Raw genomic sequence first — 54,070 nt, 5'->3', positions numbered from 1 at the left:
CGCTCTTCCGATCTGCTTGGACCCGCTCCGCGGGTCCAAGCGCGCTGCGCGCGCTTGCAGAGATTCCCCCGCGCTTCGCGCGGGGGAATTATCCCTCCCGCGAAGCGGGAGGGATAATCGGATTCCCGCTTCGCGGAAAACGGATTCCCGCTTCGCGGAAATCCGAACTGCAGTTGGATTCCCGCTTCGCGGGAATCCAAGGCGCTTCCGCTCCGCTCCAGCGCCAAAAGCCGCAGCGAAAAGGAAGGGGGCGCGGGGATGCATCAGGGCATCAGGCTGTGTAGATATGGGAATTCATGGCGGGCCCCTCTGTCGGCCCGAGGATTCGAGGCGAGGCCGCGGGGGTAACATTTCCAAAGCCACGTGAGGTCACGGGCGGTACGCCGGCGCGCCCCGACTGACGAGAGGTCAGACCACACGAGACCGGGCGCTACCCTCACCAGAAACTTTCGACCAACCCGGATACCCATCCTACTTCCCCCGATCGACCGCGCGTCAATTGCTGATGCAGATGTGTAGGTACGGGAATTCTCAGCAGGGCCCGGACGGGTCATCAGGCGTTGGCCACGGCCGGTCGGGCGGCAGGTCCAGGCGGGGCGGGAAACCGGTCAGATAGCGGTGAGTTCCGGGCAAGTGGCCCCGCCTGCGGCGGTTGGGGTTCATCCTGCGGCCATGGAGGAGTTCGAGTTCGAGTGCTGGCGGTGCTGGGAGACGAACTACATCAAGGGCCGGCCCAAGGGCTTCTGGAGCATCACACACTACGAGCTGCCCGCCGAGTGGAGGTGCTGGAACTGCGACGCCGTGAACATCACTCCTGACGAGTGACCCGGCCGGCGGAAGGGACATCGGGGCCTCGGCCTGAGAGGATGGGCCACGTGAGTGACGAAGAGCTGCGGCGCCGCCTGGAGGCCCTGGAAGGCCAAGTGGCGCGGATCGGGGAGCTTGAGGCCGAGGTGGCGCGGCTGCGCGAGGACGCGGCCAGCTCGCGGGCCCTGGCCGCGATGGCCGACCGGGACACCGCCGAGGTCCGTACCGCCCTACGCGGCCACGCCCAGGTGCTCAACGCGCTGCGGGAGACGCAGATCGAGCACGGCCAGGTGCTCAACGCCCACACCGCGGCCCTGCGGGAGATCGCGGCCACGGTCGGCGGACTCGTGGCCGAGCAGCGCGACCTTGCCGCCGGCCAGCGCGAGCTGATCGCCGGGCAGGCGGCGCTTGCCGAACAGGTCCGGCGGATCGCCGACCGCCTCGGCACCGACGACGACCCCAGCTGATCCGGTCTCCCGCGCCGGTCACTCCCCGCCGGGCAGCCGCAGCACCTCCTGGACGACCTCGCGCTCGGCGGCCGACAGCCCCGCCGCCCATGCCAGGTCCTCGCGGCGGTCCGCGAGCACCGCCCCCTTGGGCGCTGCGGCCACGTGATGTGCCATCACCGCGAGGGCGGCCTGCCGGACGGCCTCGAACCCGTCCTCGCCCGCCGCAAGGAGCGCGGCGCGGACCTCGCCACCGGCGCCGCCTGCCCAGCACCGGCCTGCTGTGGCCCAGGTACGAGGACCTGCTCCGGGCGGCACACCGGGCAGGCCACCGCGCCGCCCTCCACAACCTGCCGCTCCGCTTCCTCCGAGGCGTCGGCGAGGGGGCGGCACAGCACCGGCACACCCGGCAGCACACCACCGGCACAGGCCGGCGCCGAGCGCGCGGCCGGGACGCCCCCGGCCGCAGGACAGCGTGCCAGGTCAGGTCCCCAGGTCGAGGTAGTCGATGCCGGTGATCTGGACGTCCAGGCCGTGCGCGCGGCGGCCGTGGCCGCGGAAGTAGGCGAACCCGAGGCCCTCGCCCAGGATGTGCCGGAGCTCGGCCTCGGCGGCCCCGGCCTGGTGGGCGGTGAGCAGCTGCCCAGCGGTGGCCGGTTCGAGCAGCTCGGTGACGCGTCGCAGCCGCGGGTCGCCGGTGGAGCCGGGCGCCGCGGTGAAGCCGAACCGCGCCCTGGTCTCCACCGTGATGCCCTGGCGGGCGGCCCGGCGGAGTGCGCGGGCGCGCAGGCCCGGCCACCACGAGCGGCGCGCCTGCTGTCCGGTGCGGCCGGCCGCGGCGGAGGGCCGGTTTGCCCTTCCCGGGAAAAAGAGCGAAGCGATATCAATGCGCATACTTCATTCAATATGGGGCAAGCCCCCTTTAAAGAAGCAATCAAAAACTGATTTCACCGCCCCTTCCGATGGCACATCGGACAAGGAGGCACACAACTCGCCATCTCCTCAAACGAGCGCCCGCCACCGCCACGGAATAAGACGTTCACCATCTCCCGCTTACGCACCTGCCATAAGGAGATCCGATTACGTTATGTCCGTCTAGAAAAGCTCTCGCGGTGCGGCATGATGACCTATGCATAGATGACATAGGGGGGGGTATAGCTTTGCCTGTAAGCGCCATTCGAGAGAGCTCGATCCACCACATCGAATTCGAAGAGTTCACGAAGGCAACGTTTTCCTCCCTGCTGCGGGCCGACCAGAAGCGCTGGGCCGCGGTGTACTTACGCGGCCTGCTCTCCGTAAAGGGCAGGAAGGCTATAAGAAAGATGGTGAGCGACCACCCCGAGAGTTCCCGGCTCGCCGCGGTCCAATCCTTACAGCAATTCATCAATCAAAGCCCGTGGGACTGGAATCCTGTGCGCGAGTCGCTCGCCAGGATCGTCTACGACCAGATCACCCCCAAGGCATGGGTCATCAACGAGGCGACCATACCGAAGCGGGGGATTCACTCCGTGGGGGTCGCCCGTAGATTCGTGGAGCTGGAAGGCCGAACCATAAACTGCCAACTCGGGCTCGGGCTCTTTCTCGCCACCGAGTACGGCGCGCTTCCCGTCGACTGGTGCCTGGCGTTGGGCGACGAATGGATCAACGAGCGGGAGCGGCGCGAGCGCACCCGGGTTCCCGAACACATCGACCGGCAGTCGCCTTCAGATCACGTCCTGGAGATGACGGACCGTCTCGTCTGCGACTGGCGGCTTCCCCTCGCGCCGGTCGTGGCCAATGCGTGTTACAACTCCATGGACGCCGTGCGGCTGATTTCGGGGTTCACCGAGCGGAACATCGACTTTCTGCTGGAGGTCCCCGCCTTCCTGGAGGCCGTTGCGCATCCGTATCTCACGCGGGTCCGCACGGACGTGCCCCCGGCGTGCAATGGCGTTCCCCGGGAGCCCACCACGGTGCAGGAGGCCTGCATCGCACTGGGCGGCGCGCCGCAACGGGCGACCGTCGTGCCGGTGGGCCACCGGCGGCGATCCCTTTCCGTGCGTTCTTCCTACATACGGATACCAGGAATTCGCATTCCAGGCCACTGCAATGTACCCACATATCGCCTGTACGCCGAACTGTCGCCTGTCGAGGGGCGCCCCACGCGCTTTTGGATAACCAACTTACTGCACCGGCGCATTGACGAGATGGTGGATCTGGCACTTCTGCACAGACAGAGCCTGGGAGATCTTTCGGAGATGCAGGAGTCGTTCGGCCTTCGAGATTTCGAGGGGCGTTCCTATCCTGGCTGGCACCATCACATGACACTCGTCTCGGTTGCCTACGGCTACCATCGCCTGGTGTCCGAGAGCGATCAGCTCATAGCCTTGGCCGGCTCTCTCTGAGAGATTCCCGCGACACGGAAGCAGGACGGATTTCGGCTCCTCTCGCAGCAAGGCAGAGAATCTTCGCTTGGTCGCACTCACCGCAGCCCGCGGCGGCTGCGGTGAAGAGCATGACATCGGGCTTGCATGGCATCGGGCTTCCGAACGCAGATGACGTCGTTCGGCACCGCATCGCCTGCCGAGTCCTTGTTCCCCCACGCACGCATACCAGGGCCGGGGAGGGCGACCGGCGAGCCGGCCGGTGCCCGGCCACCGGCTCCTTGGATGCGCGGAGCATTCTCTGTACGGCTCCGAAACCGTCCGACGTTCAGTCGATGAACTGCTCCTCAGGACGGAAGGCGTGGCATGTTCTCCTCCTCGTTTCGCAGGGAAGGCGTTGTCCCTTCGCCGGAGAGGCCGGTGCCGGCCGAAGCTGAGGGTGTGCTGAGGAAGTTCCTGGGAAGTCTTTCCCCTCGCCGCTATGTGCGCTCCGCCGCCTGGGACGGAAGCACCGGCCGCTGGAGCAACCGATACCCCGTCAGGACGTCGCTCGACAAGGTCAGGGCGGACCGGCCGGTGGCCATGCATCTCTTTCCGCCGGGCGGCGAGGGGCCGCGGCTGTGGGCTTTCGACCTCGACGCCGCACGCGGCGGGCGGGGTGCCACCGAATCGCAGGCCCGGCAGCTCGCCGCCCTCCTGCGGGAATGCGAACTGCCGGCCGTGGCCGTGGTCTCCGGTCCTTCCGGGGGACGGCACCTGTGGACGGCGTGCGAGGCAGCGCTGCCGCAAAGCCTCGTCGAGCGGCTCCGGCGTGCCTGCCGCATGCTGGCGGCTTCGCCGGCCGGTGCGGTCGCACGCCTCTCCCTGAGCACGCTGGACCTGACGCCGTGGACCAACGCGAACACGGGGGCCTTGCGGCCGCCGGGCGCCGCCCATCGCTCCGGCGGCCACGCCGCGCTGGTGGACCACGACGTCGACCAGGCGGTCGACGCGCTGTCCAGCGGGGGCACTCTCCGCGGGTTCGACCGCCTGGCAGCCGCCCTGGAGGGGCATGCTCGCGAGTGCGCCAGGCCCGCTCCCGCACCGCGGCTCGGGAGCCCGGAGCGCGCGGCGGCCTCGGGGCGCAGGCTGCCCCCGAGCGTACTCGGACACGGCCGGGGCCGGGTCGTGCAGCGGCAGATCGTCCTCGGCTCAGGCAGCGGCCTTCCCGCCCTCTCCGGCCGGCGCCCGGTGTCCGGGGCCGGGCTCGGGAAGCTCCGGCGGCGGCTGCCGCCCGATGCCGACCACTCCGCGCACGCCTGGGGCGCGTTGCTGGCCCTTGCCCTGTCGGGTGTCACGTTCGAGGAGGTCGAGCGGCAGCTGCGTGACGCGTGTAGCACGCCGGGGCTGGAGTACTTCCGGTCCTCCCGCGGCCCCGGTGGGCGAAGCCCCCGCGGCGTACAGGAGTCCCGGGGGCTGCTGGCCAGGCAGTGGGAGCTGGCGGTGGAGTGCGCGGCCCGGATGCCGAGGGGGAGGGCCTTTCCCCCCTCCCGCTCCTCGGTCACCGCGGAGGTGGCGGATCTTCTCGCGCGGATGGAGGCCGCCGGCGCGGAGAGGTGGTCGCGGCGGACGGGACCGGCGGACGAGGCCGTGCTGCGTGCCTTCGCGCTGATCGCCCTGGTGTCCGGGAAGTCCGCGGTGACCCTCGACGTGCGGCGTGGCTCCCTGCTCACCGGGTTCAGCCCGCAGACGGTGAATGTCGCCATCCGGGATCGGCTCATCCCCGACGGCTGGCTCCGTGAGGTCTCCCCGCCCGATCCGAAGCGGCATCTGGCGCGCACCGTCGCCCTGGCCGACAGTCACGTCTGCCCGGCGTCCTCCCGTCACGTCTGCGCGGTGCACACGGTGCGTACAGGGTCTGACACAAGTGATAACGCCCCCCGGGAGTCTTCCGAGGGGCTCCTGGGCAGGTTGGGCCAGTGGGTGGACTCGGGGTCCTCCTCCCTGTGGACGGGCCTGGGCCACCACGTGCACCGCACCCTGCTGGCCGCCGAGGGCGGGGGCACAACGCTTCCGGAACTCCAGCGCCGCACGGGCTACTCGGCGCGGACCGTCGCGCGTCACGCGGCGGCCCTGCGGGGTCAGGGCCTGCTGGCATATCGAAGGGGCAGATACCTGCGGACCTCGCGGACCGTGCACGAGGCGGTCGTGCACGGGGGCCATCCCGACCTGGCGGCGGAGCGCTCGGTGCTCTTCCGCATCGACCGGGAGACCGCACGCTGGTGGCAGGCGGAGCAGCGGTGGCTGAGTGCCCCGCGGCCGCAGAAGTGGCGCAGGCGCCCGCCTGGGCCGGAGCGCCGGGCCGGACTGGCTGCGGAGAGGCGGGCCTACCCCAGGACGGCTCAGGGGCGGCCGGATCACGCGCGGGCCTGGCGGCTCGAGGCTGAGCGCCTGGGAGCGCGGAAGATGCTGGAGGAGGCGTACGCCCGGGCCCGGTGCACGCCGAGTCCGCTGGAGAGACATCTGTGCCTGCCGCCGCGGGCCGCCGGTGCCGGAGAGGGAGCGGCGCGCGGCGTCCCGCGGCCTCCTGCTCCCCCTGCCCGCTCGCGGCGTCTCCGCCGTGCGGTGCAGGAGGCGGGTTCCTCCCCGGCGGGCGGCAGCCGGGCTCGCCGGCGGGGCGGACCGGGCAAAGGGGCTCCCGGAAGCGGTCGCCAGGGCCGCTGGGAGCGGAGGCGGGAGAGAAGCCGGGGCGGCGTGCCGGCGGCGGCCGCTGCCGGGTGAGCCCCGCCGGTCGGGCGGGATGCGGCCGGGCCCGGGAAGGCAAACGGGCAACGGCGGACGCATTCCCCGCGCTTCTACGTTAAGAACTGCTTGCCGCCCCCTCCACGATGGCGAAGCATCGTGTGCAGGAGCGGATACACAGGGTTATCTGAGAGGCTTCGACGTGCGGGAATCCTCTGGGAACTGCCTGGGTCGCGTGGGGAGTTGTCCGAGCGGCGACGCGGTGGGCGACCGGCGTCCCGGGCCCCGGAGCGTGGCGGGGGCGCCCCGGGGCGGACGGCCGCGGCGTTGCGCAGCTGCCACATCGTCGACTTGTCACAGTAGGGCGTGCCTTCTCGTGGCCTTGTTCGCGCCGGTGGAACACGGACTTAGAGTCGAATCCAGCTGAGGACGGGCAGTCATTGTTCTCCGGACCGGAAGGTGAGGAGCGTGTCGGCACGTACACAGAGCCTGATAGACCTGGGGCGTTTTCTGCGCAACCGGAGGGAACGCATCCAGCCCGACCACGTGGGGCTTCCTGCAGGCCCCCGGCGCCGTACCCGCGGCCTGCGCCGCGAGGAGGTCGCGGTGCTCGCCGGCCTCAGCCCCACCTGGTACACGTACCTGGAGCAGGGCCGTGACATCCGTGCCTCGTCGGAGGTCCTCGAGAGTTTGACGCGGGTGCTGAGGCTGGACGAAGACGAGCGCAAGTACTTCTACCTCCTTGCCCACGGCCGCAACCCGCCCGTCAGCGCGGAGGCGAAGGCGGTGCTCGCCGATGTTGCGGCGGACCGGGTGATCGGTGCGATGCAGGGCGCCGATCAGCCCGTGTACGCCGACAACCTGTACGGCGACGTCGTCGCGTGGAACGACGCCGCCGCCCAGTGGTACACCGACTTTTCGCGGCTGCCCGACGGCCGCCGCAACATGCTGTGGTGGGTCTTCTCCGATCCCGCCGCCAGGGAGCGGCTCGTCCATTGGGCCCAGGACGCCCAGGACATCGTCGCCCGCTTCCGGCTCGCCTCCGCGATGCGCCCGCGCGACCACCGGTTCGCGGAGCTGTTCGAGGCCCTGTGGGAAGCGAGCGAGGACTTCAGGAGGCACTGGTCGGCCCACGAGGTGAAGGAGAACCATCCCCGGGTCCGTGAACTCAGGACGCCCGGCGGGCATACGCGGCAATTCGAGCTGGTCGTGATGCGCATGACCGACTGCTTCCATTCCGTCGTGTTACACATGCCCGTGCCCGACGCCTGACCGGCAGCCATATTTCACGTAGTGCGCTCCGATATCCAGCCTCGACCGCTTTCCGCCGCCGTTCCGGACGATAATTCCACCATGCGTCGGGGAACGGTTACCGACGAAGGTCGCATCCGAGAGGACGGAACGCACCGGATGATTCACCAACTCATTTTCGCCGCCCCGAAGCCGGGTATGTCAGAGGCAGAATTTCAGCGCTACTGGCTCGATGTCCACGCGGTCCGGTACGCGAGCAGGATTCCCCAGATCCGGAAATACATGATCGACACCCGGGTGCCCTTCGGCGACGAGACCGGGGAGCCGCTGTGGAGCGGCGTGGCCGAGATATGGCTCGCCAACGAGCAGGAGCAGCTGGCCTCGCTGCAGACCCCGGAGTTCCTCGAGGGCGCACGGCGCGACGAGCCCAACTGGGCGGCCTTCTGGAGGACCGTCGTCCTCGACACCGACGCACACGAGATCGTTGCCGGCCCGCCCGCCACGGCAAATCCCTCCTGGCTCAAGCTGATCCTGCTGGTCAAGCGGAGGGAGGGGCTGCCACTGGCGGAGTTCCGCGCGCGGAGCCTGGGGGCGCACGCCGCGCAGATGGCGGCGGTACCGGGGCTGCGCCGCTACCTCCAGTGCCACACCAGGGATGGCTTCTACGGCGTGGGCGAAGCCGTGCTCGATGCCGCCTACCAGTTGTGGTTCGACGACGCCGACGCGCTGACCCGGGCCCTGGAATCGCCCGAGTTCAAACAGGCGAGAGCCGATCTGGCGGAAATCGTCGAGTCCCGCTACGTCCATCGGCTCGTCACCCGCGAGCACTGGGTCATCGGCCCGGAAGCGCGATAGTCTCTCGCACGGCAATCGGCCGCGGCGCCCGATCGTGTCCACGATCCCGGTGTCGCGGCCTTTTCTTCTCTCCGCCTTTCCTGGCACTGCGAATACCGCCACAAATACGCCCTAGGAACAACTTTCCTCCGCTTGCAACCATGAGTACGTCCAGTTCACGCACGACCCCGGAATGTGACCGGGAGGCGTGAATCGTTCCGCAGAGAACCTGGAGTACTGGTGGACACGGTGGAGCTGGAACCACTCGACGCCGCGCGCCTGGACGATGCGATGCTGTCGGCATTCTGTGAGGAAATGCTCGCCTCGCTGAGCCGCTCCGATCAGCGCCGGTGGGGCAAGACGTACGTGCGGGGCCTGGTCAACGTGCCGGGGCGCAAATCGATCAGGCGGATCTCCGAGTATTCCGAGTACCTCGTCGGCTCCGGTGCCGACCAGTCGCTCCAGCAGTTCCTCAACCAGAGCCCCTGGTCCTGGGCACCGGTCAGGAGCGCACTGGCCGACGCGCTCGGCCGGGCGCGACCGCCGGCTGCCTGGGTGGTGCGGGAGGTGACCTTCCCCAAGAACGGCAGCAGCTCGGTCGCCGTCGCGCGCCAATACTCCCGGTCCATGGGCCGGGTGGCGAACTGCCAGCTGGCAACGGGAGTGTTCCTGGCCGGCGACTCGGGAAGCTGCCCGGTCAACTGGCGGCTGCACATCCCGCGGGAGTGGGACGAGGACACCGAGCGGCGGCACAAGAGCCGGGTGCCCGACTCCGAACGCTGGCGCCCGCCGTGGCGGTACGTGCTGGATGCCGTGGACGAGATGGCCGTGGGCTGGCGCCTGCCCAGGGCGCCTGTCGTGGTGGACCTGACCGGTGACCGCGACGCCGAGGTCCTGCTCGGCGCCCTCGACGATCGCGGCATCGCCTACGTCGTGCAGGTCTCCCCCACGACGCGGCTGCCGGCCGCCGGGCGTTTCGGTCCCGCGGCCCTTCCCCCGCGCACCGTCGGCCAGGTGGCCGCCGCCTCGCTGCGGGAGGGCGGGACCACGCTGCCCGAGCGCCGCGGCGGGAGGATGGCAGGCGCGCCGCGTTCCCTGTTCACCCTTGCCCCCGCGGGAGCGCCGGCGGCGAGGAACGGCGTCCGGGAGGGCTCGGCGCCGCTGCGGCGCCGCCACGTGCTCGCCGACTGGTCCTGGGGGCCGGCGCGGCCGCGGGCGGTGTGGCTGACGAACCTCGGTGACAGCGGGACCGCCGAACTGGCCGGGCTGGTGCGGACCTGGGACCGGTCGGCCGAGGCTCCCGGGGCCCTGGCCGCGGAATCGGGCCTGCTGCACTTCGAGGGGCGTTCCTTCAGGGGATGGCACCACCACGTGACGCTCGTGGCCCTGGCGCATGGCTTCCGCGTGCTGCGTGGCCTGGAGGCCGGACGGCAAGCGCCCGGGCGGCCGCTTTCCACGCGAGACATCTGAGGACTCGCCGGCCATGGCTCGTCAAGTACCGGTCTTGCAGGGAGAAGGCATGTCGGAGCTCCAGGAAAGCTCTTCATTTCCGGCGTTGCTGATGGATGGCGTGTCGGAGTTTTCGCAGTACGTTTTTTCCTCGCTTCCCAGGGCCGATCAGCGCCGCTGGGCGGAGGTGTATCTGCGCGGGCTTATGTGCGTGGAGGGGAAGAAATCGATCAGGCGGATCGCGGAGAGTTTCGTCCCGTACCCGGCCGTTCAGTCGCTCCAGCAGTTCCTCAACCAGAGCCCGTGGGACTGGCGGCCGGTGTGCCGTGCGCTGCGCGACTACGTGGCCCGCGAGACCAGCCCCTCCGCCCTCTCCGTCGGGGTCGTGCACATCCCCAAGCGGGGCAGTCACTCCGTGGGGGTCAGGCGCAGGTTCGTCAAGGAGGCCGACCGCTCGATCAATTCCCAGATTGGGGTGGGCCTCTTCCTCACCGCCGAGCGCAGCAGCATTCCGGTGGGCTGGCGAATAGTGCTGGACGACCGGTGGGGCTCCGATCCGGCCCTGAGAAGAAAGGTGTCCGTTCCTCCCGGCTACAGGATCGAGTCGGAATGGCAGGCGATACTCGACGCGCTCGGTGAGTACGCGGAGTCGGGCGAGCCGATTCCCTTGCTGGCGGATCTGCGGGGCGTGCAGGGACTGCCCGCGCTCCTGCCGGGGCTCTCGAATCGCGCGCAGGAATTCCTGATCGAGGTGGACGGCGGGCTGGAGGTGAGGGAGTACGGCGGGGGACCCGGCCCCGGCAGGAGCGGCGGCGCCGACCCGGGCCCGGTCAGGCTGCGCGAGCTCTGCGTGCCGCGGGGCCACAGGAGCCGCCGCCGCTATCCGGTCCTCCTGCTCGCGGCGGACGGCGGCCGCTGGCGCCCCGCGATGACGGCGCTGGTGCGGCTGGCCGACTCGCCGGGCCCGGTGCGCACCTACCGGGTGATCACGCAGCCCTCCGAGAAGCCGGGGCGAGAGCGGTACTGGATCACGAACATGCTCGACCAGAAGCGCTGGGGGGAGATGATGCGGCTCATCCCCCTGCACGCCCGGCACAGGGCGGAACTCGAGGAGTTCCGCACCACCTTCGGCGTCGCGGACTTCGAGGGCCGGTCGTTCGTGGGCTGGCAGCACCACATGACGATCTCCTCCGCTGCCTTCGCCGGCAGCCGTCTGGTGTGCCGCAAGGGCGCCCCGCCCGGCGCGGACCGGGCCTCCTGGCGCAGCGGCGAGCGCCGCCCCGAGCTCGCCGACGGCCTGTACGGCGGCACCTGACGGCCCTCGTTCGCGGGGCGCCCCCGAAGCCTAGGAGAACAGGTCGGTCCCGGTGAGCTCGGCGGAGATGCGCCACAGCCGGGCCGCCGCGTCGGGATCGACCGCCCACGGCTTGACGCCGCCCACGAGCATGTCGTCGTGCGCGGCGGGCTCCGCGATGTCGCAGTCCTGGCAGTACGCCCCGCCGTGGCCCTCCAGGAGCGGGGAGGTCGCGGCCCAGACGGCGGTCGCCGCGCCCTGTTGCGGCGTCTTGAAGTCCTCGTGGGGATCGCCTTCCGGGGTGATCCAGCCCCGGGCGAGCATCTCCTCGCGGGGCACATGCCGTTGCAGCGGGGTGATGATGCTGCCCGGGTTGACGGCGTAGGCGTGCACGCCTACGCCGGCGCCGAGGGCGTCCAGGTGCAGGGCGAAGAGAGCGTTGGCGGTCTTGGACTGCGCGTACGCGAGCCAGCGGTCGTAGCCTTCGCGGAAGTGCAGGTCGTGCCAGCGGATGCCGGACATGAAGTGCCCGGAGGACGACAGGGCCACGACCCTGGCACCGGGGGCGAGCGCCGGCCGCAGCCGGTTGACGAGGGCGAAGTGGCCCAGGTGGTTGACCGCGAACTGCGCCTCCCAGCCCTCGCCGACGCGGGTCTCCCGGCAGGCCATCACGCCGGCGTTGGCGATGAGGACGTCCAGGGCCCGGCCGCTGTCGAGGAAGCTCTCGGCAAAGGTCCTGACGTCCTCGAGCCTGCCCAGGTCGAGTGGGTGCACCTCCACCCGCGGCAGGCCGCGTAAGACGGCGTCCGCGAGGGCCGGCCGGCGGGCGGGGACCAGGACGTGGGCTCCGGCCCGGGCGAGGGACCTGGTGGTCTCCAGGCCCAGCCCCGAGTAACCGCCGGTGACCAGCGCGGTCTTGCCGGACAGGTCGATTCCCTGCAGGACCTCGTCGGCCGTGGATACCGCGCCGAAGCCGGTGCCGATTTTCTGCTGCTGTGTAGTCACGGGCCGTGAGGCTAAAACGTGGAGTGGGCTCCAGGTCAAGGGGCCCATCGGGTCGGAAGGGGCTTCTGCCGCCGTTGTGCCGCCTGCCGCAGCACGTGGAGCGCGGCGTGCGAGGCCGAGCTCTCCGGGGCGGTGTAGACGACGAGCCGTTCCCCCGGCGCGGTGGGGACCGCGAGCACCACGTACTCCAGGGTCATCCTTCCCGTCAGCCGGTGGCGCAGCTCCTTGCGGCCCTCGACCTTGTGCCGCAGTTCCCTGGCTTCCCACAGGCGGCGAAACTCCCGGCTGGCGTCTGAGAGCTCCGCGACGAGTCCGGCGAGCCGCGCGTCGTCCGGGCGATGCCCGGTGGCCGCGCGCAGGTGGGCCACGGCGTCCGCGGCGACGTCGGGCCAGTCCACGAAGATCTCTCTGGCCTCGGGGTCGGTGAACACGTAGCGCACGTTGTTGGGCCGCCCGGGGCCCTCGACGAGGTGGCCGAAGAGCGCTGCGGCGGTGTCGTTCCAGGCGAGCACGTCGCTGTGCCTGCTGATCACGTAGCCGGCGGTGGGCGGGGACAGCAGCGCGAGCATCCGTTGCGCTCCCCTGGCGAACGCCGCGGCCTCGGCCTCCGGGTGGGCCTGGCCGGCCAGCGCGAACAGGTGCCCACGCTCCTCCTGCGACATCCGTAACGCTCTGGCCAGCGCATCGAGCACGCCGGGCGAGGGATTCGGGACCCGGCCCTGCTCCAGGCGCACGTAGTAGCCCGCGCTGATGCTTGCCAGCCGGGCGATCTCCTCCCGGCGCAGCCCTGAGATGCGGCGTGCGCCCGCCGCGGGCAGCCCGACCTGCCCCGGGGTGAGCAGCACACGCCGGGACCGGAGAAAGGCGCCGAGTTCCCGCGCCAGCAAGCTGTGCCTGTCCATCCGGCCCCTCCGTCGTGGGTCCGCCCGCGAGGGTGACCCTGTCAGGTATACCCTCGTCGATTGCCCAGCGTGCAACTCAGGCAGCAGCCTGTTGTGGTGACGACCGAACAACTCGCCGCTGGTTCCCTACCCGCCTCCGCCGTCACCTCAACGGCACGGTGGACGCTGTTCGCCGCCTCCTTCGGCTTCCTCATGGTCAGCCTGGACGCCACCATCGTGAACGTCGCGCTGCCCACACTGAACGAGGAACTGGATGCGGGGCTCTCCCAGCTTCAGTGGGTCGTGGACGGCTACACGCTCACCTTCGCCGCGCTGCAGCTCGTGGGCGGCTCGCTCAGCGACCGCCTCGGCGCCCGGCGCGCCTTCGCCCTGGGCCTGAGCCTGTTCATCCTGGCCTCGCTGGCCTGTGGCCTGGCGGTCTCACCCGGCATGCTCATCGCTGCGCGCTTCGTTCAGGGGATCGGCGCGGCCATGCAGCTGCCCGCCTCGCTGGCGATGATCCGCCACGCCTACCCGGACGGCGCCGCGCGGAACCGGGCCGTGGGCGTATGGGCCGCCGCAGGCGGTGCCGCGGTCGCGGCCGGACCGGTCATCGGCGGCCTGCTGCTGGTCTGGCTGGGCTGGCGCTCCCTGTTCCTGGTGAACCTCGTCATCGGCGCCCTCGGCCTGCTGGCCACCATGCGCGCCCAGAGCACCCGCGTCGGCAAGGCGCGCCGTCTGGACCTGCCCGGGCAGGTCGTCATCATGCTCACCCTGTGCGGGCTGGTCTTCGCGCTCATCGAGGGCGGCTCGATGGGCTGGCTCTCCCCCGCGGTGCTGATCGCGCTGGCCGCCGCCGTGGCCGGCAGCGTGACCTTCGTCTGGTGGGAGCGGCGGGCGCCGGAGCCCATGCTGCCGCTGCGGCTGTTCGGCCGCCCGGTGGTCTCCGCGGCCAGCGTGGCCGGCTTCGTGCAGAACTTCTCCTACTACGGCATCGTCTTCCTGCTCAGCCTCTTCCTGCAGGACCAGCGCGGCTACTCCGCCCTGGAGACCGGCCTGCTCTTCCTGCCCATGAGCATCGCCGCGATGACCTCCAACCTGCTCGGCGGGCGCCTGACCGCGCGCCTTGGCCCCAGGCTCCCCATGATGGGCGGTCAGTTCCTCTTCGCCTGCGGCCTGCTGGCCCTGCTGGCCGCCGGAACCGACGCCCCCAACTGGGCCGTCTGCCTGGCCACCGTGCCCGTGGGCATCGGCGGCGGCGCCGTCGTACCCGCCATGTCCAGCGCGGTGCTGGAGGCCGTCGAACCCGCCTACGCCGGCGTGGCCTCCGCCGAGCTCAACACCGCCCGGCAGGTCGGCGGCGCCGTCGGCGTCGCCCTCTTCGGCGCCCTCGTCGCCGGCGACTTCCTCCCGGGGCTGCGGCTGTCCCTGGTCATCGCCGCCGCCGCGCTGTTCTGCGGCTCCGCCGTCACGGCCCGCTGGGTGCGCGTACGCGGCAACTGAACGCCGCGGCGGCAGGACGGTGCCGGGCACCCCCGAGGCCCGGCACCGCCCTGCCGCCGTGTGCCGCCCGCCCCGGTCCGGCGCACTCCCGCGGGAACGCCGCGCGCGGGCCAAAGGCCGCGGCGGGCTGCACCGCGATGCCTCCCGGACGCGGAAGGTGCCTGCCTCCTCGCCGGAACGAGGAGGCAGGCACCTTCCGTTGCGCCGGCGGCGCCTACAGGAACGGCGTGTCCGGCGGCAGCCCGACCGCGACGCGGCCCTGGAGTTCGAGGTTCGTGGTGGGCAGGAACAGGCCGTGCAGCGAGAGCCCGGTGATGTCGCGGTAGAAGCGCTGGAAGGGAACGTCGCGGTGGATCACCGACGCACCGCTGGCCGTGTGGAGTTCCTCGACCGCCTCCCTGAGAAGCATGATGGAGAAGCCGACCTGGCCACGGATCTGCGCGCGTTCGGCCACGGTCGGCTGCTCGCCGGCGTCGGCCCGGTCCTGCAGCACGCGGAACCAGCCCGCCGAGAGCGCCTCGGCGGCCGCGATCCGGCCGGCCGCGGTGGCGACCTGGAGGTGGGTGAGCGGGGACTGGCTCTGGTCCGTCCAGGAGGTGTAGGTGATGCCGCGGCCGGGGAGCCGGTCCAGGAACAGCTCGTAGGCCCCCTTCGCCATGCCGAGGTAGGAGGCCGCACCGACCACCATGAAGTAGGGGACCATGGCGTAGTTGCCTCCGGTCGCCCCGGTGTTGCCGCGGCCGGGGGAGCCGGCGCCGAGCAGGTCGGGCATGAGCGCCACCCGGTGGGTGGGCACGAAGACGTTCTTCGCCACGACGGTGGCGCTGCCGGTGCCGGCCGCGGCGGTGGTGTCCCAGTCGTCGATGACCGAGACTTCCGACCGCGGCACCAGGGCGGTGGAGGGCACGGGTGCGCCGTCCGGGTTCTCCGGCAGCGCGGCGAGGTTGCACCAGTCGGCGCCCTGGCAGCCCGAGACCCACTTCCAGCTGCCGTTGAGCAGGAAGCCGCCGTCGGTGGGCGTCAGCGTTCCCGTGGGCGTCAGCCCGGCCGAGACCCGTACCGTGCCGGTGGCGAAGACCTCCTCCTGGGCCCGCTCGGGGAACAGGGTCACCACCCAGGCGGCCGCCGACCAGATCTGGGCGACCCAGCCGGTCGAGCCGCACCCGCGCGCCACTTCGGTCAGTACCCGGTACTGGTCGGCGACGGGCAGGCCGAGGCCGCCGAAGCGGCGGGGCACGGTCATCCGGAAGACGCCGGCGTTCTCCAGCAGGTCGATGTTCTCCTGCGGCACGGACCGCTGGGCCTCCGCCGCCTTTCCGTTCTCCCTGAGGGTGGGGAGGAGGTCCTGCACCGCGCCGAGCACCGTGGCGGTGCCGGCCTTCGCAGCCGTCATTGTTCTGTCTCCTTAACAGGTCGCTGGCTCGGGCGGATCAGGCGGAGCGGCCGGCGCCGATGAGCACGCTGGCCATCAGGACCGGGCGGCCGCTGCGGTTGTGCCAGGCGTGGTTGGCTCCGCGCTGCACGACGCAGTAGCCCGGGGTCAGGCGGGTCTCGGTGCCGTCGTCGAGCTCCAGCCACAGCTCCCCGTCGAGGATCAGGTTCACGTCGACGGTGTCGGTGCGGTGGCGGCCGAACTCGTCCGGCTGCAGCGCGGCGAGCACGCCGGGGAACACGCGCTCGGCCTCCGCGGCGGCCTCGGCCGGGTCGACGGTGACCTCGGGGGCGGGCGCGTTCTCCGGGGGCATCGTCAGCAAGAGGAAACGGATGCCGCCGGGCTCGGGGAAGTAGGGGGCGAAGCTGACGTCCTGCTCGCCTGGGCCGACGACCGGCGTGCTGTCGGTGCCCCAGATCTGGTAGACCTCGATGCCGGGGAGCGCGGCGACGGTGGTCGGCTTGACGGCCTCGGCGACGTCGACCCGGGACTTGCCCTCCGGTTCGGAACCGATCGATATCTGGCGTATGTCGAACATCACGTGCTGTCCTTTCGTCAGGGAAGGGTGCGGTATCGCGAAGGACGATCGCCGGGCCGGGCGCGGGGCCGCCGCGCCCGGCCATGGGCAGGACGGCGCCGCAGGGGAGTGCGGACGCCGCCCGCGAACCGGGGCCGCCCGGTGAGGGGCCGCTTCCCGGTCCGCGGCCCTGGGCCGTGGGCCGATCAGGCCGCCGCCGGCGACGCGAACGAGGTGGGCGCAAGCACCTCAAGCGCGTGTTCGATCAGGTCCATGGAGGCGGCCGGATCGGTGTGCGGGCCGACCACCTCGTAGTCGAAGTTGAAGTCGGCGAACACCTCGGTGGCGCCCAGTTCCCGCATCTCGGCCAGGTCGGCGGCGATCTCCTCCAGCGAGCCGTTGAACAGCTGCCGTCCCGGCTGGCCACCCGGCCGGACGAAGGCCGCGGCACGCACCACGATCCGCGCGGCATCCGGGTCCTTGCCCGCGGACTCGGCGCCCTCGCGCACCAGCTCGGCGGCGCGGGCCACCTCCTCCCGGGTCACGAACGCGGGGCCCACCCATCCGCTGCCGAGCCGGCCGGCGCGGCGCCACGCCTTGTCGCCGCTGCCGCCGAGCAGCAGCGGCAGCGTCCGCTGCACGGGCCTGGGCCGGACCAGGACCCGCGGAAGGTGGGCGAACTCGCCGTCGAAGGCGGCGATCTCGTTCTCCCACATCTCCCGGAGCACCGTGACGTACTCGAGCGTCCGGCCCAGCCGGCGCTCGAAGGGGACGCCGGCTGCCAGGAACTCCTCGGGCGACCAGCCCTGGGCCGCGCCGACGTCCAGCCTGCCGCCGCTGACCCGGTCCAGGGCGATGAGCTGCTTGGCGAGCACGGGGGGCGAGTAGAACGGCGCGACGACGGCCGAGATGCCCAGCCGGATGCGGGTGGTCCGGCTCGCGAGGTAGGCCAGGGTCACGATCGGTTCGCACACCTGCCGGAAGACCTGGCCGAAGTGGTCCTGTTCGCCCTCCCCGTCGGGGCCGACGGGGAACAGCAGCCTGCTCAGCGTCCACAGCGACCCGTAGCCGAGTTCCTCGGCTCGCTGGGCCACGCGCAACTGGTTCTGCGGGGTCGCCCAGGGGCCCGCGAAGGGCGGGGCGATCCCGATCGTCAACGGCCGGCTCGTCGGGTTCATCGCTTCGGCTCCTGTCATGGTCGTCGGGGACGGCGTCAGGCCTGGCCGGTGCGGAACATGGCCGCCCTGTCCTCGTCGGACACGTCGGTCGCGAACACCAGCGGGTCGTACACCTCCCGGTAGACCCGGATGAGGCCGTCGACGACGTGGAAGAAGGTGAAGTAGTGGTTGGAGTAGAGGGCACCGCTCGGCTGCACCAGGTCGGCGGTGAACTCCACGAACACCCATTCGGGGTCGGTGAACCGGCGGACCTCGACGATGGTGAACTTCATCGACTGGGTCGCCTCGGTGAGCCCGGTCCACAGGCCGCGCAGTGTGTCGGCCCCGTGCAGCTGCTTGGGGTAGCCGGGTGGCGAGTAGGGCATGTCCTGCACCACGTCATGCGCCAGGCAGGCGATCGCCGCGTCGACGTCGCCCGCGTCCAGGCTCTCCAGAAAGCGGCGGGCGACCGCGGGGGCGCTGTCGCCGGCCGGGCGGCCACCGCCCAGGACGGCGAGGTTGCCGCTCGACCAGGTCTGGCTGATCGTCAGGGCGTGGATGCGCCAGCCCTCGGCCTTGCGGACCAGGCCGAAACGGTAGTTCCCGGCGATGACGAGCGTGTCGTCGCCGGCCGGCACCGGGGCGAGGTGCTGGGCGTGGAACTGGGCGACGCACTCTGCGGTGTCGCCGTCGATCTGCACCAGGTGGTTGGCCATGATGTGCTGCGTCGGGCCGAGGGTGGCGAACAGCCCGGCCCATCCGTCGATCATGTCGGCGCGGCCGACGGTCACCCGTGCCCCGCCGGGCATGGTGCGGGTGTCGAGGTCGACCCGCTCGGTGAACAGCTCGGCCATGCGGTCCCACTCGCGCAGGTCGGCGTGCCAGCCGTATCTGACGCACGTGTCGACGATGTCCTGGCGGTCGCTGGTCATCTCGTCTCCTCGGCTCGCCGGGCGGTCACAGCGTGGACGCGAAGTGCTCGGCGACCGCGTCGAGCGCGGCCTCGACGTGGCTCTCCTGGTCGTAGAAGTCCATCTGGCCCCCGGCCTGCCAGATCAGTTCCTTCCTGGCGGGCAGCACCTCGTGGAACCTGCGGACACCGTCGGGGACGGCGGCGTCGGGGCTGTGCACGATCACCGTGGGGGCGGTGACCAGCGGGGCGGCGGCGATCGGGTCGAAGCCCAGCCACCCGGGCCAGCCCATCACGGCGAACCTGTTGCCCCACTGGGGGACGGCCCCGCGGTCGGCATCCAGGTAGTAGTCGAAGGGGCCGTACATGGCGGCCGCGGCGTTCTCCGTGCTGACGCCTGGCACGTACTCCACGATGCCGGTCTCCGCGTACCTGCGCTGCGCGGCCAGACCCGCCTCGCGGCGCTCGGCGACCGCCTGGGCACCTCCGTAGATGGCCTCCACCAGCTGCGCGTCGTGGAGCCAGGGCGCGACGAGGCCGAGCGACCTGACGCGGCCGTCGCCCGCGGCGTTCACCACGGCGTAGCCGGCCCCCGCGCATATCCCGAGCTCGCCGACGCGGCCGGGCGCGACGGCGGGGTGCGTGGCGAGGAAGTCGATCGCGCTGCGCAGGTCTGCGATCTTGCGCACCGGGGACTCCAGGTCGCGGGGCGCACCGCCGGACTCGCCGAAACCGCGGAAGTCGAAGGCGAGCGCCGCGATGCCGCGGCGGGCGAGCCCGGCCGCGTACAGGCCTGCCATCTGCTCCTTGACGGTGGTCCAGGAACCGGCCACGGCAACGGCGGGGAAGGCGGTCCCGTCCGCGCCCGGGGGCAGGTACAGGTCTCCGGCCAGGGTGTCGCCGCCGCTGGTGAACGCCACCCGCTCCCGGTGGACAATGTCGGACATGGGTCTCTCCTCTGGTTTCCTTCTGGGCTGTGCTGCGTGTCCGGTGGGCGTGGGGGATCAGACGCGATAGCGCTTCTTCACGTCCTCCGCGAAACCGAGGTAGTCGCGCAGGGGCCAGACCTCCTCGAACTCGAGGTACTCGCGCATGGGCAGCCGGCCGAGCGCGGTGCGGTCGAGTTCCTCCGCGTCGGGCGAGTCGATGATCGCGATGACCCGCTTTTGGGCCGCGACCTTCCAGATGCCGACGCAGAAGCCCGAGTCCACGGTCTCCTGGGCGTGCTCGGCCTCCTCGGCCTCGACCTCCCACAGGTCGTCGAGAGAGATGCGGCCCTCGTGGTTCCAGCGCATCTGCACGTAAAAGAGCATGTCGGTCCTTCTCTCAGCCCCAGAGGGCCTTGGTGAACGGGTGGTCCTGGCCGAACACCTCGACGGCCAGGTCGAGGGGGCGCTTGCCGTCGTGCCCGAGGAGATCGCGGCGGGCACCGGCCGCCATGACGATCCGGGCGCATTCCTCGTAGCCGTGCCAGATCGCGTCGTGCAGCGGGGTGTAGCCGTTGGTGGCGCCCTGGAAGTCCAGGTCCACGCCGGGCCAGGAGGAGATCAGGGCGGTGAGCTCGGTGTGCCCGTTGTAGACCGCCTTGTGCAGCGGCACCGCGCCGAAGGTCGGCTCGGTGGCGTTGACGTCGGCGCCGGCCTCCAGCAGCAGGCGGGCGATGGCGGTGTGCCCGTCCCTGGCGGCCACGAGCAGCGCGGTGTGCCCGTCGTTGAAGCTGTTGCCGATCGGGTAGCGCTCGTCGACGTCGGCCCCCTCGCGCAGCAGGGCGCGCACCGCGTCCTCGTCTCCGGCGACGACCGCGGCCATCAGCCGGTGTCCCTCCGCGCGGGCGGTGTCCTCGGCCAGGCGCTGCTTGAGGTAACGCTCGGCCAGCAGCAGCCGGTCCTTGCCGATGGTGTTCACGTTGAGCTCGTAGGCGAAGTGCTCCTGCAGCGAGAAGCCGTAGTGGGTGTGCAGGTTGAGCCCTGCGCCGCGGTCCAGGAGGTAGCGGGCTATCTCGGGGAACTTGAACCACAGGGCGTCCATCAGCGGGGTGTGGCCGGTGGTCGGGGCCACCGAGTCGACGAATGCCCCGGCCTCCACCAGGAGCCGCACCACCTCCGTGCTGCCGCCCTGGCACGCCTTGTGCAGGGCGGTCGCGCCCGCCTTGCTGTCGGCCGTGAACACGTCGGCGCCGGCCGCGATGAGCGCGGCCACGGTGTCCGGGTCCGCCTGGCCCGCGGCGATCATCAGCGCCGTCAGGCCGGTGGCCTCCTCGCGGGCGCCGGGGTCGGCGCCGGCCGCGAGCAGGCTGCCGACCAGGCCGGCGTCCCTTGCCCGTACCGCCGCGAGGAGCCGGCCGGTGGGCGACGGCGCGCTCATGACGCCTCCTCGCGCAGCGCCCTGACGATGGCCGCGGAGTCGCTGTAGGAACGCCACTGGACGATCCGGCCGTCGCGCACCGTCAGGCGCTGGACGAACTCGATTTCGAAGCGTGCGCCGTTGCGGCGCACGTGGCTCACCTCGTGGATGATCCCCATGGCTTCCTCGCCGTCCACGACCAGGCCGACGAGCTCTTCCTCCCGGACGTCGCAGATACTCACAAAGGTCGCGAAGCTGTCCAGGGCGGCCTGCCGGCCGTGGTGGGTGCCGATCCACACCATGTCGGTGTTGAAGCCCGGCACCGGGGTGTGGTTGATGAACCGGACGTCCGGAGCGAGGAGCCGTCCGGCGGCCTCGACATCGCCGCCGAGCAGCGCGTCGAACCACGCCTGGGCGACCTCGCGGGTCGACTGTCCGGCCTTTGTTGCCTGACTCATTACGGGATTACCTCCACGAACTTCCGCCGATTCGCGGCGCTTCGGGGGTTGCAGGTCCGCCAACAGAATCCAGCCCGCCGAAAGGCGGAACAAGGCAGACATCACAAAGTGCCCTGCCAAACTTGGCGGCCACCCGTCGGCTTTGCGAGGTGTCACGACTTGACGAAGGAAGCGCACGAAGGGGGCATTCACACTCCGCCTCCGGAGCGGGAATCATTGTTGTTTGCGCAGGTCATGCGCTGCGATAAAGGCATGAGCCGATGCTGGTAGTGCGAATACCAACACGAGACGTCACTGGATTACCCGCCCGGCGGGCACGCAGCCTTATACGGCGAACAGAGAAGTGTGCCCCGGCAGAAGGATCTACGTGATGAGTGAAAGGAACGGTCCCGGCACGGCGTCCGGGATCGCGTTGCCTCAGTCCGCCGTCGACCTCATCAACGGGCCGGCGCTCGGCCACGTGGTCAGCCTCAATCCGGACGGCAGCCCGCACGTCACCGGGGTGTGGCTGGGCATGGACGGGAACGACGTCGTGTTCGCCTCCATGTACGCCTGGCGGAAGACGAAGAACCTGATGCGCGATCAGCGGGTCGCGATCTCGGTGGAGGGTGCCGGCTTCCACGACAGCGGCCTGCGGGAGTACCTCGTCCTGCGGGGGCGCGCCGAGGTGACCGAGGGCGGCGCCTTCGCGCTGCTGCGCAGGCTGGCCGAGACCTACATGGGCCCGGGCGTCGCGTTCCCGCCCGACGAGCTGGCCGATCGCGCCGGCTACGTGATGCGGATGCGGGTCGAGGAGATCGGCGGCGTCGGGCCCTGGACGGGCGCGCCGCCCGGCCTGCCGGAGGGGCATCCGGGAGCCGCGTGACCCAGCCGGATCGTGAGCGTGAAGGGAAGCAGACTGTGACCAGCACGAATCAGGACGACATCCGGGCCCGCAACGTGCGGACCGTGCGCACCTTCTACCGACTGCAGGAGGCGATGGACTTCGAGCGCTGGCTGGAACTGTGGGCCGAGGAGGCCGGGCAGGACATCCCCTACGCCCCGGAGGGCTTTCCCACCACGGTGCGGGGCAAGGCCAACCTGGAGGGGCTCTACCGCCCCCTGTTCGAGGGGTTCGCCGAGATCCACATCCAGGACCTGCGTGTCGATCCGCTGAACGATCCGAACCGGGTACTGGTCCGCTGGCACACCCACGGGCCCCTCAAGAACGGCGGCCTGTACGAGAACGACCTGGTGGGCGTCTTCGAGTTCGGCGAGGACGGGCGTATCACGCACCTCACCGAGTACCTCAACCCGCAGAAAGTCAACATCCACCCGTGAGCGGCGGGCACCGACGGGGAGATCGGGGAGACCGGGAATACATGGACACGATCATCACCTCGGCCGAGTTCCGCGGCATCTTCGCGAGCCTGCCGACCGCGGTCGCCGTCGTCACCACCAGGGACGCGGCGGGCCGGCCGACGGGCATCACCACCAACACCGTGACGGCCGTGTCGCACGAGCCGCCGCTGCTGTCGGTGTGCCTGGACCAGGACTCCGCCACCCTCGCCGCCATCCGTGACCACGGCGCCTTCGCGGTCAACTTCCTCGCCGAGACGGGAGAAGGGATCTCGCGGGTCTTCGCGGAGAAGGAGCCGGACAAGTTCTCCCGCCTGCGGCACGCCTCGATCGAGGGGGCTCTGGGCGGGCCGGTCTTCGCCGAGGACGTCGTCGCCCACGCCGAGTGCTCCGTGCATGCCGAGGTCGTGATGGGAGATCACTCGATCGTCGTGGGCCTGATCCGTGGCGGCTCCACCCATGCGCGCGTTCCCCTGATGTACCACCGCAGGGAGTACTCGTCCTGGCGGCCGGCGCGGGTCGCGGGGGAGCCGGTCTGAGCGGCCGGGCATGCCCCACGCAACGGCCCCGGGGTGCCGGCGGGCCGGTCTGCCGCCGGTCCCCCGGGGTCTTCGTGTGCTTGGGCGGCGTGGCGCACGGCCGGTGCCGCCGCGGCTCGGCCCCGGTCCCCGGGCGCTGCCCGCCGGGGCCGGGGCCGATGCGGTTTCTCAGGCGGCCTCGGCAATGTCCGGAAGCGAGACGGAGTCCTCGATGGAGACGACGGTGCCGGACAGGCCGGCCGCTCTCAGGGCTGCCCGGACGGGCCCGGAGGCGCCCTCGACGGTCATCTCGGTGCCGGGGGGCAGTTGCTGCTGGGCGAGGGCCAGGCACCTGGCGCCGGCGGAGCCGAGCGACTCCAGGCCGGCCATCTCCAGCCGGAGCCGGCGGATGGGCCGCGTGCCCGCCTGCTCCAGCAGGCCGCGCAGGGCGGAGGTGCCGCGGTCGTCGAGGCGGCCGGACAGGTGGACGGTGGCGGTGGAGTCCGTGAAGCCCAGGGTTGCGTCGAAGGACATGGTTCAGCTCTTTTCCGGGGTCGTGGCGACGAGAACGACGGCCGAGTGCGGGGCGAGCCGCAGCAGGCCCGCGTTGCCCAGGACGGGCTCCCGGCCGGGTGGGTGCGCGTCGGCGGGCGAGGTCCGGGCCGTGTCGGCGAACAGGGCCCAGCGCGTGCCGGCGGGGGGCCGGGGCGGGATGAGGGGAAGGGTGTCCCCGCCGCGGTTGGCGGCGAGGAAGACGGTGTCGTGCCCGGCGGCCGGCCCGCCGTCCTCGTCGTGCAGCATCACCGCGGTCAGCGGGGAGTGCGGCGACCGGTCGGGCCGGCCCGGGCGTACGCCGTGCCGGCTCATCGGCGGGAGGCTCCAGCCGGGCGGGGTGGGTCCGGTGGGGTGCCGCATGCGGTGCACGGCCGGGTGCGCGCGGCGGAAGGCGATGCACAGCCGGGTGAACCGGTGCAGGTCCCGGTGGCGTTCCACGAGGTCCCAGTCGAACCAGCTGATCTCGTTGTCCTGGCTGTAGGCGTTGTTGTTGCCGAGCTGGGTGCGGCCGCACTCGTCCCCCGCGGTCAGCATGGGGATGCCCCGGCTCATCAGCAGGAGCAGCAGGGCGGTTTTGACCTGGCGGGCGCGCAGCCTGTGCACGGCCGGGTTGCCGGTGGGGCCCTCGTGTCCGCAGTTCCAGCTGTCGTTGGCCGTGATGCCGTCTTGTCCCTGCTCGCCGTTGCGCTCGTTGTGGGGCCGGTCGTAGGAGCTCCAGTCGGCCAGCGTGAATCCGTCATGGCAGGTCACGTAGTTCACGGAGGCGGCGGGGCCGCGCGCGGCGTACAGGTCGGGTGAGCCGGCCAGCCGGGTGGCGAGGTCGGCGGCCGCGCCGGGGCGGCCGGTCAGGAAGCGCCGGACCGTGTCCCGGTAGCGGTCGTTCCACTCGGCCCAGCGTCCGTGGTGGGGGAAGCGGCCGACCAGGTCGAGGCCGGAGGCGTCGGTGGCCTCGGCGATCAGCCGCCTGCCGGCCAGCACCGGGTCGTGGGCGATGGCCTCCAGAAGCGGCGGGTCGTCCAGCGGCCGGCCGTCGGTGCCGCGGGCGAGGATGGCGGCCATGTCGAACCGGAAGCCGTCCACGTGGTATTCGGTGGCCCAGTGCCTGAGGGCGTCCAGGATGACGGTGCGCATGTAGGGATGGTTGGCGTTGACGGTGTTGCCGGTGGCCGTGAGGTTGAGGTGCCTGCCGTGCTCGTCCATCAGGTAGGCGCCGCCCCCGGCGAGGCGGCGCCAGGAGTGGTCCGGGCCGCGGTGGTCTCCCTCGGCGGTGTGGTTGAAGACCACGTCGAGCAGCACCTCGATGCCGGCGTGGTGGAGGTCGCGGACGAGGAGCTTGAACTCGTGGTGGACGCGGTCGGGGCGCGCGGCGTAGGAGGCCTTGGGGGCGAAATACGAGAGGGGGTTGTAGCCCCAGTAGTTGGGCAGGGGCCGCCCGGTTGCGGGCTCGGTGAACGTGTTGTCCGTCTCGTCGAATTCGAAGACGGGCATCAGCTCGACACAGGTGACCCCGAGGTCGCGCAGGTAGGGGATCTTCCGGCGCAGCGCCTCGAAGGTGCCGGGCGCCTCGGTGCCCGAGGAGGGATGGCGGGTGAAGCCGCGCACGTGCAGTTCGTAGACGACGAGCTGTTCCTCCGGGTGCTGCGGGAGGCGGTCGCCCTGCCAGTCGAACGGCTCGGGGGGCTGCACCACGCTGCGGCGTCGCCGGCGTCTGCCCCAGGTTTCCGCCCCGGCCAGGGTGGTCGCATACGGGTCGAGCAGCACGGGCGGCTCGGCTTCCTGCGGGTCTGCGCCGGGCGGGAAGGCCCGCAGGCCGTAGTGGACGGGGCCGGGGCCGAGGCCGGAGACCACCATGCTGAAGACGTCACCGGCGCGGTGCTCGGCTGGGAAGGGCACCTCATGCCGCACCGATCCGTCGGTGGGGTCGAGCAGGACCAGGTGCAGGCGCTCCGCGGCCGGGGCGGCCACCGAGAAGCGGATGCCGTCCGCCACCGGGTGCGCCCCCAGCGGCAGCGCGGGGCCGGGGCCCACCCGCAGCCGGGGCCGGGCCGTGGGGGCGGTCACGGCCGGGGCTCCCGCACCGGGCGCAGCCGCGCCCGCACCGTCAGCCTCCCGTCGCTGCGGGGCAGGCGGACCGTCAGGTTCCGGGCGTCGAAGTCCTGGTAGGGCGCGCCGTCCACCCAGACGGATTCCAGGAGCACCCGGCCGGCGGGCAGCAGGTCGGGGGCCGCGCGCAGCAGGCCCCCCGGGTAGTGCGCGTCGGGCCGGGGGCGGAACCAGAGGTCGAGCGGCTCCCCGTGCACGAGCAGCCGGGTGTACGTCTCGGCCAGGAAGCACAGTTCGGCCTTGTGGTAGAAGCTCATCGCGTGGCTGCCCTTGAGCCGCTCCTCCCCCACCAGGTAGGGCAGTCCCTGCGCGAGCACGGTGAAGTACACCCCGCCCTCGTCGTGGTCGAGGAAGAACGCGTTGTAGAACGCGGCCGACTCCCGTGCCTCGCGCAGGAACTCCTCCTGCCCGGTGCGGCCGGCCAGGATCAGGTAGGCGAGGACGGCCTGTTCCTGTTGCCACCACGTCTTGCGGTCGTGCCAGACGAAGTCGTGGCGGCCGTTCCTGGCGACGCGCTGCACCAGGTCGTACCAGCCGCCGCGCTGGGCGTCGCGCCCCACCGCGGGCAGGGTCCGTCCCAGGCGCTCGGCCAGCGCCCGGTACTCGGGCTTGGGCCGGGCGGTGTGCATCCGCATCAGGTTCCACGCGATCTTCAGGTTGTGGCCCACCACCGCGCGGTCCTGCTGCCAGCCCCAGGAGGGGTCGGGCGTCCAGTCGCCGTGGAAGCGCTCGCGGACGAACGGGCTGGCGGCCGGTTCCGGCTCCGGCATGTGTGTGACGATCATGTCGAAGGTGTGCTCGAGCATCTTCAGGTACCGGTCCTCCCCCGTGGCCAGGTAGAGGTTGAACAGGTACGCGGGGGCGTGGTCCCCGATGGAATTCCAGTTCTTGCGGTAGCGGTTGCGGCCGAGGGAGTCGTGCAGCGGGCTGAGGGTGACCGGGTCGATGTGGGAGAAGTAGCCGCCGAGCCGGTCGTCGGCGAAGAACCGCTCGAAGAGGCGGACGGTCGCCTCGATGTCCTGCCTGAGGTACGGGGCTCCGGTGACGCGGTAGGTCTGGGTGAGGCCGACCAGGGCGTAGATCTGCTCGTAGGCCGGGATGGCACGGTAGTCGTCGCCGAACTCCGAGGCGAAGAGCTTGCGTTCGCGGCCGCCCGCCTGGTCGATGCCGTGGTACCAGTACACGACGTCGTGCTCGGTGTCCGTGAAGCGCATGTGGTCGTGGAGGTACTGCGCGCCCTGCTCGGCGACCTCCGCCAGGTCGGCGTCGCCGGTGAGCATGTAGGCGCTGGCCATGCCGTAGACGAGGCGGGAGATGGTGTCCGTCTCCTGCAGCCGCTGGCCGGTCTTCTCCCCGCTGCCGCGTATCCGGGTGCGGTAGTCGGCGAAGTCCACCGGCCCTTCCGCGAACTGGGAGCGCCGGTAGAAGCGGGCCAGCTGGTGCAGCTGACGGGTCCACCAGCCGCCCTGTTCGAAGGGGAAGGGCTCCTTTGGCGTTCCGACGACGGTCAGGTGGCCGGCCTGGAACCTGAGTCCTTCGGGTTCCGGGTAGACGGGACCGTAGCTGAAGACGAGGACGCCGGGCAGCAGCACGTCGTACAGCCTGGCCGTCACGTCCTCGTAGGGCGCGCCGAGGTTGCGGAGCATCTGGCCGGAGGTGGTGTCGGTCAGGTGCACCGTGACGGGTCGGCCGTCCACGGTGCGCAGCGCCACCTCGCGGCCCTCGCGGCCCAGGACGTAGCCGGCGACCGTGTCGGAGAAGGAGAAGTCGATCTCAGCCATCGCTCCTCCTCCAGGGGGCGCCCCACCGCCTGACGCCGCCGGGCTGGGCGGGCACGAGGGCCGCCCGCCCGTCCGTCTCGTCCCCCTCCGGCGCCTCTCCTTCCGGGACCCTTGCGCCCGGTCCCGCGCCGGCCCGGGTCAGGCTCGTGATGACGGCGCGGGCCAGCAGGTGGCAGTGGTCGACGGTGCGGCCGGTCACCAGGTCGCCGTCGACGACGAGGTCCTGGTCGACGTACTGCGCGCCCATGTTGCGCACGTCGCCGATGAGGTTGTTGTGGCAGGCCACCGGGCGGTCGCGCACCAGGTCGGTGGCGGTGGACAGCAGCCAGAGTCCGTGGCAGGAGAACGCCTTGACCAGGTGCCGGATGCGGAAGGCGCGGCGCATCAGCGCCACGGCGGGTGCCGTGCCCGTGGTGCTCTCGCTGTAGCGGAGCCGGTCGGCCACCATGCCGCCGGGGACCACGAGCGCGGCGTACCCGGTCAGCTCCTGGTAGTCGAGGGCCTCCAGGTCCCCGCTGACGGCGAGTGGCGCCCGCTGCTCGTGCCCCGTGAAGACGAGGGATTCCTGGCCCCACAGGCGGCTGAGCAGGACGACCTCGGCGCCCTCCTCGGCGAACCTGCGCCGGTAGTAGGCGATCTCCTCCTCGATGTAGTCGCTCTCCAGCAGGATGCCGATGCGCCGGCCGCGTAATGGCGCGTCCATGGCCGCAGTGGTCATCGCGAACACTTCCCAGTCGGTCGGGGCCCGCTCCGCGGCGCCCGTGGGTGAGCAGGTTTCAGCGGATCAGGTCGAGCGGGGCCGAGTCCGGCAGCAGCTGGGCCCGGTCCATGTCGAGGGTGCGCAGGCGCACCGCTCCGGCCCGCAGGACGACCGACCAGTGCTGGGTGGCCTCCACGCCGATCCAGCCGTCCGGCTCCTGCGGGCGCCACAGTTGCCAGCGCAGCCTGACGGACACGTCGGCGTGCAGGGGCGAGGTCAGGCGGATCTCGGCCTGCTCCACCTCGTGCCGCTCCTGGGGAAAGCGCCTCTTGGTCCTGACGTACCAGTCGCGGAACTCGTCCCGGCCCCGGAGGGTGACCTGCGGGAAGTGCACCACGAGGCCGAGGGGAGCGAGGTGTTCGAGCACCTGCTGTGCGGGGAGCCCCGCGTCGCGGGCCTCCAGCCAGGCCTGGACGAGCCGGTGCACCTCCGGTTCCCCCAGGACGGAGGCCGCGGCGGAAGCGGCCGGCGCGACGGGGGTGGCGGGCGCGATGCCGGCCGGCGGGGTCGCAGTCAGGGAAGTCGCCATGCTAGGAGATCCTCAGGTCCACGAGTACGGGCCGGTCCTGCTCCAGGACGGCGTCCACCGCCTCCTCGACGTCCTCCGGCTTGTCCACGCGTACGCCCCTGATGCCCAGGGCGCGCGCGAGGCCGGTGAAGTCGATGTCGGGGCGCGAGAGATCGAAGGCATCGGGGTGTGCGTGGGGGCGTGTGCCCAGTTCGCGCCAGTACTGCTCGATGTTGTCGTCGAGGAGCCGGTAGCGCTGGTTGTTGCACACGACGAATCCCGCGGCGATGCCGTACCTTGCGGCCGTCCACAGCGCCTGGAAGGTGTACATGCTGCCGCCGTCGCCGGTGAAGCCGACCACCGGCTGCTCGGGCCTGGCCAGTTTCATGCCGAGCGCGCCGGGGATGCCCACGCCCAGCGAGCCGCCGCGGGTCTGGAAGTAGTGGCCGGGCCGCCGCGGGGGGAGGTTGCGCAGCAGGGGCCCGGAGGCGGTCAGGGCCTCGTCGAAGACGGCCAGGTCTTCCGGGGCCCGGTCCGCCAGCCGGCGGGTGAACCGTTCGAGGACGCCGTCCGCGGCTGCGGCGGACGCCGCCGCGGGCGCGGCGGGCAGCACGGCGCGCCCGGCCTTGGGCAGCCGCCTTTCGAGTTCGGCCTTCAGCGCGGCGAGCCCGAGTTTGGGGTCGGCGACCATGCCCAGCGAGACCGGGAAGTTCTTGGCGATCTCGTAGGCGTCGAGGTCGAGGTGGACGAGGCGTGCCCCTTCCCGGAACGGGCTGCGCAGGGCCGGGAACACCTCGGGGAAGACGTACGTGCCGACGATGAGGACGGCATCCGCGTCGCCGACCACACGGGCGCTGGCGGAGCCGAACATGTGGCCGAGCTGCCCGCGGTACAGGGGGTGAGTGGCGTCCAGGTTGACCTCGGAGGAGTCGACGCCCCACACGGGGGCGCCCAGCCACTCCGCCACCTCGGCGAGTTCCCGCTGCGCCCCGCTGGCGGCGACGCCGTCGCCCATGAGGATGAGCGGGCGTTCGCCCGCGGCCAGCAGGCGCGCGGCCTCCGCCACGTCCTCGGCGGCGGGCGCCACGCGGGTGGAGGGGACGGAGGTGGCGACGGCCGGCTCCGCGGTGACCTGGTCCAGCACGTCGGCCGGCACCACGAGGACGACGGGCCCGCGCGGCGGGGTCATGGCGATCTTCACGGCACGCCGCAGCATCCGCAGCACGGAGGACGGGTCCAGGACGCGGGCGGCCCACTTGGTGACCGGCTCCGCCATCGCGACGAGGTCGGCGGCCATCTGGCCGTCCATGGCGTCGTAGCGCACCCCTGCCTCGCCGACGAGGACGACCAGGGGCGAGTGCCCGCGCTTGGCCTGGTAGAGCATGCCGATGCCGTTGCCGAGTCCGACGCCGCTGTGCAGCTGGACCAGGGCCGGGCCCCGGGTGGCGCGGGCGAACCCGTCGGCCATGCCGACGGCGACGCCCTCGTGCAGGGTCAGCACGTAGTCGATCGGCGAACGGTCGACGAGGTCGAGGAAGCCCTGCTCGACCGTTCCCGGATTGCCGAACATGTGGGTGATTCCGTCGGCCGCGAACTGTTCGAACAGCGCCGCCTTGCCCGGCCTGGCGAACATGGTGACTCCTTCCTCACACGCCTGAGTGGACGGTGACTACCAGCCGTGACGGCGCAGGCCGTTCTCCAGGACCTCGACGAGCAGTTCCCCCGAGGGGCCCGAATCCGGTGTGGACCGGGCGGTGACGAAGGGGTGGTCGACGATCACGGAGATCTCCTTGCCGACGTTGCCGTGGAACCCGCCCTCGGGTCCGGTGGCGTCGCGCAGGATGTACTCCAGCGGGTACGGCGGGGGGCCCATGTTGAAGTCGACCCCGAGGAAGCCCGTGCCGTCCTTGTAGTCGTACTCCTTGGGGTGGCCGGTCACGTGCTTGCCCCACAGCAGGCTGGTGCGGGTCTCCAGGTCGCGGGCGAAGGCGAGGGCGGCGACGCCGTAGCACTCCGCGAGGATCGGCTTGTCGGCGGCGGCGAAGGCGAGAATCACCTGGTGCAGCCGCTCGTTGTTCGCCAGGTCGACGATCGGGCCGCTGCCCCCGACGATGACCAGCGCGTCGAAGCTGCCCACCAGCCCGTCCAGGGCCTCGTCGAGCCGCCTGTGGTAGTCCTCCAGCTCCCGCAGGTGGTTGAGCGCGCTGTAGTAGGGGCGTTCGGGGATCAGGTCGGCCAGGCTGAGCGGATCGTCGAGCCGGGCGGATTCGTCGACCTCGCGCGCCCGCCGCGCCATGTCGGCCGTCGTCACCGACCGGCCGAGCGGGGGATCGACGTATTCGGCGTCCAGGCTCGGCGGAAGGGCACGGGCCCTCTTGCCGGTGGGGGTCAGGAATGTGGTGCGGTAACCGCGAGCATCGAACTGCTCCAGCGGCCCCACCAGTTCCTCACCCCAATACCCGTACTCGGAAAGAACGATGAGAATGCGCTTGGACACAAGCCCCTCCCGGGAAGGTTGGCAGCACGCTCGATCGGCCGGGCCGCCGGACGACGCGGCAGTCCGGGCCGCACTGCTTCCAGTCAACGGGCCCGCGGCCTTCCCGCCAATGCGCGGGGCGGAAAGGAGGGCCACTTCGCGGAGTTGACGGGATCGTCATCCGCCGGGGAAAAGGAATTGCCCGCACCGCCCGCGCCACCCTCCACGGCCGTCGCCGCGCGGTGAAAAGCAGCCGCCGCAACTGCGGCAACTGGACGCAATGAACTTCTGCATACCGACCGCCCGGCATTTTCCCGGTGTTTGAAGAAAACACTTGGCTACGTGCTGAAAACGACTTCAGGCGGTACATCGTGATGGGCAGGCTGGCGATCGAGGACGTCCATCCCGTCGTCGACGAGACGGGACGGTTCCCGGCGAAGGCCGTGGTGGGCGAGCACGTTCCGCTGCGGGCGACGGTCTGGCGTGAGGGCCACGAGGCGGTGGCGGCCGCCGTCGTGTGGCGGGGGCCGTCGGGCGGTCCCGCGTCGACCGTTCCCATGACCTTGGTCAACGCCGGCCTCGACCGGTGGGAGGCCGTCGTGGTGCCCGACCGTGAGGGCGTGTGGACCTTCCGCGTCGACGCCTGGGCGGACCCCTGGGCGACGTGGCGGGCCGCCGTCGAGGCGAAGGCCGGCGCCGGTCTCTCCGCGGGCGCGCTCGCCAACGACGTGGAGAGCGGGGCGCGCCTGCTGGAGCGGCAGGCCAGGCAGGTTCGGGTGCGTGTGACGCGCGAACGGCTGCGTGCCGCGGCGGCCCGGCTTCGCGACCCGTCGCTCGGCCTGCAGGAGCGGCTGGAGGGGGTGCGCTCACCCGAGGTGGCCCGGTCGTTCGAGACCGACCCGCTGCGGGAGCTGCGCACCCGCGGCCGCGTGCACCGCCTGCGGGTCGACCGCCCGCGCGCCCTGGCCGGGGCCTGGTACGAGCTGTTCCCGCGTTCCACGGGCGGCTTCGGCGAGGACGGGAAGCCGCGGCACGGCACCTTCGTGACGGCCGCCCGGGAGCTGCCGCGGATCGCCGCCATGGGCTTCGACGTCGTCTACCTGCCGCCGATTCACCCCATCGGCGAGGTCAATCGCAAGGGGCGGGACAACGCCCTGCGGGCCGGGCCGGGGGACGTGGGCTCCCCCTGGGCGGTGGGCTCCCGGCACGGCGGGCACGACGCCGTCCATCCGGAGCTGGGCACGCTCGCGGACTTCGACGCCTTCGTGGCCGCGGCGCGCGAGGCGGGGCTCGAGATAGCTCTCGACCTGGCGCTCCAGTGCGCGCCCGACCACCCCTGGGTCCGCGAACATCCCGAGTGGTTCACCCACCGGCCCGACGGCAGCATCGCGCACGCCGAGAATCCTCCCAAGTCCTACGAGGACATCCATCCGATCAACTTCGACAACGACCCGCAGGGGCTCTACGCCGAGATCCTGCGCATCGTGCGCTTCTGGGCGGCGCGCGGGGTGCGGATCTTCCGGGTGGACAACCCGCACACGAAGCCGCCGAACTTCTGGCCGTGGCTGATCGAGACCGTCAAGGGCACCGATCCCGACGTCCTCTTCCTCGCCGAGGCGTTCACCCGCCCGCCCGTGCTGCACGGCCTGGCCAAGGCCGGCTTCACCCAGTCGTACACGTACTTCACCTGGCGCACCGGCAAGCAGGAACTCGTCGACTACATGACCGAGCTCGTCGCCTCGGCGCACTACCTGCGCCCCAACTTCTTCACCAACACCCCCGACATCCTTCCCGGTCACCTCGCGAACGCGGCCCCTCCCGCGTTCGCGATCCGCGCCGCCCTGGCCGCCACCCTCTCCCCGAGCTGGGGCGTCTACTCGGGCTTCGAGCTGGGCGAGAACGAGCCCGTGCGGCCGGGCAGCGAGGAGTACGCGCACTCCGAGAAGTACGAGCTCCGGCCCCGCGACTACACGGCCGACCCCGGCGGGCTGGTGGCGTGGATCACCGCCCTCAACGGCGTCCGGGCCACCCACCCGGCCCTTGGGCAGCTGCGCACCCTGACGTTCCACGAGGTCGACGACGACGCTCTGCTGGCCTACTCCAAGACCGACCCGGCCTCGGGGGACACGGTGCTGTGCGTGGTGTCCCTCGATCCGGCCGCGACGCGGCGCGGGACGCTGCGCCCCGACCTCGGCGCGCTCGGCGCGGCGGCCGGGACGAAGGCCGAGGATCTCCTTTCGGGCGCGGGCATCGTGCTGGGGCCCGAGGTCCCGGTGGAGCTCGATCCGCGGCACGCGGTCGCCCAGGTGTTCTCCTGGAGCCGGCCGTGACCCGGCCCGCCGGGCCCATGGCCCGCCAGGAGCGCCACACGACCGGCGCCCGCCCGGCGCCCGTGCAGCCCGAATGGTTCAAGCGGGCCGTCTTCTACGAGGTGCTGGTGCGTTCCTTCCAGGACAGCAACGGGGACGGCATCGGCGACCTGCAGGGCCTGACCAGCAGGCTCGACTACCTGCAGTGGCTGGGCGTGGACTGTCTTTGGCTGCCGCCCTTCTACGCCTCGCCGCTGCGGGACAACGGCTACGACGTGTCCGACTACCGCGCCGTTCATCCCGAGGTCGGCACGATCGACGACTTCGTGGCCTTCCTGGACGCGGCGCACGAGCGCGGCATGCGAGTCATTATTGACATGGTCATGAACCACACGAGCGACCGGCATCCGTGGTTCCAGGCCTCCCGCAGCGACCCGGACGGCCCCTACGGCGACTACTACGTCTGGGCCGACGACGACAGACAGTACCCGGACGCGCGCATCATCTTCGTCGACACCGAGACCTCCAACTGGACGTTCGATCCCGTTCGCAAGCAGTACTTCTGGCACCGGTTCTTCTCCCACCAGCCGGACCTCAACTACGAGAACCCCCGGGTCCAGGACGCCATGCTCGACGTGCTGCGGTTCTGGCTCGACCTGGGCATCGACGGCTTCCGCCTGGACGCCGTCCCCTACCTCTTCGCCCAGGAGGGCACCAACTGCGAGAACCTGCCGCGCACCCACGACTTCCTCAAGCTGGTGCGGAAGGTGGTCGACGACGAGTACCCCGGGCGGGTCCTGCTCGCGGAGGCCAACCAGCTGCCCCACGACGTCGTCGACTACTTCGGCGAGTTCTCCGGCGGCGGCGACGAGTGCCACATGGCCTTCCACTTCCCGATCATGCCGCGCCTGTTCATGGCGGTCCGCCAGGAGTCGCGCCTGCCCATCTCCGAGGCGCTCGCGAGCACGCCCGCCATCCCCTCGGGATGCCAGTGGGGGATCTTCCTGCGCAACCACGACGAGCTGACCCTGGAGATGGTCACCGACGAGGAACGCGACTTCATGTTCGTGGTCTACGCGGAGGACCCGCGTATGCGGGCCAACGTGGGAATCCGCCGCCGGCTCGCCCCCCTGCTCGACAACAACCGTTCCAAGATCGAGCTGCTGACTGCCCTGTTGCTGTCCCTGCCCGGCTCGCCCGTCCTCTACTACGGCGATGAGATCGGCATGGGCGACAACATATGGCTGTGCGACCGCGACGCCGTGCGCACCCCGATGCAGTGGACCCCGGACCGCAACGCGGGCTTCTCCACCAGCACCCCCGGCAGGCTCACCCTGCCGACCGTCATGGACCCGGTCTACGGCTACCAGGTCACCAACGTCGAGGCCCAGACGAGCACGCCGAGTTCGCTGCTGCACTGGACCCGCAGGATGATCCGGGTCCGCCACCGCCACCCGTCGTTCGGCCTCGGCACCCTGACCGAGGTCGACTCGCCCAACCCCGCCGTCCTCGCCTTCCTGCGGCGCTTCGACTCGCCGGAGGGCGGCGACGTGGTCCTGTGCGTCAACAACCTCTCCGGCCGGCCCCAGCACGTCGCCCTCGACCTGCCCGGGCTGCGCTCGTGGGTCCCCTTCGAAGCGACCGGGAACGTGCCCTTCCCGCCCATCGGCGAGGAGCCCTACCGGCTGACCCTGTCCGGGCACGGCTTCTACTGGCTCGCGCTGCACCCTCCCGAGGAGACGGCATGACCCTCACCGCCCCGCCTCCGGCCCGCGCCGATGCGCTGCGCCGCGGACTCGCCTCCTGGCTGCCCGGCCGGCGCTGGTTCGCCGGCAAGGGACGGCCGTTCCTGGGCCCGCAGATCCTGCACCGGACGCCGCTGGCCGCCGCCGTGCCGGGCGCCGCCTGGCGGGCGGAGGTTCTGGTCGTCCGGGTGAGCCATTCGCAGGTCGAGGCCCCGGACCACTATCTGGTCCCCGTGGCGATGCGGCACAGCCTGCCGCCCGGCCTGGAGGACTCGCTCATCGCCCGGGACGAGCGCTGCGTGGTGTACGACGCCCTGGCCGACCCTCAGATCGTGCGGGACCTGGTCGACGGCCTCCTGAAGACCCGGCCCGGGCAGGGGGAGGTCGCCTTCCGCCGTGGCGGGGCCGTCGGCGACACCGGGCTCCCCCTCGGCGAGGCCAGGGTGCTGTCCGGCGAGCAGAGCAACACGTCGGTGGTGCTGGGGGACGAGGTGGTCCTCAAGGTGTTCCGCAGGCTGCGGCAGGGCGAGAACCCCGAGTCGGAGGTGCTGCGCCTGCTCACCGAGGCGGGCCAGCCCCATGTGCCGCCGCTGCTGGGCGACTTCGAGGGCCCCCTGGGGGAGGGCAGGGCCACCTACGGCATCCTTCAGCGGTTCCTTCCGGATGCCGCCGACGGCTGGGCGCTGGCGCTGGCCGGCGCGGGAGGCGCACCGGCGCCTGCGGGCGGCGCGGGCCCGGGCGACGGCTTCCCGGCGGAGGCGTTCCGCCTGGGAGAGGCCGTCGCGGCCGTGCACCGCACCCTCGCCGAGGCCGCCCCCACCACGCGGCTGTCGCGGGAGGACCTGCGGGCGGCCGGCGAGCGGATGCGGGCACGGCTGGAGGCCGCGGTGCGCCTGTCCCCCGGCCTGCGGACGATCGCCCCCTCGCTCGCGGCGGCGTTCGCCGGCCTGGCGGCCTCCGGGCCCGGGGTGCTCGCGCAGCGGCTGCACGGGGATCTGCACCTGGGGCAGACACTCCGCACCCGCACCGGATGGTCGCTCATCGACTTCGAAGGCGAACCGGACAGCCCGCTCGCGCACCGGCGCGCGCTGCACCCGGTCGCCAAGGACATCGCGGGCATGCTGCGGTCCTTCGACTACGCCGCGCATCACGGACTGCTGCGCGCCGAGCCGCCCGCCGCGGAACGCCGGGACCTTCAGGAGGCGGCGCGTGCCTGGGCCGCCCGCAGCCAGGAGGCGTTCTGCGAGGGCTACGCGAGGGCCGCGGGCGCCGACCCGCGAGAGCACGGCGCCCTGCTGCGCGCGTACCTCGTCGACAAGGCGGTCTACGAACTGGTCTACGAGATCCGCAATCGCCCGGGCTGGGCCTCCCTGCCGATGCGCGCGCTCGAACGGCTCTCCCGGGGCGCCGGGACGGGCGGGTCTCCGCTGTGACCGTCCGCGCCACCGGCCCTGCCGGCGCCGCCGCCCGGCGGCGGCCGGCCCGATCAGCGACGTGATGAGCGACTTGATGAGCGACTTCAGGAAGGGATTCGTTGCCGTGAGTTTCACTGATCCGTCCCCCGCGGCCCCGCCGTCGCCGACTGCGCGGACCGCGGACGTCTCACACCAGACCGTGGGCATCCTGGGCGGCACCGGGCCGCAGGGGCGGGGCCTGGCCTACCGGCTGGCCCGGGCGGGCCAGCGGGTCGTCCTCGGCTCGCGGGAGGCGGAACGCGCCGCCGCCACGGCGGACGGCCTGGGCCCGGGGGTGACCGGGACGAGCAACACCGAGGCGGCCCGGGAGGGCGACATCGTGATCGTGACGGTGCCCTGGGAGGGCCACGCCGCCACCCTGGGCGCGCTGCGCGAGGAGCTGGCGGGGAAGCTGGTGATCGACGCGGTCAACCCGCTGGGCTTCGACGCCAAGGGCGCCTACGCGATCCGCCCGGCCGAGGGCAGCGCGGCCGAGCAGGCTGCCGCCCTTCTGCCGCGCTCCCGGGTGACGGCGGCCTTCCACCACGTCTCCGCCGCCCTGCTGACCGACCCGGCGGTGGAGACCCTGAACACCGACGTGCTGGTCCTGGGGGACAGCAGGGCGGACACCGACGCCGTGCAGGCCCTGATCGGCCGCGTCCCGGGCATGCGGGCCGTGTTCGCCGGGAGGCTGCGCAACGCGCACCAGGTCGAGGCGCTGGTGGCGAATCTGGTGTCGATCAACCGCAGGTACAAGGCCCACGCGGGTCTGCGCATCACGGACGTGTGAGCGGGAGGGGCCGGTCCCGGCTGCCGCGGCCCGGGGAGGTGAGGCGCGGTGGCCTGGACCGGGGGGCCAGGTCAGTGCGCTCTCGCGCTGCCGCTCAGCCGTGAGCGCAGGTGGGCCGGACGGGCTCCTGTTCGGTGGACAACTCGCGTACCAGCGCGGCGAATTCGGCGACGAGCGGGTTGCGCGAGGCGGTGGGCCAGCCGATCGCCACCCGCAGCGGCTCCGCGTCCACCAGCGGCAGCCACACGAGCCCGGGGCGCGGGTAGTACTCGGCTATCGACTGCGGCACGATGCAGATGCCGGGGCCGGCCGCGACGTACTCCAGGAGTTCCTCGACGTTGTCGTTGGGCGGGCCGAACACCGGCTCGGAGCCGTCCGGGCGGGGCGAGACGGCCCACCAGTCGATCCAGCTCTTGGGGGCCTGGCGTGCCCAGGGCATCGGCTCGCCGCGCAGGTCGGCGAGTTCCACCTGCCGCTGCCCGGCGAGTCGGTGGTCGGCGGCCATGCCGACGACCCGCGGCTCCTGGCACACCACCTCGGCGGTCAGGCCGGTGAGGTCGGCCGGCAGCCAGATGAACGCGACGTCGACGAGGCCCCGTCGCAGGGCCGACACCTCGCCGGCCCAGTCCAGCCGCTTGGGCTCGACCGTCACCCCCGGGAAGCGGGTGGCGAACAGCGACCTGGACCGCGTGGTGAGGGGGCCGGCGCCGGTCGCCTGGAAGCCGACGCGCAGCACCTTGGCGTGCTGGGCGGCGGCGGTTCTCGCGGCCCGCTGGGCCGACTCCCAGGCGCTCAGGACCTGCCGGGCGGGCTCGAGGAACGCCGCTCCGACCGAGGTCATCTGCACCTCGCGGCTGTTGCGTGCGAAAAGGTGCACGCCGAGGTCGGTTTCCAGCTTGCGGATCTGCCGGCTGATGGCCGGCTGGGACATCGTCAGCCGCTCGGCGGCCCGGGTGAAGCTGAGCTCTTCGGCTACGGTGACGAAACACTCGATCGTCTTCGAGGCAACGTCCATGTTCCCCCCTGTCAACGGTGTATCAGCTATACCAGAAGCGCCCGCGGCCGCGCAGTGCCCGGGGGCATGCGCTTTCTGCGCTTCGACGTGGCTCCTCGTCCGGCCGCGAACGGCCGGCGGCCGTTCGCGGCCGGACCACCGTCGTCGGCCGGGGTGAGTGTGTTCCGGCCTTCGCCCGAGCGACCGGAAGGCGTTCCCCTGCCCGGCCCGGGGCACCCCGGACCGGGCAGGGCGGGCCGTGGCGGGCGGCGGCGAGGTGGCCGCCGGGATCACCTGGCCGGGCCGAAGGCGTCCACCCCGGTCAGCCGCGCCGAGAGGGCCCACAACCGCTCGGCCTGTTCCGGGTCGATCGCGTAGGCGTTGACCCCGCTCATCTGCCCCTCCTCGGTGCCGGGGTCGGCGACCGTGGCGATGTCGCAGTTCTCGCAGTACACCCCGCCCCGGCCGGCCAGCTGCGGCGAGGTCGACGCCCAGGCGGAGGTGGCGGCCCCCTGGTCTGTGTCCTTCCAGGGGATGAGGTCGTTGCCCTGCCGGTCGATCCAGCCCATCGCCACCATCTCCGCCTCGTCGATGTGGCGTTGCAGGGGCGTCCTGATGCCGCCCGGGTAGACGGAGAAGGCACGCACGCCGTGCTCGTGGCCCAGCCTGTCCAGGTGGAGGGCGAACAGCACGTTGGCCGTCTTGGCCTGCCCGTAGGCCTGCCACTTGTCGTAGGACCGCTCGAAGTGCAGGTCGTCCCAGCGGATGGCGGACAGCTTGTGGCCGCGGGAGGACACGGACACCACCCGGGCGCCGCCCTCGGCCAGAGCCGGCCACAGCAGGTTGGTGAGGGCGAAGTGCCCGAGGTGGTTGGTGGCGAACTGCGACTCCCAGCCGGGCCCCACGCGGGTCTCGGGGTTCGCCATGACCGCCGCGTTGTTGATCAGTATGTCGATGGGGCGCCCCGAGGCCAGGAACCCCGCGGCGAAGCGCCGTACGGACGCCAGGTCGGCCAGGTCGAGCGGTTCGATCTCCACCCGTTCCAGGCCGGCGAGTCGTTCCCGGGCCAGGTCCGGGCGGCGCGCCGGCACCACGACCGTGGCCCCGGCCCGGCTCAGCTCCCGGGTGTGGGGCAGCCCGATGCCGGAGTATCCGCCTGTGAAGACGGCCAGCTTCCCGCTCAGGTCCGTGCCTTTCAGCACGTCGCCGACGGTGCTTTCCCTGCCGAAGCCGCTGCCGAGGGGCCGCTGCGGGGTGGGTGCGTAAGCAGACATGTCCCGAACCTAGGCTCCCGGCACGCCTGATGCCACGGTGCCCGGCCAGGGCGCCGCCCGTGGATGCGGGCAGGCGGGCGCGGGCCGGGGGACCCTTCCTTCTCACGGCCCGTCAGGCACCGCCGCTGTCACGTCTTTTCCGGCGCCCGACATCACGAAGTACACCTAGGTAACGTGTCGAGGCTTGTTTGCCGCACCGAAGTTAGTAAGGTCCACCCATGGCTTCTACATCAGGCGACCGTGAGAAGGTCGTTTCCAAGTTGCCCGGACGGCTGCGGCAGGACCTGAAGGTCCGCGCCGCGCAGCTGGGCGTCGAGATCATGACGGCCGTCGAGCAGGGCATCGCCCTCTGGTGCGACCTGGCTTCCTCTCCCCCCGCCGTGGACACGACCGGCGCCGACTCGTTCTCGACCTGGCTTCCCCCGGGGCAGTGGGAGGTCTTCAAGGCGACGGCCGGGGACCGGCGGGTGTCGCTGACGCAGGGTCTGGCCCAGTCCGTTCAGGTCTGGTTGCAGACGAATCCCGCACCGGCGGCGAAGCGGCTGGAGATTCCCCGGCGGATCATCGTGTGCAACCAGAAGGGCGGCGTGGGCAAGACGGCGATCACCGCCGGCGTCGGCGAGGCGATGGCCGAGGACATGGACACCCTGCACCCGGTACGGATCTCCAAGCACTTCGCCGCCATGCTGGAGGGCCGCTCCCAGGACCCGCTGGCCCTGGAGGACCTGCCCGGGCTCGGGATGCGCGTGCTGCTGGTCGACTTCGACCCGCAGTGCCACCTCACCCAGCAGCTCGGTCATCAGCCGCTGCCCATCGAGGGCGACAGCCTCACCAAGCACATGGCCGGTGAGCCGGCCGGGGCGCTCGGCGACCTGGTGGTGCCGATCGAGGGCGAGCGGTTCGGCGACCGGCTGCACCTCCTGCCCAGCTGCAACGACGCGTTTCTCCTGGACGTGAAACTCGCCGGCGTCCGGGCCCGCGAGGCCTCGCTCGAGCGGGCCCTGGCCCCGATCGAGTCGGACTACGACGTGGTGCTCATCGACTGCCCGCCGAGCCTGGGGCTGAGCATGGACGCCGCCGTCCACTACGGGCGCCGCCGCGAGGGAGAGCCCCCGGGCTCCTCCGGGGTGCTGGTCGTGGTGCAGGCCGAGGACAGCTCGGCCGACGCCTACGCCCTGCTCACCTCCCAGATCGAAGACCTGCGGGGCGACTTGGCGCTGGAGCTGGACTACCTGGGCATCGTGGTCAACCACTACGACGCCCGCCGCGGCTACATCGCCACCTCCTCGCTGGAGGCGTGGATGGACATAAAGGACCCGCGGGTCGTCGGCGTCATCGGCGATCTCAAGGAGCAGAAGGAGGCGGTGCGGGTGAAGGAGCCCCTGCTCGCGTACGCCCCCCGCTGTGATCAGGCGGTCGGGATGCGGGCCCTGGCGAGGGCGATCTCATGAGCAAGGCCGACAAGCTCAAGGCCAGCGCTTCGTTCGGTGGGGCCCGTCAGGTGAGCGCCCGGCGGGCCGCGATCGGCGCCGCGACCGGCGCGCCCACCGTGGGGGTACCGGACCCGGCGGAACTGCCCCTCGCCCTGATCAGCCAGAACCCGGACAACCCGCGTGACCACCTGCGTGACCTCGACGGCCTGGTGCAGAGCATCCAGGAGCTGGGGGTCATCAACGCGATCACGGTGTCCCGCATCGACGCCTACCTGGCCGAACGGCCGGAGCGGGCCGGCGAGCTCGACGAGGGCGCGAAGTACGTGGTGGTCGACGGGCACCGGCGCCTGGAAGGCAGCCGCCGCGCCGGCCTGAAGTCGATCCGGGTCCAGGTCGACGACTCCCGGGTCGCCACCGACGAGGCCCTGCTGGAGACGGCGTTCGTGGCCAACTTCCACCGCGACGACCTCACCGACCTGGAGCAGGCGCACGCGCTCGAGGCCCTGGTGACGTTCTACGGCAGCCAGACCAAGGCGTCCCGGCGGCTGGGCATCTCCCAGGCGACGATCTCCTCCAAGCTCAGCCTGCTGAAGCTGTCACCCGAGCTGCAGGCCGACCTCGCCGAAGGGCGGCGGCAGGTCGAGCATGTGCGGAATCTGGGCAAGCTCGGCCCCGACGAGCAGCGAGCCGCGGCAGACGCGCGCGCCGCCGCCGCCGAGCGGCGTGCCGGCCGCGGTTCCGGAGCGGTTTCGGAGCAGGCACCGGACGGCGATTATCACGCCGTGATAATCGGAGACACCGCCCAGCCGCAGGAGGAGGGTTCCAAGGCTCCTTCCCGGCCGACTGCGGCGGAGAGGGCCGCGGACCGAGCGGCGGCTGAGGGCACCGGCGCGGCCCCTGTGAGGGGCACTGGCGGGAACGGGCCCTCTCCCCAGGCCCACGGGATGGCTGCGGTGCCGTGGAGCGACCCGCATGCGCTGTACGAGCTGCTGCTGCGGCGGATGACCAAGGAGGACCGCGCCGAACTCGCGAAGCTGCTCGCAAGCGGGGCATGACCCCGGCGCGGGCAATTATCACGGCGTGATAATCCGGCCTCTGGCGGACGGGGTGGCACCAGCGGCGGTCGGGCAGGCCGCGCGTGACGGCGGCCTGCCCGTAGTCGACGAGACGGTCGACGTACCGCGCGTCAACCGCGAGCGCGACCAGCACGGCGACGGCGTCGAGGGGCCGAGGACGTCGTGGAGTAGTTCGGCGGCCAAGCCGAGCATTCCGATACGCAGCAGCTGGGTCGCGGTGTCCTAGACGGCGTTCATCGGGTCCACTCCTGGTGGCCGGTGGCGTGGGGACCGCTGTGGTTGTGGTGGAGGTTGACGATGCGCGGCGCCAGCTGTTTGGCGAGCGTGAGCGCGTCCTCGTAGTCGGTGAACTCGTGCGCGACGGCCAGGCCGGGCACCCAATCGCCGTCCGAGTCGTAGCCGCCGTGCCCGTCGTGGACGATCCAGGCGCCCCGGCGGGTCAGCTCGACGAACAGCGTGTAGTGCTTGCGGTTGATGTCGGTGCGGGGCAGCACGGACACCTCGTAGCGGGTGACCTCGAACGACAGGCTCGGGCAGCGTGCTCATTTCGGCCTCCGGTTGCGCAGGGTTCGGACGGGGACGACGACGTGGCCGTTGCGGTGGCGGTGGTGCGCGCTGGTGGCGGGTCGGCCGCAGGACCAGCAGTCCGCCTCGGCGCCGCGCCAGGCCGTCTCGCAGGGGCGGCAGGTCATGGCCCTGCGGATGCGGCGGCGGGAGCGGCCTGTGGGCCGGGGGTGTGCTGGGACATGATGAGGCTGTCTTTCTCGTGTTGGCGGGAAGGTGCCCGGGACGGCCGTCAGGTCGCCAAACTCGCGGCCGTCCCGGGGCGAAGTCATTGCTGGGAGGCGGTGGCTTGCGCGATGTCGCGCAGGTGGTCGGCCATGACCCGCAGCAGGGCGGTGGTCTCCTCCGGCCGCGCGGCGGCCAGGTCCTCGAGCAGCCAGGCCAGCCGCTCGGGCACGGCCGCGGCGCGCAGCTCGTGCAGGACGTCGCCGGGGTCGGCGCCGTCCTCCAGGTCCTGCTGGATCTGGGTGATGAGGCGGCCTGCCTCGTGCAGGTCGCTCCCGTCGCGCAGGTCGGGGTCGACAGCGGTCGCGAGGCCGGTGAGGGCTGGCCGGATGAGTTGCGCGGCGCCGTAGAGGGCGAAGACGGCCAGCGTCAGGTCGCCCATGGTCAGCTGCGCCCACTGCGGGCCGACCCTGAGGGCCGACGCGGTGGTGAGGCCGATCCCGGCGGCGGCGTTGAGGATGTCGATGGCCTCGGCAGCCAGGTTCAGGATGGTGACCATCCAGCGCCGCGCGGTGGCTGAGCGGCTGATGGTGCGGGGGGTCGAGACGTACTGAGTCACTGTGTTCCTTTCGTGCGTGCCGGGCTGTCCGGCTCCCCTTCGCCACCCGGGGCGGGTGGGGTGGTGCAGGCCGGTCGGCCTGCCCGGCCTCCGCCGCGGCGGCGGGGGTCAGGCAGGTGGGCCGACCTACCTACCAGCCGCGCGCGTCCGCGAGGATCGCTGCGGCCTCCAGCAGCCGGACGGCCTCGCGCGGGCCGCTGATGCAGGCGTCGTTGGCCGCGGGGACACTCGCGGCGTCCGGGTCAACGTCGCGGCGGATCGCCTCGAGGAGGACGTCGAGGGCGGCGGTCTCCTGGCGGCGGTCGCGGGCCTCGGCGCGGAGGGCGCCGTAGAGGCAGCGGGCGCCGGTGGCGTCCCGGGTGGCGCCTCGGCACCAGCCGTCCGTTTCCAGGCGCCTGGCGGCCCGCTGGAGCACGGCGGCGACCGGGGTGGGGTAGAGGTCGGGCAGCGGCCTCGCGGGCCTCGTGCGGGCCGCGTAGGCGGTCAGGGCCTCGGTGCTGAAGTCGGCCGGGGACAGTGCCGTCTCGGCGTGCGCGGCGTCGATGCCGGCCCGCAGCAGCGTTTCCTCCAGCCACAGCGTCATGGCCGCGTCCGTGAGGGCCAGCCGCGTCTCCAGGTCCAGGGCGGCGGCTGGCGTGTTCTGTTCGGGGGCCGCCCTGGAGGCGGCCGGGGTGTGGGTGAGGGGTGCCATGCTGGGTGTGCTCCTCGCGGGGAGTCGAGGGGGGCCGGAGGCGTCATCTCCTGGCCCCCGGCTCGTCAGGTGAGGGCGTGACGGAATGGTCTGTCCGGCTCTCCTCACCGCCCGGCGGCGGCCGGGCGGATCGGGCAGCCGCCAGTTGGGGGATGGTGGTCAGGGGAGTTGGTAGCGGCCACGTTCGGGGGAGTGGATGCGGCCGGTCTTGCAGAGTTCGGACAAGACGGTGTTGATGCGGGAGATCGAAAGTTCTCGCCCGCCGTCGGCGGCGAGAGTCTCGATGACCTGTGTCTTGTCGAGGGGGCCGTTCTTGAGGGCGGCCAGGACCCGGGCGGCGGCCGTCCGTCCTGCGCCGGTGCCGGTTTCTGTGGCCGGGTGGGCGGGCGAGTCGGGCACCGTCTCGGGACGGTTGGTGTTCTCCGGAGCTCGGCTGTTGCTGGGGGTGTCGCCGGCTGCGGGGGTGGTGACGGTGTAGGGGGTGGTGCCGGCGGTGAGGATCAGGTGCTGGGCGGCGGCCTGGAGGGCCTCCTTCAAAACGGGGTGGTGGGTGCGGGGGACGCGGGGTCTGGCGCTGCTGCTGCCGCTCCCGGCCGGGCCGGGAGCGGCAGCAGCAGCGCCAGACATGCCCGGGGACGGCCGGACGGGCCGCCCGTCCCCGGGGTTATCGGATCGGTCAGGGCACGCAGGTCAGACCGCTGCCGGTGACCGGGCCTCCCCGTCGGGCCGGTAGCCGCCGGCGAGCAGCTCGGCGGCCTCCTGGCGGTACTCGCTGGCGGTCGCGGGGGAGGAGACGCCGAGCGCCTGCTTGATGTCCTCAAGCGGCAGCGCCGCGGGGACACCGCCGCGGGCGAGGATCATCCGGGCGACCCGGCGGGCCGCCCGCTCGCGCGGGCTCAGCCGCGCCAGGTCCTCGGCTTCGACCGCGCGCAGCTCGATCTCGGCGACGGCCTCCCGGGTTTCGGCCGCCTCGCGCAGCGCTTCGGCGGCGGCCTTCTCGGCTTCGGCCCGCTCGCGCTTGGCCCTCGCGATGTCCGCCTGCGTGGCTTCCTTGCGGGCCTGCTCGTCGAGCAGGCGGCGGCGCGTTTCGGTCTCGCGCCGCTGTGCTTCGGCCGCGGCAGCGGCGGCTTCGGCAGCCGCCTTGCGGTCTTCTTGGGCTTGCCGATCGTGAGCGGCGGCCTCCGCGCGGGCCCTGGCCGCAGCCTCCGTCTCCAGAGCCTGTGCCTCCGCCTCGGCGGCCTTGGCCGCAGCCGTCGCGGTCGCCTGCGCGCGGGTGTTCGCGGCGGCGACCGCGGCATCGGCATCGGCAGCGGCCACGCCCTCCGTGGCCCGCAGATCAGCCACGAGGGCAACCTTCTCCTTGCGGTGCGCGATGCGCTCCTTCGCGGCAGCGTGCTCGGCACGCTCCCTGTCCAACTCCAGCCGGCGGGCGCGTTTGTTGGCCTCCTGCTGGCGCCGCAGCTCCTCGCGGGCCATCTGGTCCGGCAACGCGAGCGCCTCGTCCACGGTCAGCCCGAAAGGCCCCAGCTTGCGCGGCAGCCGCGCAAGGGCCTCCTCACTGCCCACCTCCAGCCCGGACTTCTTCAGCTCCGCCTTGTACTCGTTCCAGGCGTGGAAGATGGCCCGCTCGCGCTGCCGGGCCATGGCCTCGCTGTAGCCGACCTCCCACAACTTCATCGTGCGGTAGATCCGCCAGGTCGACCCGGCGGCCAGCAGCCAGCGGTGGCCGGGGATGACGTCGTGGTCGGCCGGGAGCGCGGCCTCGTGGACCAGGATGCGGCGCCCGGCCTCGGTGCCCACCACGAAGAGGACCGGCATCAGGCCGTGGCTGGCGGCCATGTCCCAGTGCTCGGTGACGGGCCCGTGAGCTGCGGCGTTGAAGTAGATGCTGGCGCCGGTCACGGCTTGCGCCAGCAGGCGCAAAAGCGGCCAGGAGGTGCGGATCGTGGCCATGAACAAGTCCAGCACCAGGCAGGTCACGATCGCCGCGTCAACCCCGACGGCGAAGAGCTTGGCGTCGTCCTCGGCGAACCCGAAGACGGTGTGGCAGCGCATGACGACGTCGACGTCCGACGCGGACCTACTCATCATCGGCGCCGGCCCCAGCAGGGTGCGCCGCCGCGCTCATGGCCGCCAGCCTCGGTATGCACAGCATCCTCATCGAGGCGGACCAGGTCGGCACCAAGCTGCTGGCCGTTGCCGCGCTGGAGAACGTGGTCGGCGGCTGGCGCGCCGGGCCGGAGCTCGCCCGCGCGATGGGTGCCGATATCGACCGCATCACCGCAGCGGGCCGTTGCACCCTGCTGCGCGGCCGGGCGGTCCGGGTCCGCGGGTGCGGCGACCGTGCAGAGGTCCGGCTGGACGACGGGCTCACCCTGACCGCGGCCGTCGTCATCGTCGCCACCGGTGTCGGCCCGGTTGATCCTGCTGACACTGGCTGGATCACCGCCGCCGACGGCCTCGCGCTGCCGCCGCTTTGGCGCGCCCGGCCGGAACAGCTGCGCGGCCCGGTGCACGTCCTCGGAGCCGACCGCCCACTTGGAACCTGGCTGCGCGCTCACCCCGACGCGCGCCGTCCCCTGACCGTGCTCCACCCGGCGAGCGACGCCTACAAGGCCGCCGAGGTCGCCGACGACGATCGCGTGCGCCTGGTCCAAGTGCGGTCCCTCGCGGTGAAGGAGACGCCATCCGACGGCTGGCAGGTCGACGCCGAGCTGGCCGATGGCAGCACCCGGTCGTTCATCGCCGCAACGCTGCTGGGCAACCTCGGCAGTACGCCAGCCGCCATCGACGGACTCAACCAGGGCCCGGACGGCTACTGCCCTCCCGAACTCCAGCACCCGCGCGTCCTGGTGGCTGGAGACCTCCGTTCCAGCCGTTGCCAACGAATCATCACCGCGCAGGGGTCCGGCGCCGAGGCCGCCCTGCAGCGGTACTACGAGGTGGCGGGAGTCATCAATGGTCGCTGAGCTGCCGAACCGTCAGCGGTACGCCTGTACGACACGTTTGCCCCGGCCGACCCGAGCGGGACGGTCGCAAGGTAGGGTGTCGCCCAGTCTTGATCGACAAATGAATAGGGCCCGCAACCAAAAGCGGTTGGGGCCCCATTGGCCAAAGGACCCTGGCCGGGGTCCGAAGGCCAGCCCGGACACCTACATGGTCAGGGAGGTGCCGGGCTACCGAACACCCCTTCAACCCAGGAGGTGCCGGTCGTGCAGCAGGTTACCTCTCTGCCCCGACGATCACACAACGCGGCACCCGCCGCCGTCGTAGCGATGCTCCGTTCGTCGCTCCGGCCGCTGGGTGCCTGCACGCGTTTCCGTGCCGGTCCCGGCGGCGGACAGTCCTCTCCCGTGGTCAGGAGTTGTGAGATGACATAGATCACCGGCCGCGCCCGCATGGTGGTTACCAGCCACCCGCGGATCCTGCGGCCCGTCGTGCAACCACTTCGACCTAGCCCGTCGAAGCGAAGGCTCTGGTCTCCCGGCACCACCCGGGTGGACCTGAGCGAAGTAGTTCAGCAAGAACCAAGCCCTTGAAGGGGCCTTCGTCATACCGCCTCGCGGCGGTGAGACAGGAGTCAGTTTGCACTACCTCTCTGCCGTCTGTCAGCCCAGGCATGCCCATGGGGTGATGGACGTCACACGTTTTCCGGAGAGCGGTGCGTCACACGGTGGCGTTTCCCGGCACCTCTATCGCCGGGGGCCCGCGTTGCCCCCGCCTGTCGCCAGATCTCTTTCGGGCCGGGGTGTCACTAACCGTCTCTGGCCGCTCCTACATGCGGGCGTGAATGGGGATCTCTGCCTTGTCGCTCGTTCGGGTGATCCGGCGCGCCCGGTTGCCCTGCCGCTACTGGTGGGCGGTCACAAAAGCCCGGCTGGTTGTCCTTGGGCGGGTGTGAAGGACTTCATCCACGGGCAGTCCGGCTCTCCCGCCGCGCCATCCTCTCCCGGACCGCATGGCGGTCGCCGCCAGGAGCTCGTGGAGGTCGGACGGTGAGCCGCGCCGGGTTGAAGCCGGGCCGGGTGGCGCGTGCTGCTGCCGGCCGACCGGCTGCGGGGCCGTCGCCGTCGCCGTTGGTGTTGTCGGCGGGGACGGCGCGGCGGCTGCGGGGGGCGGTACGTGCCCTCCTGGACGACCCGGCGGTGGCCGGGCTGCCGGATCCGGCGCGGCTTGCAGCGGTGGTCCTGCTGGCGAAGGCACGGTCGGCCGACCTGGTGACGGAGGTGTGCGCGCGGGAGCTGGGCCGCTGGCTGGGCCTGTCCGGCAGCGCCGTGTCGCATGCGGTGCGCCCTGCCCTGACCGGGACGGACGTGGTGCACGTGCGGGAGGCGCGGGCGGTCTCGGGGCGGGTAACGGGGCTGGAGTGGCTGGTCATGCCGGCCTGGCGCGCCCGTCACGAAGGGGCGATGGCACACCCGCTGCGGCTGGAGCGGGCCGAACTGGCGGTGCTGTTGCGACTGTGCGAGGCGCTGTTCGGCCCAGGCTGGTCACACCGGGACGGCAGCGTCACGCCACCCGGGGTGCTGGGCAGGCATACCGGCCGCGGCGCGGCGACCGACCGCCTGGCGCTGCTCCTGGCGGCGTTGGACGCCCGCGCGGACGGGACGGTCAGGTTGTGCCCGGGCAGCGTGGATGAGCGGCGCGGCCGGCCGGCGGCGACGATCGCGCGGCTGCTGGGCTGCACGGCCGCCGGCGGCGAGGCGGTCCTGGGCCGCCTGCGGAAGGCGGGGGTGGTGGAGACGCCGCAGAGGACGACGGCGGACGGGATGGCGGGGAAGGCCCGCCTGGTGGTGCTGGCCGTCGCGGCCGCGCACCGGGCCGCCCGCCGCAGGGGCACTGCAGAGATCCCAGCATTCGAACGGGATTCAAACGGGAGCGCTCCAATTCAAGCGCTCGCGGGATCGGACGCCACGGGCCCGGCCGCGCCGGGTCGGGCGCGGCCGGGGAAGGGCCCGGCCGTCGGCTCGGCGTCCCTGCGAGGTGTTCCGGCCCCCGCCGCTGCTGCACCCGGGGATCAAGGCCACGGCCGCCCGGCACCTGGCGTGGAAGAAGTGCAGGTCAGCGGGGCTGACAGGGCGTCTGATGCCGGCGTTGCAGGCGGTTTTGCGGTCCCCGACGATCTTGCGGGGCTTCACGCTATGCACGCTGGGGTGGCTGAGCAGGGTAGTGAAAGTGCGGGTGATCCTGGGTTTTCCGGCGTAGCCGAGAGGGGGGCTGGCCGCCGTCGCCGGAAGCACGCGTGCGCACGCGAGGACGCCGGGGGACCGGCTGACGCCGACGTGACGGCCGCGGGAGGCGAGGGCGGTTGCGCGCTACGCGCGGAGGACCCGATCTCCCCCACCCCCAAACCGAAGAGCGGCTACGCCGGTCCGGCGCTGACGTTCAGCGCCCGCGTCGCCGCCGTCCTGCAGCCCGTGCAGCACCTGGTGCGGGGCTGCTCGCCGTGGGAGGCCCGGGCCATCGGCACCGAGATCGGGCGACAGCTGGACGCCGGGGTCACGCCCGAGCAGCTGCGCCACCGGCTGGCCGCCCGCCTGGTCGGCATCGGCGAGCACCAGGTCCTCGCTCCGGGCCGGTGGCTGCTGGGCTCGGGCCTGCCGCGCTGGGGCTGCGGCAACGTCCATTGCGAGTCCGGCGAGTTGTGGGCCATCGACTGGGCCCGCGGGGCCGCGTTCGCCACCGGCACCCGCTGCGAGACCTGCGCAGCTGCGGCCGCCGCCCGCGCGAGGGCCCACGAGCAGCACCAGCGGATCGCTCAGGGTCTGTGCCCGCACCACGGCACCCCGCCCGACCGGCACGGCCAGTGTCTGGACTGCGAACTCGACGACACCGTCGGCATCGGCCAGCCCGACATCCTCCCGGCCCCGGAAGACAAGCCGGCCCCGCCGAAACGGTCGGCCCCGCCACGCTGGTGGGAATGCGCGGTGTGCCGCCTGCCGCACCGCGGCGACGCGCCGCCGGACCTGATGTGCCCGCGCTGCCCGGCCACCGCGGCCGCCGAGGACACCGCCTGGCGGCAGGCCGCCGTCCGGTCCTGGGAGCGGCACCAGGCGCTCGTCGACGAGGCGTACGCCGAGTACGCCGGACGCGAGGCCGAAGCCGCCGAGCGGCGCGAGCACCGGGCACAGGCGGCTCGCCGTGCTCGGGAGCGGCGAGCGAGGGAACAGGCGGAAACGGCGGCGCGGCGTGCGCAGTTGGCCAGGGACTACCCCGAGCTCGCCGCCGTCAGCCCGTTCGTCGCGGATCTGCTCGGGTCGGCAGAGCCTTCTCGTGCGGATGGGCTCTTGGGGGCGTGCGGGGAGGGGTGGCGCGCCCCTGGCGAATAAACACACAGAGTGTGTGTTATGCGTCACAGTGGGTGGTAAAGAGCGCTGGTCAGGTGCGTTTCGCAGTCAGATAGTCACACAGTGCTGTGAAAAGTTTGGGGGTTGGTTTAACGCAGTGGGAGGGCTGGCTCGGTGTGGAGGGTGAGGACGCCGTCCTCGCCGCCCGGAAGCACCGGGCGGACAGTCCCCCGCACCAACCCGAAGGGAGGGCCCGTGGGGTACCCATGGACCTGGTACCCGCTGGCCGATGCCGGCGCATACCAGCCGAGCCGGACCGTCCTCGCCGCCGCCCCGGCACCCGTGGCCCGCACCGCCTCTCACCAGCGCGCCGCCATCCGTCGCCCTGTCCCCGCGGCCATGTCGGCCCGTCACCCCCACACCCACGCGTCCGGCCGTGCTGCCGGAAAGCGCGCCGGGGAGGTGCGGTGAACGAGCTCAGCCCCCGCCCGCCCGCACCCATCCCGCTGCCGATCTCGTTCGAGGCCTTCTTCGAGAAGGAACAGCGCACCTTCCTCACCTACGCCGCCTCACGCCTGCGCGACCGCCGCGACGCCGAAGAGGCCGCGCTCGAGGCCGGCCGCCGCATCCACGGCAAGTGGGAGAGGATCCTGGCTCACGCCAACCCCACGGCCCTGGCTTACCAAATCCTGGCCGGCGTAGTGAAGGACTTCTACCGCAAGGCGGCTCGACAGGCCACCTACGAGCACACCGTCGCCGTCCCACCGGACTGTGCTTACCTCCAGGAACTGCGTCACCACGAGGAACTCGACCTCGCCATGGACGAACTCGAGGCCACCGCCCCGAAACAAGCCCAGTGCGTGAGGCTGCACTTCCTTGCAGACCTGGCCTATGAGCAGGTCGCCGAGCGTCTTGGCATCACAACCGGAGCAGCCAAGACCAACACCAGCCTCGGTGTCCAACGACTCCGCGAACTGATGGACCACCCCCACAGGGAAGGAGACGGATGATGCTGGACGACATCCTCCGCGAGGAGCGCGCCGCCCTCCACAACGAGTTCGCCGACCACGACACCGCGGCGTTCACCCAGCGCCTTGCCGAGCGGATCGCCGGCACCACCGCTCCCGCCGAGCCCGCCGCGGCGGGCTCGGCCACCCGCCCGGCCTCCCCCCGGCCGCCACAGCCGGCCCCCCCGACCCCGCGGCCCCCGCACCGCCCTCGGCGACGGCGGCCAACCCCCATCGTCACCACCGACCCCGCCCTCGCCCCGGCCGCTCTCCTCGCCGAGTTGCAGCAGCTGTGCGACATGGTCCTGCGCTCGGACGACGTCAAGAAGCTCGCCGACTTCGCCGCCGACTTTGACCAGGTCGGCGCCAGAACCTTCGCCTGCCTGCTCTACACCTTCGACCGCATCCAGGCCGCCTTGTACTGGTGGCGCTTCGCCGCCGGAGCCGGCGACCCCCTCGCCGCCCACTTACTCGCCGTCCACCACGCTGCCTGCGGCAACACCCCACAAGCCCGCATCTGGCGCGCACTGGCCCGCCTAGCGCGCTTCGACCCCCTCCTCCACATGCCCACACCAGTCCGCGACCGTGGCCACACGGCAGACGACTTCGTACGGAACAGCGAATTCCATCAAATCCAGACATTCATGCGCATGACGACTCTGCCCAAAGAACTGGTCGCGTAAAAGATCAGGGTCTCGTGCTCCTCGGACGGCGTTGCCCCTTCGCGACGTATCGGCGAAGGGGCAACGCCAGCTCCACACCGCCGGCATCGAGGAAACCCCAGCGCTGCCGGACTGCAGGAGCTGCCGCCGTATTGGCAAGCCTGGTATCCGGTTGGTCGGTTGTGCTGTGCGCGAGGACGGCATCCAGCACACGGGCGGCGTCCGCACTGAGCCATATCCACGGGGCGCGGGCGACGTCGAGGGCCGCGCTCGTGCCGTGCGCGAGGCGGACGGCGGACGTCAGTGGGTACGCGTGCATGATCAGGCCACTCCGCCGGGCGGGGGGCGGCCCACAAGGCGACTTTGTCGACAACGATGTGCCGAGGACGGGAGAATGGGGCTCATGAGCGTTCAGCCGATCCACTACCGCCATCCCGGAGACGGGGAGCGGGTGCCGCGTACCGTCGACGGCATCGCCGGCGCGCTGGCCGCGCCCCGGCGGATGGAGTTCTACCGCGAGCTGGGCACCGCGCCGTTGGAGCGGGCCGAGGCGGTGCTGCGGCGTTGGTGGTGCGAGGCGATGCTCGACACCGACCCGGAAGGCGACCGCATCACCGCGGCCGCGCTGGACGGCACCCTGCCCCAGGCAACCATCGAGGACGTCCTCGCTCACCGACAGGCTCGGGGACTGCCTCTTGAGTGACCACGAAGACGACGGCGAGGGGTGGCCCTGCTATCTCTCCCCGGACGTCGAGCGGTTCCTGTCGGACCCGGCCACCGATCCACAGCTGTTCTCCGCCGTCTTGTCCGTGACGGTGGCGATCAACGAGTACCGCGGCGAGGTGCCTGGGAACACCGCCTCGTCGAAGTGGCCGCAGCAGCGCAGGCTGCCGCTCGGCACGGACGGTTCGCTCGGCGTCGCCGAGTACGTCATCGTCGCCGATGCCGACCCGCCGCACTGCATTCTCACCCGCGTCCAGCCCTATTGACCTGTCGATCGACCCTGGGGATCAGCAGAACGCGCGTCGGCGGGCCACCCCGCGCCGTCGCGCGGGGCCCGCTTTGCTGACGGTTGGATGCGGAATGTGTGGCCTTTCCTCTGGCGAGGTAGGTGTCCGCTCATTATTCCTGTGTCTACACAGATGCATCTGCCTGTATGTCTGCTTTGATGCATGGTGATGCACGTCACGCTGTGAGGCATGTAGATGCCTTCTCCATCTGGGGGTGCGGTATCTCTGGTTGTGTGTTCGGGTGGTGACGGTGACAAGTCGCCCTCCCGCCTCCGCACGGGGCGGGGGTGCAGTCCCGCTCTTCCCGTGTTGTATCCGGCCGGGTGGGCCCACCGTGAATCCCCGTGTCTACACAGTTTAATCCCGTGATGCACCCGCAGCCCTTCCCACCGCAGGTGCGTGGCGCTGGAGCGGAGCGGAAGCGCCGGGATTCCCGCGAAGCGGGAATCCAACTGCAGTTCGGATTTCCGCGGAGCGGAAATCCGTATCCCTCTCGCGAAGCGAGAGGGATAATTCCCCCGCGCGAAGCGCGGGGGAATCTCTGCAAGCGCGCGCAGCGCGCTTGGACCCGCTCCGCGGG

Annotated in this window: 51 protein-coding genes and 1 pseudogene; 25 read left to right on the top strand and 27 right to left on the bottom strand. The window is 71.7% G+C overall.

What is annotated here, in order from left to right:
• Nucleotides 1–672: 672 nt before the first annotated feature.
• Together D7294_RS32125 and D7294_RS30055 are read left to right on the top strand one after the other, a co-directional pair.
• Nucleotides 673–825: a hypothetical protein gene (locus D7294_RS32125; RefSeq protein WP_158674731.1), complete on the top strand. Its 153-nt coding sequence runs from the start codon at nt 673–675 to the stop codon at nt 823–825.
• A gap of 50 nt (nt 826–875) precedes the next feature.
• A complete protein-coding gene (locus tag D7294_RS30055; protein ID WP_120684982.1) occupies nt 876–1,274 on the top strand; it encodes a hypothetical protein in 399 nt (132 codons plus the stop codon).
• A gap of 18 nt (nt 1,275–1,292) precedes the next feature.
• Here D7294_RS30055 and D7294_RS32120 read toward each other — a convergent pair whose 3' ends face one another.
• Together D7294_RS32120 and tpg are read right to left on the bottom strand one after the other, a co-directional pair.
• Complete coding sequence (locus D7294_RS32120) at nt 1,293–1,430, bottom strand: hypothetical protein (protein ID WP_158674730.1); 138 nt, start codon at nt 1,428–1,430, stop codon at nt 1,293–1,295.
• Between the two features lie 306 nt (nt 1,431–1,736).
• Nucleotides 1,737–2,147, bottom strand: coding sequence for a telomere-protecting terminal protein Tpg (gene tpg, locus D7294_RS34070; RefSeq protein WP_120684973.1), 411 nt, complete (start codon nt 2,145–2,147; stop codon nt 1,737–1,739).
• Nucleotides 2,148–2,413: 266 nt separating this feature from the next.
• On the opposite strand from tpg, the gene D7294_RS30045 reads away from it, so the two are divergent.
• The 6 genes from D7294_RS30045 (at nt 2,414) to D7294_RS30020 (ending at nt 11,186) form a co-directional block, all read left to right on the top strand.
• A complete protein-coding gene (locus D7294_RS30045; protein ID WP_158674729.1) occupies nt 2,414–3,637 on the top strand; it encodes an IS701 family transposase in 1,224 nt (407 codons plus the stop codon).
• 420 nt (nt 3,638–4,057) lie between these two features.
• Nucleotides 4,058–6,376, top strand: coding sequence for a hypothetical protein (locus tag D7294_RS30040; protein WP_147450941.1), 2,319 nt, complete (start codon nt 4,058–4,060; stop codon nt 6,374–6,376).
• 429 nt (nt 6,377–6,805) lie between these two features.
• Complete coding sequence (locus tag D7294_RS30035) at nt 6,806–7,609, top strand: helix-turn-helix transcriptional regulator (protein ID WP_120684970.1); 804 nt, start codon at nt 6,806–6,808, stop codon at nt 7,607–7,609.
• A 177-nt stretch (nt 7,610–7,786) separates the two neighbouring features.
• Nucleotides 7,787–8,443, top strand: a complete 657-nt coding sequence (locus D7294_RS30030) for an EthD domain-containing protein (RefSeq protein WP_241562727.1) — start codon at nt 7,787–7,789, stop codon at nt 8,441–8,443.
• 219 nt (nt 8,444–8,662) lie between these two features.
• Complete coding sequence (locus D7294_RS30025) at nt 8,663–9,892, top strand: IS701 family transposase (RefSeq protein ID WP_120684968.1); 1,230 nt, start codon at nt 8,663–8,665, stop codon at nt 9,890–9,892.
• Nucleotides 9,816–11,186, top strand: coding sequence for an IS701 family transposase (locus tag D7294_RS30020; RefSeq protein WP_120684967.1), 1,371 nt, complete (start codon nt 9,816–9,818; stop codon nt 11,184–11,186). Before D7294_RS30025 ends, D7294_RS30020 begins: the two co-directional genes overlap by 77 nt.
• Before the next feature lie 30 nt (nt 11,187–11,216).
• Here the strand turns inward: D7294_RS30020 and D7294_RS30015 are convergent, their stop codons facing one another.
• Nucleotides 11,217–12,170, bottom strand: coding sequence for an SDR family NAD(P)-dependent oxidoreductase (locus D7294_RS30015; protein ID WP_120684966.1), 954 nt, complete (start codon nt 12,168–12,170; stop codon nt 11,217–11,219).
• Nucleotides 12,171–12,205: 35 nt separating this feature from the next.
• Nucleotides 12,206–13,072, bottom strand: coding sequence for a helix-turn-helix transcriptional regulator (locus tag D7294_RS30010; protein ID WP_120684965.1), 867 nt, complete (start codon nt 13,070–13,072; stop codon nt 12,206–12,208).
• Nucleotides 13,073–13,168: 96 nt separating this feature from the next.
• Here D7294_RS30010 and D7294_RS30005 point away from each other — a divergent pair, with 96 nt between their 5' ends.
• Nucleotides 13,169–14,554 carry an MFS transporter gene (locus D7294_RS30005; RefSeq protein WP_147450940.1) on the top strand — a complete coding sequence of 462 codons (1,386 nt, stop codon included), beginning with the start codon at nt 13,169–13,171 and terminating at the stop codon, nt 14,552–14,554.
• Nucleotides 14,555–14,768: 214 nt separating this feature from the next.
• Here D7294_RS30005 and D7294_RS30000 read toward each other — a convergent pair whose 3' ends face one another.
• From D7294_RS30000 to D7294_RS29965, 8 genes are all read right to left on the bottom strand, one after another.
• Entirely contained in the window at nt 14,769–15,947 is a 1,179-nt protein-coding gene (locus D7294_RS30000) for an acyl-CoA dehydrogenase family protein (RefSeq protein ID WP_120684963.1), read from the bottom strand.
• A gap of 37 nt (nt 15,948–15,984) precedes the next feature.
• Nucleotides 15,985–16,524 carry a cupin domain-containing protein gene (locus D7294_RS29995; protein WP_120684962.1) on the bottom strand — a complete coding sequence of 180 codons (540 nt, stop codon included), beginning with the start codon at nt 16,522–16,524 and terminating at the stop codon, nt 15,985–15,987.
• A gap of 185 nt (nt 16,525–16,709) precedes the next feature.
• On the bottom strand, nt 16,710–17,681 hold the full coding sequence (locus D7294_RS29990; protein WP_206619587.1) for a TIGR03619 family F420-dependent LLM class oxidoreductase: 972 nt from the start codon (nt 17,679–17,681) through the stop codon (nt 16,710–16,712).
• 35 nt (nt 17,682–17,716) lie between these two features.
• Nucleotides 17,717–18,592 carry a nuclear transport factor 2 family protein gene (locus tag D7294_RS29985; RefSeq protein WP_120684961.1) on the bottom strand — a complete coding sequence of 292 codons (876 nt, stop codon included), beginning with the start codon at nt 18,590–18,592 and terminating at the stop codon, nt 17,717–17,719.
• A 25-nt stretch (nt 18,593–18,617) separates the two neighbouring features.
• The gene (locus D7294_RS29980) at nt 18,618–19,517 is read right to left on the bottom strand and encodes an alpha/beta hydrolase (protein WP_174248474.1); all 900 of its coding nucleotides are present in this window, start codon (nt 19,515–19,517) and stop codon (nt 18,618–18,620) included.
• A gap of 57 nt (nt 19,518–19,574) precedes the next feature.
• Nucleotides 19,575–19,883, bottom strand: a complete 309-nt coding sequence (locus D7294_RS29975) for a muconolactone Delta-isomerase family protein (protein WP_120684960.1) — start codon at nt 19,881–19,883, stop codon at nt 19,575–19,577.
• Nucleotides 19,884–19,896: 13 nt separating this feature from the next.
• Nucleotides 19,897–20,934: an ankyrin repeat domain-containing protein gene (locus D7294_RS29970; protein WP_120684959.1), complete on the bottom strand. Its 1,038-nt coding sequence runs from the start codon at nt 20,932–20,934 to the stop codon at nt 19,897–19,899.
• On the bottom strand, nt 20,931–21,371 hold the full coding sequence (locus D7294_RS29965) for a nuclear transport factor 2 family protein (protein ID WP_158674727.1): 441 nt from the start codon (nt 21,369–21,371) through the stop codon (nt 20,931–20,933). Before D7294_RS29965 ends, D7294_RS29970 begins: the two co-directional genes overlap by 4 nt.
• A gap of 370 nt (nt 21,372–21,741) precedes the next feature.
• Here D7294_RS29965 and D7294_RS29960 point away from each other — a divergent pair, with 370 nt between their 5' ends.
• The 3 genes from D7294_RS29960 to D7294_RS29950 are packed head-to-tail and all read left to right on the top strand — an operon-like array spanning nt 21,742 to nt 23,248.
• Entirely contained in the window at nt 21,742–22,236 is a 495-nt protein-coding gene (locus D7294_RS29960; protein ID WP_120684957.1) for a TIGR03618 family F420-dependent PPOX class oxidoreductase, read from the top strand.
• A gap of 35 nt (nt 22,237–22,271) precedes the next feature.
• Nucleotides 22,272–22,691, top strand: a complete 420-nt coding sequence (locus tag D7294_RS29955; protein WP_158674726.1) for a nuclear transport factor 2 family protein — start codon at nt 22,272–22,274, stop codon at nt 22,689–22,691.
• A gap of 41 nt (nt 22,692–22,732) precedes the next feature.
• A complete protein-coding gene (locus D7294_RS29950) occupies nt 22,733–23,248 on the top strand; it encodes a flavin reductase family protein (RefSeq protein WP_120684956.1) in 516 nt (171 codons plus the stop codon).
• A gap of 168 nt (nt 23,249–23,416) precedes the next feature.
• On the opposite strand, the gene D7294_RS29945 is transcribed toward D7294_RS29950, so the two are convergent.
• The 7 genes and pseudogenes from D7294_RS29945 to D7294_RS29915 form a co-directional block, all read right to left on the bottom strand.
• On the bottom strand, nt 23,417–23,761 hold the full coding sequence (locus D7294_RS29945) for an STAS domain-containing protein (protein WP_120684955.1): 345 nt from the start codon (nt 23,759–23,761) through the stop codon (nt 23,417–23,419).
• 3 nt (nt 23,762–23,764) lie between these two features.
• On the bottom strand, nt 23,765–25,843 hold the full coding sequence (locus D7294_RS29940; protein WP_120684954.1) for a glycogen debranching protein: 2,079 nt from the start codon (nt 25,841–25,843) through the stop codon (nt 23,765–23,767).
• On the bottom strand, nt 25,840–27,666 hold the full coding sequence (locus D7294_RS29935; protein ID WP_120684953.1) for an AGE family epimerase/isomerase: 1,827 nt from the start codon (nt 27,664–27,666) through the stop codon (nt 25,840–25,842). The genes D7294_RS29940 and D7294_RS29935 overlap by 4 nt, the downstream gene beginning before the upstream one ends.
• Before the next feature lie 136 nt (nt 27,667–27,802).
• Nucleotides 27,803–28,384 (bottom strand): annotated as a pseudogene (locus D7294_RS29930) (DJ-1/PfpI family protein); the annotation flags it as partial.
• A 58-nt stretch (nt 28,385–28,442) separates the two neighbouring features.
• Entirely contained in the window at nt 28,443–28,955 is a 513-nt protein-coding gene (locus D7294_RS29925) for a nuclear transport factor 2 family protein (protein WP_120684952.1), read from the bottom strand.
• A gap of 1 nt (nt 28,956) precedes the next feature.
• Entirely contained in the window at nt 28,957–30,567 is a 1,611-nt protein-coding gene (locus D7294_RS29920; RefSeq protein WP_120684951.1) for a thiamine pyrophosphate-binding protein, read from the bottom strand.
• A gap of 36 nt (nt 30,568–30,603) precedes the next feature.
• Nucleotides 30,604–31,431 carry a type 1 glutamine amidotransferase domain-containing protein gene (locus tag D7294_RS29915; protein ID WP_120684950.1) on the bottom strand — a complete coding sequence of 276 codons (828 nt, stop codon included), beginning with the start codon at nt 31,429–31,431 and terminating at the stop codon, nt 30,604–30,606.
• A 353-nt stretch (nt 31,432–31,784) separates the two neighbouring features.
• Here D7294_RS29915 and D7294_RS29910 point away from each other — a divergent pair, with 353 nt between their 5' ends.
• The 4 genes from D7294_RS29910 to npdG all read left to right on the top strand — a co-directional run bounded on the left by D7294_RS29910 (nt 31,785) and on the right by npdG (nt 37,708).
• Nucleotides 31,785–33,740, top strand: a complete 1,956-nt coding sequence (locus tag D7294_RS29910; protein WP_174248475.1) for a maltotransferase domain-containing protein — start codon at nt 31,785–31,787, stop codon at nt 33,738–33,740.
• Nucleotides 33,741–33,757: 17 nt separating this feature from the next.
• Nucleotides 33,758–35,467: a maltose alpha-D-glucosyltransferase gene (gene treS / locus D7294_RS29905; RefSeq protein ID WP_120684977.1), complete on the top strand. Its 1,710-nt coding sequence runs from the start codon at nt 33,758–33,760 to the stop codon at nt 35,465–35,467.
• Complete coding sequence (locus D7294_RS29900) at nt 35,464–36,897, top strand: maltokinase N-terminal cap-like domain-containing protein (protein WP_120684948.1); 1,434 nt, start codon at nt 35,464–35,466, stop codon at nt 36,895–36,897. Before treS ends, D7294_RS29900 begins: the two co-directional genes overlap by 4 nt.
• Before the next feature lie 76 nt (nt 36,898–36,973).
• A complete protein-coding gene (npdG, locus tag D7294_RS29895; RefSeq protein WP_120684947.1) occupies nt 36,974–37,708 on the top strand; it encodes an NADPH-dependent F420 reductase in 735 nt (244 codons plus the stop codon).
• A gap of 94 nt (nt 37,709–37,802) precedes the next feature.
• Here npdG and D7294_RS29890 read toward each other — a convergent pair whose 3' ends face one another.
• Nucleotides 37,803–38,723 carry a LysR family transcriptional regulator gene (locus tag D7294_RS29890; protein WP_120684946.1) on the bottom strand — a complete coding sequence of 307 codons (921 nt, stop codon included), beginning with the start codon at nt 38,721–38,723 and terminating at the stop codon, nt 37,803–37,805.
• A gap of 269 nt (nt 38,724–38,992) precedes the next feature.
• Nucleotides 38,993–39,976, bottom strand: coding sequence for an SDR family NAD(P)-dependent oxidoreductase (locus D7294_RS29885; protein WP_120684945.1), 984 nt, complete (start codon nt 39,974–39,976; stop codon nt 38,993–38,995).
• A gap of 218 nt (nt 39,977–40,194) precedes the next feature.
• On the opposite strand from D7294_RS29885, the gene D7294_RS29880 reads away from it, so the two are divergent.
• Genes D7294_RS29880 through D7294_RS29870 form a run of 3 tightly spaced genes read left to right on the top strand, consistent with a single transcriptional unit; the run spans nt 40,195 to nt 42,711 of the window.
• Nucleotides 40,195–41,427: a ParA family protein gene (locus tag D7294_RS29880; protein ID WP_120684944.1), complete on the top strand. Its 1,233-nt coding sequence runs from the start codon at nt 40,195–40,197 to the stop codon at nt 41,425–41,427.
• On the top strand, nt 41,424–42,464 hold the full coding sequence (locus D7294_RS29875) for a ParB/RepB/Spo0J family partition protein (protein ID WP_120684943.1): 1,041 nt from the start codon (nt 41,424–41,426) through the stop codon (nt 42,462–42,464). The genes D7294_RS29880 and D7294_RS29875 overlap by 4 nt, the downstream gene beginning before the upstream one ends.
• Nucleotides 42,465–42,489: 25 nt before the next feature.
• Nucleotides 42,490–42,711, top strand: a complete 222-nt coding sequence (locus D7294_RS29870) for a hypothetical protein (RefSeq protein WP_120684942.1) — start codon at nt 42,490–42,492, stop codon at nt 42,709–42,711.
• Nucleotides 42,712–42,718: 7 nt separating this feature from the next.
• Here D7294_RS29870 and D7294_RS29865 read toward each other — a convergent pair whose 3' ends face one another.
• From D7294_RS29865 to D7294_RS29845, 6 genes are all read right to left on the bottom strand, one after another.
• A complete protein-coding gene (locus tag D7294_RS29865) occupies nt 42,719–42,979 on the bottom strand; it encodes a hypothetical protein (protein ID WP_158674725.1) in 261 nt (86 codons plus the stop codon).
• A gap of 48 nt (nt 42,980–43,027) precedes the next feature.
• Nucleotides 43,028–43,177: a hypothetical protein gene (locus tag D7294_RS32115; protein ID WP_158674724.1), complete on the bottom strand. Its 150-nt coding sequence runs from the start codon at nt 43,175–43,177 to the stop codon at nt 43,028–43,030.
• Nucleotides 43,178–43,317: 140 nt separating this feature from the next.
• Nucleotides 43,318–43,833 carry a hypothetical protein gene (locus tag D7294_RS29860; protein WP_120684940.1) on the bottom strand — a complete coding sequence of 172 codons (516 nt, stop codon included), beginning with the start codon at nt 43,831–43,833 and terminating at the stop codon, nt 43,318–43,320.
• Between the two features lie 130 nt (nt 43,834–43,963).
• Nucleotides 43,964–44,524: a DUF6197 family protein gene (locus D7294_RS29855; RefSeq protein WP_120684939.1), complete on the bottom strand. Its 561-nt coding sequence runs from the start codon at nt 44,522–44,524 to the stop codon at nt 43,964–43,966.
• A 159-nt stretch (nt 44,525–44,683) separates the two neighbouring features.
• The gene (locus D7294_RS33825; RefSeq protein WP_120684938.1) at nt 44,684–45,061 is read right to left on the bottom strand and encodes a hypothetical protein; all 378 of its coding nucleotides are present in this window, start codon (nt 45,059–45,061) and stop codon (nt 44,684–44,686) included.
• A gap of 153 nt (nt 45,062–45,214) precedes the next feature.
• A complete protein-coding gene (locus tag D7294_RS29845) occupies nt 45,215–46,615 on the bottom strand; it encodes a DUF2637 domain-containing protein (protein WP_120684976.1) in 1,401 nt (466 codons plus the stop codon).
• 35 nt (nt 46,616–46,650) lie between these two features.
• On the opposite strand from D7294_RS29845, the gene D7294_RS29840 reads away from it, so the two are divergent.
• The 6 genes from D7294_RS29840 (at nt 46,651) to D7294_RS29815 (ending at nt 53,469) form a co-directional block, all read left to right on the top strand.
• Nucleotides 46,651–47,493, top strand: coding sequence for an NAD(P)/FAD-dependent oxidoreductase (locus D7294_RS29840; RefSeq protein WP_338325705.1), 843 nt, complete (start codon nt 46,651–46,653; stop codon nt 47,491–47,493).
• Nucleotides 47,494–48,519: 1,026 nt separating this feature from the next.
• Nucleotides 48,520–50,853, top strand: a complete 2,334-nt coding sequence (locus tag D7294_RS29835; RefSeq protein ID WP_120684937.1) for a helix-turn-helix transcriptional regulator — start codon at nt 48,520–48,522, stop codon at nt 50,851–50,853.
• A gap of 425 nt (nt 50,854–51,278) precedes the next feature.
• Nucleotides 51,279–51,821 carry an RNA polymerase sigma factor gene (locus D7294_RS29830; protein WP_158674723.1) on the top strand — a complete coding sequence of 181 codons (543 nt, stop codon included), beginning with the start codon at nt 51,279–51,281 and terminating at the stop codon, nt 51,819–51,821.
• A complete protein-coding gene (locus D7294_RS29825; RefSeq protein WP_241562724.1) occupies nt 51,818–52,501 on the top strand; it encodes a hypothetical protein in 684 nt (227 codons plus the stop codon). The genes D7294_RS29830 and D7294_RS29825 overlap by 4 nt, the downstream gene beginning before the upstream one ends.
• A 382-nt stretch (nt 52,502–52,883) precedes the next feature.
• Nucleotides 52,884–53,183, top strand: coding sequence for a hypothetical protein (locus D7294_RS29820; RefSeq protein ID WP_120684974.1), 300 nt, complete (start codon nt 52,884–52,886; stop codon nt 53,181–53,183).
• Nucleotides 53,176–53,469: a hypothetical protein gene (locus tag D7294_RS29815; RefSeq protein WP_120684935.1), complete on the top strand. Its 294-nt coding sequence runs from the start codon at nt 53,176–53,178 to the stop codon at nt 53,467–53,469. Before D7294_RS29820 ends, D7294_RS29815 begins: the two co-directional genes overlap by 8 nt.
• Nucleotides 53,470–54,070 lie beyond the last annotated feature (601 nt).

Source organism: Streptomyces hoynatensis, assembly GCF_003626535.1.
GTDB lineage: Bacteria > Actinomycetota > Actinomycetes > Streptomycetales > Streptomycetaceae > Streptomyces > Streptomyces hoynatensis.
Note: the sequence above shows the minus strand (reverse complement) of the source record. Positions and strands in the feature narration are given on the sequence as shown.

Coding starts and splice junctions, on each gene's coding strand:
- D7294_RS30020 (WP_120684967.1), top strand. CDS start 9,816: ATGGCTTCCGCGTGCTGCGTGGCCTGGAGGCCGGACGGCAAGCGCCCG.
- D7294_RS32115 (WP_158674724.1), bottom strand. CDS start 43,177: ATGACCTGCCGCCCCTGCGAGACGGCCTGGCGCGGCGCCGAGGCGGAC.
- D7294_RS30000 (WP_120684963.1), bottom strand. CDS start 15,947: ATGACGGCTGCGAAGGCCGGCACCGCCACGGTGCTCGGCGCGGTGCAG.
- D7294_RS29985 (WP_120684961.1), bottom strand. CDS start 18,592: ATGACCAGCGACCGCCAGGACATCGTCGACACGTGCGTCAGATACGGC.
- D7294_RS29845 (WP_120684976.1), bottom strand. CDS start 46,615: ATGATGAGTAGGTCCGCGTCGGACGTCGACGTCGTCATGCGCTGCCAC.
- npdG (WP_120684947.1), top strand. CDS start 36,974: ATGAGCGACTTCAGGAAGGGATTCGTTGCCGTGAGTTTCACTGATCCG.
- D7294_RS29950 (WP_120684956.1), top strand. CDS start 22,733: ATGGACACGATCATCACCTCGGCCGAGTTCCGCGGCATCTTCGCGAGC.
- D7294_RS32125 (WP_158674731.1), top strand. CDS start 673: ATGGAGGAGTTCGAGTTCGAGTGCTGGCGGTGCTGGGAGACGAACTAC.
- D7294_RS30030 (WP_241562727.1), top strand. CDS start 7,787: ATGTCAGAGGCAGAATTTCAGCGCTACTGGCTCGATGTCCACGCGGTC.
- D7294_RS29975 (WP_120684960.1), bottom strand. CDS start 19,883: ATGCTCTTTTACGTGCAGATGCGCTGGAACCACGAGGGCCGCATCTCT.
- D7294_RS29880 (WP_120684944.1), top strand. CDS start 40,195: ATGGCTTCTACATCAGGCGACCGTGAGAAGGTCGTTTCCAAGTTGCCC.
- D7294_RS29970 (WP_120684959.1), bottom strand. CDS start 20,934: ATGAGCGCGCCGTCGCCCACCGGCCGGCTCCTCGCGGCGGTACGGGCA.
- D7294_RS29900 (WP_120684948.1), top strand. CDS start 35,464: ATGACCCTCACCGCCCCGCCTCCGGCCCGCGCCGATGCGCTGCGCCGC.
- D7294_RS29840 (WP_338325705.1), top strand. CDS start 46,651: ATGGCCGCCAGCCTCGGTATGCACAGCATCCTCATCGAGGCGGACCAG.
- D7294_RS30010 (WP_120684965.1), bottom strand. CDS start 13,072: ATGGACAGGCACAGCTTGCTGGCGCGGGAACTCGGCGCCTTTCTCCGG.
- D7294_RS29910 (WP_174248475.1), top strand. CDS start 31,785: ATGGGCAGGCTGGCGATCGAGGACGTCCATCCCGTCGTCGACGAGACG.
- D7294_RS29960 (WP_120684957.1), top strand. CDS start 21,742: ATGAGTGAAAGGAACGGTCCCGGCACGGCGTCCGGGATCGCGTTGCCT.
- D7294_RS29995 (WP_120684962.1), bottom strand. CDS start 16,524: ATGTTCGACATACGCCAGATATCGATCGGTTCCGAACCGGAGGGCAAG.
- tpg (WP_120684973.1), bottom strand. CDS start 2,147: ATGCGCATTGATATCGCTTCGCTCTTTTTCCCGGGAAGGGCAAACCGG.
- D7294_RS29965 (WP_158674727.1), bottom strand. CDS start 21,371: ATGAGTCAGGCAACAAAGGCCGGACAGTCGACCCGCGAGGTCGCCCAG.
- D7294_RS29920 (WP_120684951.1), bottom strand. CDS start 30,567: ATGTTCGCCAGGCCGGGCAAGGCGGCGCTGTTCGAACAGTTCGCGGCC.
- D7294_RS29990 (WP_206619587.1), bottom strand. CDS start 17,681: ATGAACCCGACGAGCCGGCCGTTGACGATCGGGATCGCCCCGCCCTTC.
- D7294_RS29875 (WP_120684943.1), top strand. CDS start 41,424: ATGAGCAAGGCCGACAAGCTCAAGGCCAGCGCTTCGTTCGGTGGGGCC.
- D7294_RS29855 (WP_120684939.1), bottom strand. CDS start 44,524: ATGGCACCCCTCACCCACACCCCGGCCGCCTCCAGGGCGGCCCCCGAA.
- D7294_RS29885 (WP_120684945.1), bottom strand. CDS start 39,976: ATGTCTGCTTACGCACCCACCCCGCAGCGGCCCCTCGGCAGCGGCTTC.
- D7294_RS29890 (WP_120684946.1), bottom strand. CDS start 38,723: ATGGACGTTGCCTCGAAGACGATCGAGTGTTTCGTCACCGTAGCCGAA.
- D7294_RS29980 (WP_174248474.1), bottom strand. CDS start 19,517: ATGTCCGACATTGTCCACCGGGAGCGGGTGGCGTTCACCAGCGGCGGC.
- D7294_RS29945 (WP_120684955.1), bottom strand. CDS start 23,761: ATGTCCTTCGACGCAACCCTGGGCTTCACGGACTCCACCGCCACCGTC.
- treS (WP_120684977.1), top strand. CDS start 33,758: ATGGCCCGCCAGGAGCGCCACACGACCGGCGCCCGCCCGGCGCCCGTG.
- D7294_RS29935 (WP_120684953.1), bottom strand. CDS start 27,666: ATGGCTGAGATCGACTTCTCCTTCTCCGACACGGTCGCCGGCTACGTC.
- D7294_RS32120 (WP_158674730.1), bottom strand. CDS start 1,430: ATGGCACATCACGTGGCCGCAGCGCCCAAGGGGGCGGTGCTCGCGGAC.
- D7294_RS29825 (WP_241562724.1), top strand. CDS start 51,818: ATGATGCTGGACGACATCCTCCGCGAGGAGCGCGCCGCCCTCCACAAC.
- D7294_RS29925 (WP_120684952.1), bottom strand. CDS start 28,955: ATGGCGACTTCCCTGACTGCGACCCCGCCGGCCGGCATCGCGCCCGCC.
- D7294_RS29820 (WP_120684974.1), top strand. CDS start 52,884: ATGAGCGTTCAGCCGATCCACTACCGCCATCCCGGAGACGGGGAGCGG.